This is a genomic window from Azospirillum largimobile, assembly GCF_977007025.2.
Genome location: NZ_CDRMUA020000003.1, coordinates 62,501 through 118,703, shown reverse-complemented (window position 1 = coordinate 118,703; position 56,203 = coordinate 62,501). Strand labels below are relative to the sequence as shown.

46 protein-coding genes, 1 tRNA gene, 2 rRNA genes, 6 pseudogenes and 1 CRISPR repeat array (2 of these 56 cut by a window edge) are annotated in these 56,203 nt (G+C 66.0%); of the genes and pseudogenes, 26 read left to right on the top strand and 29 right to left on the bottom strand.

Annotated features, from left to right (window positions below):
• Both ACWPKK_RS18200 and ACWPKK_RS18195 read right to left on the bottom strand, forming a co-directional pair.
• Positions 1–619, bottom strand: the 5' portion of a protein-coding gene (locus ACWPKK_RS18200; RefSeq protein ID WP_452006949.1) for a papain-like cysteine protease family protein. 8 nt of this gene lie to the left of the window's left edge; 619 of the gene's 627 nt are visible here — the first part of the coding sequence; the start codon lies at positions 617–619; its stop codon lies beyond the left edge, outside the window.
• Positions 616–1,254, bottom strand: coding sequence for a hypothetical protein (locus ACWPKK_RS18195; protein ID WP_324871228.1), 639 nt, complete (start codon positions 1,252–1,254; stop codon positions 616–618). The genes ACWPKK_RS18200 and ACWPKK_RS18195 overlap by 4 nt, the downstream gene beginning before the upstream one ends.
• A 186-nt stretch (positions 1,255–1,440) precedes the next feature.
• Here ACWPKK_RS18195 and ACWPKK_RS18190 point away from each other — a divergent pair.
• A pseudogene (locus tag ACWPKK_RS18190) lies at positions 1,441–1,571 on the top strand (IS3 family transposase); the annotation flags it as partial.
• A gap of 232 nt (positions 1,572–1,803) precedes the next feature.
• A CRISPR array of direct repeats spans positions 1,804–2,565; the repeat unit is 36 nt; unit sequence GTTGCGGCTGGACCACGGTTTCCCATCGGCTACACT.
• A gap of 74 nt (positions 2,566–2,639) precedes the next feature.
• Here the strand turns inward: ACWPKK_RS18190 and cas2 are convergent.
• The 5 genes and pseudogenes from cas2 to ACWPKK_RS18165 form a co-directional block, all read right to left on the bottom strand.
• Complete coding sequence (gene cas2 / locus ACWPKK_RS18185; RefSeq protein WP_452006946.1) at positions 2,640–2,945, bottom strand: CRISPR-associated endonuclease Cas2; 306 nt, start codon at positions 2,943–2,945, stop codon at positions 2,640–2,642.
• 33 nt (positions 2,946–2,978) lie between these two features.
• Positions 2,979–3,941: a type II CRISPR-associated endonuclease Cas1 gene (gene cas1 / locus ACWPKK_RS18180; RefSeq protein ID WP_452006944.1), complete on the bottom strand. Its 963-nt coding sequence runs from the start codon at positions 3,939–3,941 to the stop codon at positions 2,979–2,981.
• Complete coding sequence (gene cas9 / locus ACWPKK_RS18175; RefSeq protein WP_452006942.1) at positions 3,941–7,168, bottom strand: type II CRISPR RNA-guided endonuclease Cas9; 3,228 nt, start codon at positions 7,166–7,168, stop codon at positions 3,941–3,943. Before cas9 ends, cas1 begins: the two co-directional genes overlap by 1 nt.
• Before the next feature lie 580 nt (positions 7,169–7,748).
• Positions 7,749–10,919 carry a class I SAM-dependent DNA methyltransferase gene (locus tag ACWPKK_RS18170; RefSeq protein ID WP_452006940.1) on the bottom strand — a complete coding sequence of 1,057 codons (3,171 nt, stop codon included), beginning with the start codon at positions 10,917–10,919 and terminating at the stop codon, positions 7,749–7,751.
• Positions 10,920–11,344: 425 nt separating this feature from the next.
• Positions 11,345–11,548, bottom strand: a pseudogene (locus ACWPKK_RS18165) (LuxR C-terminal-related transcriptional regulator); the annotation flags it as partial.
• On the opposite strand from ACWPKK_RS18165, the pseudogene ACWPKK_RS18160 reads away from it, so the two are divergent.
• The 8 genes and pseudogenes from ACWPKK_RS18160 to ACWPKK_RS18125 form a co-directional block, all read left to right on the top strand.
• Positions 11,547–11,811 (top strand): annotated as a pseudogene (locus tag ACWPKK_RS18160) (transposase); the annotation flags it as partial. The pseudogenes ACWPKK_RS18165 and ACWPKK_RS18160 sit on opposite strands and share 2 nt — an antisense overlap.
• A 490-nt stretch (positions 11,812–12,301) precedes the next feature.
• Entirely contained in the window at positions 12,302–13,843 is a 1,542-nt protein-coding gene (locus tag ACWPKK_RS18155) for an amino acid adenylation domain-containing protein (protein ID WP_452006938.1), read from the top strand.
• 79 nt (positions 13,844–13,922) lie between these two features.
• A complete protein-coding gene (locus ACWPKK_RS18150) occupies positions 13,923–14,927 on the top strand; it encodes a TauD/TfdA family dioxygenase (protein WP_324871214.1) in 1,005 nt (334 codons plus the stop codon).
• A 58-nt stretch (positions 14,928–14,985) separates the two neighbouring features.
• Positions 14,986–16,002: a TauD/TfdA family dioxygenase gene (locus ACWPKK_RS18145; RefSeq protein ID WP_452006935.1), complete on the top strand. Its 1,017-nt coding sequence runs from the start codon at positions 14,986–14,988 to the stop codon at positions 16,000–16,002.
• The gene (locus ACWPKK_RS18140) at positions 16,002–21,833 is read left to right on the top strand and encodes an FkbM family methyltransferase (RefSeq protein WP_452006933.1); all 5,832 of its coding nucleotides are present in this window, start codon (positions 16,002–16,004) and stop codon (positions 21,831–21,833) included. The genes ACWPKK_RS18145 and ACWPKK_RS18140 overlap by 1 nt, the downstream gene beginning before the upstream one ends.
• 150 nt (positions 21,834–21,983) lie before the next feature.
• Positions 21,984–22,226, top strand: a complete 243-nt coding sequence (gene dmpI / locus ACWPKK_RS18135) for a 4-oxalocrotonate tautomerase DmpI (protein WP_149224374.1) — start codon at positions 21,984–21,986, stop codon at positions 22,224–22,226.
• 25 nt (positions 22,227–22,251) lie between these two features.
• Positions 22,252–22,983: a formyltransferase family protein gene (locus tag ACWPKK_RS18130; RefSeq protein WP_452006930.1), complete on the top strand. Its 732-nt coding sequence runs from the start codon at positions 22,252–22,254 to the stop codon at positions 22,981–22,983.
• A 15-nt stretch (positions 22,984–22,998) separates the two neighbouring features.
• Positions 22,999–23,676 (top strand): 4'-phosphopantetheinyl transferase family protein, encoded by a 678-nt coding sequence (locus tag ACWPKK_RS18125; RefSeq protein WP_452006928.1) that lies wholly within the window; start codon positions 22,999–23,001, stop codon positions 23,674–23,676.
• Between the two features lie 23 nt (positions 23,677–23,699).
• On the opposite strand, the gene ACWPKK_RS18120 is transcribed toward ACWPKK_RS18125, so the two are convergent.
• The gene (locus ACWPKK_RS18120) at positions 23,700–25,052 is read right to left on the bottom strand and encodes an aminotransferase-like domain-containing protein (protein ID WP_452006926.1); all 1,353 of its coding nucleotides are present in this window, start codon (positions 25,050–25,052) and stop codon (positions 23,700–23,702) included.
• 130 nt (positions 25,053–25,182) lie between these two features.
• On the opposite strand from ACWPKK_RS18120, the gene ACWPKK_RS18115 reads away from it, so the two are divergent.
• The 3 genes from ACWPKK_RS18115 to ACWPKK_RS18105 all read left to right on the top strand — a co-directional run bounded on the left by ACWPKK_RS18115 (position 25,183) and on the right by ACWPKK_RS18105 (position 27,672).
• Positions 25,183–25,788, top strand: coding sequence for a LysE family translocator (locus ACWPKK_RS18115; RefSeq protein ID WP_452006924.1), 606 nt, complete (start codon positions 25,183–25,185; stop codon positions 25,786–25,788).
• 81 nt (positions 25,789–25,869) lie between these two features.
• Positions 25,870–26,280 (top strand): putative quinol monooxygenase, encoded by a 411-nt coding sequence (locus ACWPKK_RS18110; RefSeq protein ID WP_452008174.1) that lies wholly within the window; start codon positions 25,870–25,872, stop codon positions 26,278–26,280.
• Positions 26,281–26,643: 363 nt separating this feature from the next.
• Positions 26,644–27,672 carry a linear amide C-N hydrolase gene (locus ACWPKK_RS18105; protein WP_452006922.1) on the top strand — a complete coding sequence of 343 codons (1,029 nt, stop codon included), beginning with the start codon at positions 26,644–26,646 and terminating at the stop codon, positions 27,670–27,672.
• A gap of 142 nt (positions 27,673–27,814) precedes the next feature.
• Here the strand turns inward: ACWPKK_RS18105 and ACWPKK_RS18100 are convergent, their stop codons facing one another.
• The 8 genes from ACWPKK_RS18100 to ACWPKK_RS18065 all read right to left on the bottom strand — a co-directional run bounded on the left by ACWPKK_RS18100 (position 27,815) and on the right by ACWPKK_RS18065 (position 38,656).
• Positions 27,815–28,501: an ABC transporter ATP-binding protein gene (locus ACWPKK_RS18100; protein WP_452006920.1), complete on the bottom strand. Its 687-nt coding sequence runs from the start codon at positions 28,499–28,501 to the stop codon at positions 27,815–27,817.
• A 4-nt stretch (positions 28,502–28,505) separates the two neighbouring features.
• On the bottom strand, positions 28,506–29,639 hold the full coding sequence (locus ACWPKK_RS18095; protein WP_452006918.1) for an ABC transporter permease: 1,134 nt from the start codon (positions 29,637–29,639) through the stop codon (positions 28,506–28,508).
• Complete coding sequence (locus tag ACWPKK_RS18090; protein ID WP_452006916.1) at positions 29,636–30,793, bottom strand: efflux RND transporter periplasmic adaptor subunit; 1,158 nt, start codon at positions 30,791–30,793, stop codon at positions 29,636–29,638. The genes ACWPKK_RS18095 and ACWPKK_RS18090 overlap by 4 nt, the downstream gene beginning before the upstream one ends.
• 162 nt (positions 30,794–30,955) lie before the next feature.
• Positions 30,956–34,060 carry a molybdopterin-dependent oxidoreductase gene (locus ACWPKK_RS18085; RefSeq protein ID WP_452006914.1) on the bottom strand — a complete coding sequence of 1,035 codons (3,105 nt, stop codon included), beginning with the start codon at positions 34,058–34,060 and terminating at the stop codon, positions 30,956–30,958.
• A 29-nt stretch (positions 34,061–34,089) separates the two neighbouring features.
• Complete coding sequence (gene nrfD, locus ACWPKK_RS18080; protein ID WP_452006912.1) at positions 34,090–35,223, bottom strand: NrfD/PsrC family molybdoenzyme membrane anchor subunit; 1,134 nt, start codon at positions 35,221–35,223, stop codon at positions 34,090–34,092.
• Positions 35,223–36,005 carry a sulfate reduction electron transfer complex DsrMKJOP subunit DsrO gene (gene dsrO, locus ACWPKK_RS18075; protein WP_452006910.1) on the bottom strand — a complete coding sequence of 261 codons (783 nt, stop codon included), beginning with the start codon at positions 36,003–36,005 and terminating at the stop codon, positions 35,223–35,225. Before dsrO ends, nrfD begins: the two co-directional genes overlap by 1 nt.
• 160 nt (positions 36,006–36,165) lie before the next feature.
• Positions 36,166–36,774 carry a response regulator transcription factor gene (locus ACWPKK_RS18070; RefSeq protein ID WP_324871200.1) on the bottom strand — a complete coding sequence of 203 codons (609 nt, stop codon included), beginning with the start codon at positions 36,772–36,774 and terminating at the stop codon, positions 36,166–36,168.
• The gene (locus ACWPKK_RS18065) at positions 36,767–38,656 is read right to left on the bottom strand and encodes a sensor histidine kinase (RefSeq protein WP_452006907.1); all 1,890 of its coding nucleotides are present in this window, start codon (positions 38,654–38,656) and stop codon (positions 36,767–36,769) included. The genes ACWPKK_RS18070 and ACWPKK_RS18065 overlap by 8 nt, the downstream gene beginning before the upstream one ends.
• 470 nt (positions 38,657–39,126) lie before the next feature.
• On the opposite strand from ACWPKK_RS18065, the gene ACWPKK_RS18060 reads away from it, so the two are divergent.
• From ACWPKK_RS18060 to ACWPKK_RS18045, 4 genes are read left to right on the top strand one after another with little or no spacing between them, the layout of a single operon-like run.
• Positions 39,127–39,402 carry an ArsR/SmtB family transcription factor gene (locus ACWPKK_RS18060; RefSeq protein ID WP_452006905.1) on the top strand — a complete coding sequence of 92 codons (276 nt, stop codon included), beginning with the start codon at positions 39,127–39,129 and terminating at the stop codon, positions 39,400–39,402.
• Entirely contained in the window at positions 39,399–40,463 is a 1,065-nt protein-coding gene (locus ACWPKK_RS18055; RefSeq protein WP_452006903.1) for a permease, read from the top strand. The genes ACWPKK_RS18060 and ACWPKK_RS18055 overlap by 4 nt, the downstream gene beginning before the upstream one ends.
• Positions 40,464–40,479: 16 nt before the next feature.
• Positions 40,480–40,716 (top strand): thioredoxin family protein, encoded by a 237-nt coding sequence (locus tag ACWPKK_RS18050; RefSeq protein WP_452006901.1) that lies wholly within the window; start codon positions 40,480–40,482, stop codon positions 40,714–40,716.
• Positions 40,701–41,222, top strand: coding sequence for a hypothetical protein (locus ACWPKK_RS18045; protein ID WP_452006899.1), 522 nt, complete (start codon positions 40,701–40,703; stop codon positions 41,220–41,222). The genes ACWPKK_RS18050 and ACWPKK_RS18045 overlap by 16 nt, the downstream gene beginning before the upstream one ends.
• Positions 41,223–41,274: 52 nt before the next feature.
• On the opposite strand, the gene ACWPKK_RS18040 is transcribed toward ACWPKK_RS18045, so the two are convergent.
• Both ACWPKK_RS18040 and ACWPKK_RS18035 read right to left on the bottom strand, forming a co-directional pair.
• The gene (locus ACWPKK_RS18040) at positions 41,275–42,399 is read right to left on the bottom strand and encodes a DUF3616 domain-containing protein (protein WP_452006896.1); all 1,125 of its coding nucleotides are present in this window, start codon (positions 42,397–42,399) and stop codon (positions 41,275–41,277) included.
• Positions 42,400–42,475: 76 nt separating this feature from the next.
• Positions 42,476–42,610: a hypothetical protein gene (locus tag ACWPKK_RS18035; RefSeq protein WP_452006893.1), complete on the bottom strand. Its 135-nt coding sequence runs from the start codon at positions 42,608–42,610 to the stop codon at positions 42,476–42,478.
• Between the two features lie 86 nt (positions 42,611–42,696).
• Between ACWPKK_RS18035 and ACWPKK_RS18030 the strand changes: the two are divergent.
• Positions 42,697–43,472 (top strand): annotated as a pseudogene (locus tag ACWPKK_RS18030) (IS630 family transposase).
• Between the two features lie 51 nt (positions 43,473–43,523).
• Here the strand turns inward: ACWPKK_RS18030 and ACWPKK_RS18025 are convergent.
• A pseudogene (locus ACWPKK_RS18025) lies at positions 43,524–43,942 on the bottom strand (DUF1330 domain-containing protein).
• 3 nt (positions 43,943–43,945) lie between these two features.
• Positions 43,946–44,755: a crotonase/enoyl-CoA hydratase family protein gene (locus ACWPKK_RS18020; protein ID WP_452006890.1), complete on the bottom strand. Its 810-nt coding sequence runs from the start codon at positions 44,753–44,755 to the stop codon at positions 43,946–43,948.
• An 86-nt stretch (positions 44,756–44,841) separates the two neighbouring features.
• Here ACWPKK_RS18020 and ACWPKK_RS18015 point away from each other — a divergent pair, with 86 nt between their 5' ends.
• Positions 44,842–45,441 carry a TetR/AcrR family transcriptional regulator gene (locus tag ACWPKK_RS18015; protein ID WP_452006887.1) on the top strand — a complete coding sequence of 200 codons (600 nt, stop codon included), beginning with the start codon at positions 44,842–44,844 and terminating at the stop codon, positions 45,439–45,441.
• A 109-nt stretch (positions 45,442–45,550) separates the two neighbouring features.
• On the opposite strand, the gene ACWPKK_RS18010 is transcribed toward ACWPKK_RS18015, so the two are convergent.
• From ACWPKK_RS18010 to ACWPKK_RS18000, 3 genes are all read right to left on the bottom strand, one after another.
• Complete coding sequence (locus ACWPKK_RS18010) at positions 45,551–45,844, bottom strand: hypothetical protein (RefSeq protein WP_452006885.1); 294 nt, start codon at positions 45,842–45,844, stop codon at positions 45,551–45,553.
• Between the two features lie 13 nt (positions 45,845–45,857).
• The gene (locus ACWPKK_RS18005; RefSeq protein ID WP_452006883.1) at positions 45,858–46,100 is read right to left on the bottom strand and encodes a DUF4167 domain-containing protein; all 243 of its coding nucleotides are present in this window, start codon (positions 46,098–46,100) and stop codon (positions 45,858–45,860) included.
• A gap of 382 nt (positions 46,101–46,482) precedes the next feature.
• On the bottom strand, positions 46,483–47,439 hold the full coding sequence (locus ACWPKK_RS18000) for an alpha/beta hydrolase family protein (protein WP_452006880.1): 957 nt from the start codon (positions 47,437–47,439) through the stop codon (positions 46,483–46,485).
• A 138-nt stretch (positions 47,440–47,577) separates the two neighbouring features.
• Between ACWPKK_RS18000 and ACWPKK_RS17995 the strand changes: the two genes are divergently transcribed.
• Complete coding sequence (locus ACWPKK_RS17995) at positions 47,578–48,189, top strand: TetR/AcrR family transcriptional regulator (protein ID WP_452006878.1); 612 nt, start codon at positions 47,578–47,580, stop codon at positions 48,187–48,189.
• 76 nt (positions 48,190–48,265) lie between these two features.
• Here the strand turns inward: ACWPKK_RS17995 and ACWPKK_RS17990 are convergent, their stop codons facing one another.
• Both ACWPKK_RS17990 and ACWPKK_RS17985 read right to left on the bottom strand, forming a co-directional pair.
• Positions 48,266–49,234, bottom strand: coding sequence for an IS5 family transposase (locus ACWPKK_RS17990; protein ID WP_452006875.1), 969 nt, complete (start codon positions 49,232–49,234; stop codon positions 48,266–48,268).
• A 265-nt stretch (positions 49,235–49,499) separates the two neighbouring features.
• On the bottom strand, positions 49,500–50,435 hold the full coding sequence (locus tag ACWPKK_RS17985) for a LysR family transcriptional regulator (protein WP_452006872.1): 936 nt from the start codon (positions 50,433–50,435) through the stop codon (positions 49,500–49,502).
• 94 nt (positions 50,436–50,529) lie between these two features.
• On the opposite strand from ACWPKK_RS17985, the gene ACWPKK_RS17980 reads away from it, so the two are divergent.
• Positions 50,530–50,994: an ester cyclase gene (locus ACWPKK_RS17980; RefSeq protein ID WP_452006870.1), complete on the top strand. Its 465-nt coding sequence runs from the start codon at positions 50,530–50,532 to the stop codon at positions 50,992–50,994.
• A 130-nt stretch (positions 50,995–51,124) separates the two neighbouring features.
• Here ACWPKK_RS17980 and ACWPKK_RS17975 read toward each other — a convergent pair whose 3' ends face one another.
• Positions 51,125–51,493, bottom strand: a complete 369-nt coding sequence (locus tag ACWPKK_RS17975; protein WP_452006867.1) for a DUF427 domain-containing protein — start codon at positions 51,491–51,493, stop codon at positions 51,125–51,127.
• A 116-nt stretch (positions 51,494–51,609) separates the two neighbouring features.
• On the opposite strand from ACWPKK_RS17975, the pseudogene ACWPKK_RS17970 reads away from it, so the two are divergent.
• The 6 genes and pseudogenes from ACWPKK_RS17970 to ACWPKK_RS17945 form a co-directional block, all read left to right on the top strand.
• Positions 51,610–52,209 (top strand): annotated as a pseudogene (locus ACWPKK_RS17970) (IS701 family transposase); the annotation flags it as partial.
• Positions 52,210–52,479: 270 nt separating this feature from the next.
• Positions 52,480–52,752, top strand: coding sequence for a hypothetical protein (locus ACWPKK_RS17965; protein WP_452006864.1), 273 nt, complete (start codon positions 52,480–52,482; stop codon positions 52,750–52,752).
• A gap of 33 nt (positions 52,753–52,785) precedes the next feature.
• Entirely contained in the window at positions 52,786–53,043 is a 258-nt protein-coding gene (locus ACWPKK_RS17960; RefSeq protein WP_452006861.1) for a hypothetical protein, read from the top strand.
• A 22-nt stretch (positions 53,044–53,065) separates the two neighbouring features.
• Positions 53,066–53,524 (top strand): hypothetical protein, encoded by a 459-nt coding sequence (locus ACWPKK_RS17955; RefSeq protein ID WP_452006858.1) that lies wholly within the window; start codon positions 53,066–53,068, stop codon positions 53,522–53,524.
• A gap of 241 nt (positions 53,525–53,765) precedes the next feature.
• Positions 53,766–54,008 carry a hypothetical protein gene (locus tag ACWPKK_RS17950; RefSeq protein WP_452006855.1) on the top strand — a complete coding sequence of 81 codons (243 nt, stop codon included), beginning with the start codon at positions 53,766–53,768 and terminating at the stop codon, positions 54,006–54,008.
• Positions 54,009–54,069: 61 nt separating this feature from the next.
• Positions 54,070–55,260: a recombinase zinc beta ribbon domain-containing protein gene (locus ACWPKK_RS17945; RefSeq protein ID WP_452008171.1), complete on the top strand. Its 1,191-nt coding sequence runs from the start codon at positions 54,070–54,072 to the stop codon at positions 55,258–55,260.
• On the opposite strand, the gene ACWPKK_RS17940 is transcribed toward ACWPKK_RS17945, so the two are convergent.
• From ACWPKK_RS17940 to ACWPKK_RS17930, 3 genes are all read right to left on the bottom strand, one after another.
• Positions 55,217–55,293 (bottom strand) — tRNA-Met (locus tag ACWPKK_RS17940). The genes ACWPKK_RS17945 and ACWPKK_RS17940 overlap by 44 nt on opposite strands.
• 79 nt (positions 55,294–55,372) lie before the next feature.
• Positions 55,373–55,488, bottom strand: a 5S ribosomal RNA gene (rrf, locus tag ACWPKK_RS17935).
• A 144-nt stretch (positions 55,489–55,632) separates the two neighbouring features.
• A 23S ribosomal RNA gene (locus tag ACWPKK_RS17930) occupies positions 55,633–56,203 on the bottom strand (it continues 2,176 nt past the right edge of the window).

Here is a 56,203-nt window from a genome sequence, read left to right as displayed (position 1 = left end):
CGTGAAGCTCCCCTTCCTGGTGCGGCATCTGGTAAGGACTGTGTGTCCAATAGGTTTCCGTCCAGTCGCCGCCGTCCCGGTACCGGAGCGGGAAGTCGTCGAAGGACACTTCGCTTCGCCCGCGCTGGGGGTCCGCGACTGTGATCGCGCGCTCGGCGCGGCGGTAGCCGTCCACGAGCACGTAATGCTGCTGCCCGGAGCGCCAGCGGATGGCGACGGCGACGGGGCGGCTCTCGTCCAGCTCGCGCATCAGGCGCCGGAACGGCGGGCGGCCGCTGCTCCAGCCGGCCAGGCAGTTGACATAGCGGAGCGTGCGCTCCAGGGCTGCCTGCTGGTTGTACTTCTCGTCTTCCAGCAGTGCCCGCGGCGGCTCCCGGTCCGGCCGCACATCGTCGATCGCCAGGATGCGCCAAGCCAGCCGTTCCTGTGTCCAGGAGCGGTCGCCGTAATGGGCGGCGACCGCGCAGGTGACGGCGGACCAGCACCAGTTGCCACGGCTTTGCCGCTCCAGCGCGACTTCGAGCTGCCGTCCATCCCCTGCGGGTGCCGTTCCCGCAACCGGGTGCAGGGGACCGATCCGCTGCGCGGTCCGGACCAGGGGCTCGATCCGCAGCCTCATCCCAGCGACGCGCACTGCGGCAGGCGCTGGCCGATCTGCTGAGCGACGATGCTGTCGATCTGGGAGGAGATCAGGTTGCGGATCGCACCCTTGGCGGCGTCGAGGATCAGGCTCTCCAACGGCGACAGCAGGTAGTTCAGCACGCCCAGGTCGTTGATCCAGATCGACGCGTCGTTGTAATTGAAGGACGCGCTCAGGTTGCTGATCGAATTGAGGCAGAGTTGATTGTTGCTGATGCTGGCATTGAGCTGGGCGGAGCCGGAGATCGAGCAGCCGGTGATCCGGATGTTGCCCGACACGCCGATGTCGATCGGCCATACCTCAACACTGCCGCCCAAATTGGCACTCAAAGGGCTGTTCAGCACGGCTTGGAAATTCACCTGACCGCTGATGTTGGTCCCGGAGGCGGTGATGTTGGTCGCCACCAAGTCTGTGATCTGCAAAGACGATACACCCGTAAGGTCATTGACAGAATAGGAGGCGCTGCCGATCCCGATGCTGGCAGACCCGGAGGCCACGTTGTTGTAAGGATCATACCCGGCCGACCGGATGGCAGGTCCTATCTCCCCATTCAGCTGCTGAGTAAGGCCTTGCAGTATTTGATTGATCAAAGTGGCAAACGGATCGGATTGCATGTTTTGGCCCCAAATTTGTACGCGTAAAAAGGGTATCTATGCCATTTTATTTAGTCAAGCGCGATTGTATAGCGCCAAAAAATGCATTTAAAGCTGTGTATATCGTGAGAAAATCCATTTATGGGATTGATGGTCGTGTGGTCTTTAAGCGCATTGATGAATGGCGCCAGGCTGCGCGGCTGATGGGTCCGGGACGCAAATTCCCGGGTTTATGGGGTACGCAAAGTGTGGCGGCAGTTGCAGCGAAAGGGCATCGACGTGGCACCCTGCACCGGGCGGCCCGGCTGATGAACGGTATGGGCCTGGAGGCGACACGGGGGCAAAGCGGTGTGTACAGCGATCGGCGACCGGTTGGCGCCAACTCCGTCAATGCGCCGTGTTGTGCATCAATTTCCCGCGCCCGAACTGACCTGGGCCGCAATGGCGCCGTGAGGCCCGGACTCATAACCAATAGGCGACGGTTGCCGCGAAGTGGCCGGCAGCCATGGAATTGGTAGCGGAACGGTCATACCGTACTCTTGTGCTGCCGATCACGCCTCTACCAGCCCAGTTGCGGCTGGACCACGGTTTCCCATCGGCTACACTCCGCGGTACCAGCGGCCCTCGGCGTCTTGGGTTGCGGCTGGACCACGGTTTCCCATCGGCTACACTCCGCGGTACCAGCGGCCCTCGGCGTCTTGGGTTGCGGCTGGACCACGGTTTCCCATCGGCTACACTGACCAGCAGCGCCTCGCGCTCGGTGCCGGTGTTGCGGCTGGACCACGGTTTCCCATCGGCTACACTTCGATCGCTATGCCCACATCTTGCGCCCCAGTTGCGGCTGGACCACGGTTTCCCATCGGCTACACTCAGCCCGTCGAAGTGGGCCAGCGTGACGGTGTTGCGGCTGGACCACGGTTTCCCATCGGCTACACTTCGATCGCTATGCCCACATCTTGCGCCCCAGTTGCGGCTGGACCACGGTTTCCCATCGGCTACACTGAGACGCCCTGGCGGCTGGACAACCAGTCGGTTGCGGCTGGACCACGGTTTCCCATCGGCTACACTGACCTGAAGCGCTTCAAGGACAAGCCGGTGGTTGCGGCTGGACCACGGTTTCCCATCGGCTACACTCGCAGATGACGGCGCCGGCAACGTCCAGCCGTTGCGGCTGGACCACGGTTTCCCATCGGCTACACTACGGAGCTGCCGCATGAGCGACCTGATCCAGTTGCGGCTGGACCACGGTTTCCCATCGGCTACACTGATTTCCTCCGGCGGGATGACTTCGACATCGTTGCGGCTGGACCACGGTTTCCCATCGGCTACACTACATGGCGGGGTAAGGCTTTGAAAAAAATGCCTTATCCCGCCACTCCACTGCCTCGATTCCGCCGCTTGGGCGGTCAGAAAAGAACGTATTGCTCCGGATTTTTCCGAGAGGGCTGACGGACTCGGCCATCAAAGCACACGATGGTTTCATACTGCTTGTCCGTGATGAAGACGATGTGCACCTTGCCCGTGGGTGGAACCGCCTTCTCGATTCGGCGGGTCAGCGCTTCCGATTGCTCCTTGCCGACGCAGTGGCGGAGATAAACGGAGAACTGCGACATCTCGAAGCCCTGGTCCAGCAGGAACTTGCGGAAGGTCGTCGCGGCCTTGCGTTCGCGTTTGGTCAGGACCGGCAGGTCGAACAGCACCATCATCCACATGATCCGGTATCCGCTCAACATCGCCGCGGCCCGTCAGGCCGGTTGCGGCACGTTCAACCGCGCGGGTGGGGGTGCAGGCCACTCCAAAGGCATCGGCGCCCAGGCTTTGCTGCCTTCCCCGGCCGGAAGGTCGAGCGCCGCTTCCCCCTTTTCATAGGCCTGCGCCAGCGACGTCGCGGCCCGCATCACCACCGTGGACAGCGGCGTGGTCCCCTCCGCCGTCGGCAGGTCGAGTGACGGGACAAGCGCCAGGAATCGTTTGGTGTCCGGCGTCACCGCTTCGTGCCCCGCATCGGCCAGCCGGGCCACGGCGAGGTCGACGAAGGGGCGGAAAGGCTCCATCAGATCGTCCACCAGGCACAGCGGATTGGCCCTGTTGCGGTGGAACAGGCCAAGCGTGGGGTGCAACCCCGCCCCCATCACCGCCCGCGCCACGGTGGAGCGCAGGATGGCGTAGCCGTAGTTCAATAACCCGTTGACACCGCCGGCCTCCGAATCGCGCCGGAAATCGTCTCCGAACAGCAGCGGCCAGTATCGGCGCGCCGCCTGCGCCTCGATGTTGTCGGGGTCGCCGGAGCGCACCTTGCGAGCCAGCGCCTCGAACGCGCCGGCCGGCGCGCCGCGCGCCTCCAGCACCGCACCCTGCTGGCGGACCTTCGCGCGCACCAGCAGTTGCCACAGGCGCTTGGTCTGCGGCACCGAAACGTTCAGCTGGGCACGCATGCGCTGGGCCTGCACATGGTGCCCGTCCACCGGCCACAGGAAGGCCGCCGGCACATGGTTCGGCCCGCACAGCACCACCATGACGCCGCGTTCCGCCAGGGCCAGCAGCAGGTTGTTGGTGTAGGTCAGCCCATGGGCGTTCGCCACCACCGCCCCGATGTCGTCGAGCGGGACGCGCCCGATCTCCCGCCCTTGCCCTTCCACCACCAGGAAGCCGCGCGACAGCGACAGGTGGCGGCCATCCTCGGCGATCTCGACGATGCGGCCGGTCATCAGGCGGGCTCCGCCTCGCCGGAAACGGGCAACGCCGCCCATTTCGGGAAACCGGGATCGCGCACCGTGCCCAACGGATCGACGGTCACCCGCCGCGCCTTGCGCGTGCGCAGCTTGTCGAAGGCGACGATCAGCCAGCGGAACGGATCGTCCGGATCGGCGTGGCGCTTGTCCAGTTCCCCGGCATCCACATGCTCGACCATGCGCAGGCGGTTGTTGGCGGGCTCCAGCCGGGCCACGCGCATGATGCGCAGGCGCCCGTCATGGTCCAGCCTGACAAGGTCGCCCTTGTGCAGGCGCATGACGAAGCGCTCGCCGTCGGCCGGCACATAGGGTGCGGCACGGCCATCCGGCAAGGCGGTGCGGCGAGCCTCGAACAGGGTGGCGGCGCGCCCGGCCCAGCGGCCATCCGGAAGCGCCACGATGTCGATGTGGTGCACGTCGCCGGCTATCAGCCCCTTGTAGGGTTCACCGTCCGGCCCGGCGAGCCAGATCGGATCGGCCTCCTTGGCCAGCAGGCGGACACGCCGGATGCCGACCCAGGGTTCGGTCGCCGCCAGATCCTCCGCGGCCTTCGCCACCGCCTGCTTGGCGTCCAGCCGGTCAGGGCCGTTCCGGTGGAAGGCGACGCGCTCCTGCATGGCTTTGCGCAGGTCGGGGGCGCGGATGCGCGCGACCTCCTTCTCCGTCAGCCCGTCGAGCGGCTTGCGGTAGACAAGGTTGAAGCCGTCCGCCCGCTCCGCCTCCGTGGTCGGGCCATAGGCCGTGTCCTCGTGCAGGCGGCCGCCGGTGCCGTGCTCCGGCTTGTGCGAGACGGTCACGCCGCGCGCGCGGGCGGCCAGTTCGTCGCGGAAGCCGTCCCAGGGATCGTCGATGTCGTCCATCAGGCGGTCGAGCCCCAGATCCTCCGCGCGCGACGCCGCCTGGGCCAGCTTCTGCACCATGCCCTGGTCGATGCAGCCGATCACCGCCGCGTCCAGCGCGTGGTGCAGGTGGTTGTCGCGGTTCTTGGCGAAGGTCGCGTCGACCGGCACCTCGCCGCCCCCGCGGTTGTGGTCACGCAGGATTGAATCGACGCCCCAGCGCCGGCGCAGCATGGCGGTCAGCCGCCCCGGCGAGACGCGCACGCGGTCGGGATGACAAACATGGCGCAGATATTCCCGCGCCAGTCGGGCCAGATATTGCGTGTCGGTGATCTGCCGGGCGAGGAAGCCGCCTTCCCCGTCCCAGCGGTTCATGGCATCCGGGTAAAAGCGCTTGCGCTTGTTTTCCGGCAGGTCCTCCACGCAGCCGAGAATCCGCGACCAGCGCGCCTCGTCGCCGTGCCAGCGCTCGTAAGGCGTCAGGTTGCGCTTGTCGCGGTTGGCGGCGGCCGGACAGACCACCTTGTTGGCGGCGCTGTCGTCCAGCGTGCGGGAGAAGGGCAGGATGTGGTCGATCTCCACCTTTTCCGACAGCAGCAACTCCAGCCCGATGGTCTCGCCGGTGTAGGGACAGCGGCGGTTGACCCCGGCCCCCTGCTCTTCCCACAGGCGGAGCTTCATTAGGTTGCGGCCATTGACCGGCGCGTTGACGCTGCGCAGCAGGGCTTTGCGCTCCTCGTTCCGGCGCTGGTTTTCCGCCTGCTCCTTTTCCGTCCGGCGACGCTTTTCCTGGGTCTGCTTCACCTCGCGCGCCAGTTCCACCACGATCTCGTGCGGCGGGCCGTAGCGGTCGATCAGCGCGTTGACCACCGTCCGGACCTGATTGAGCCCGATGTGAACCGTCGGGTTGGCGAGCCGGCCGAGCCGCTTCTCCTCCGGGTCGCCGGGGTTGCCGGTGCCGAAGGCGACGTGGCGCTCCAGAGCCTTCGCGTAATAGGGAAGCCGGTCGAGCCGCTCGCCCGGCCGGCGGTCCGAATGGTGGGAGCCGGGGAAGGCGACGGGCACGGCCTCGTCATAGCGGATGGGCCGTCCCTCGCGCGATTCGGACTCCAGCACCGGCAGCAGCGCGGCCAGGGCCTTCCGGCCGACGCGCAGGTGAAAGTCGGGCAACCGCGCGTCGGCGACACGGGCCGCGGCGTCCGGCTCCAGATCCCAACGCGCGACCAGCCAGTCGATCAGCGCCCCGTCGTCGGTCTCCGACAGCAGCCGCTCGACCACCTCGTCCTGCTCGGCCAGGGTCAGCCGCCCCCAGCGCGGGCCGAAGCGCTTCTTGTCGGCGAGCACCGCCGAGGTCTCGTCGGTCGCCAGTTCCGGCCGGCGGGTGGATTCGTGGGAGAACCCGATGTCGGAGCCGAGTTTCAGCGCCTTGCGGATATCCTTGAAGCCGATGGCCTTGCGGGCCGGCTTCGCGCGCGCCGCCCGCAGGATCAGGTCGCGTTCCTCCATGGTCAGGGGCCGCTCGCTGCGGTCCGGCATGATGATCCGCAGGTTGGCGAGTTCGGTGTAGAGACGGAACCGCTGCGCCGAGGGCAGCGCGCGCGGGGCACGCTCGTCCTCGGGGATCAGGGAACATTTGCCGACCTGCGGCGGCTTCAGCGGGCGCTGGTGGAAGATGCGCTGGCGCAGGGTCGTCCGCGCCTCCTCCGTCAACAGGTCCGGGTGATGGCGCGCCTGCGCCGCCCACAGCGCATCGAACTCCGCCTCCAGCATCGGCCGCGCCGGGTAGAAGGGGTATTCGGCCTTGGCGCCCCGGCCGACCAGCCGGGCGCGCACGCTGCGCCCGTTCGCGCGCAGCCACGCGAAGAAGGCGCCCAGCGTCGGCGTGCCGGCCTCCGCCATCTGCATGTCCAGCCGGTCGATGCCGGAGCGGATCTTGCCGGCCTCCTCCTCGTCGCCGGTGCCGCGCATCGCCTTGAAGCCGCGGCGCTGGTTGATGTGGAACAGCGCGCGGCCGATCTCCTGCGGCTCCAGCCGTTCGGTCAGCCCACGGGTGCGAAGCTCGTAAGGGTCGAGCCGCTCCAGCGCCTTGCGCGCCGCCCGGTCGCCCGGCATCAGGCCGAAGCGGATCAGCCCCGCCATCAGCCGCGCGCGGCGCACCAGCGTCCGGTCGCGCCGCCGACGCATCTGCCGCGCGATGCGCCGCGCCACCGCCAGCGAAGTCTTGTCCTGGGGATTGCGTCCATCGGTGAAGATGCGCACGCCCATGCGCCGGATGCTCTTCGGCTTTTCGTCATGATCAAGGTCCAGCACGCACCAGCCAAGGGAAGCGGTGCCGAGATCAAGGGAAAGGCGGTAAGGCTGCATGGTTGACTTCCTCCAGTTTTTTCGGCGGATGCTGGCTGACGACTTACAGTGTCTATCAAAACCCGGTTCTGATGGGCTGAAGCCGTTGATTTCTCTCAACCTCAGACCGGTTCTGATCCACACTCTTAGCGTCAGCCAGCTTCGGGTCCGCCACCGACCCTCGCCGTCACCCGAGGTCGGGCAGGCTACTCGTGACGGGAGTAGCTCTGCATCGGAATCTACCTTTTTTACTCCGGCAGAACAAGTGCGTTCTTACAGGACCCTGGTGGTATAGCAGGCAACCGACAGAAACTTGCCTCTTGTTTGTGCTACCAGTAACGTCTAAATCATTGCGTACACGGCCCTTTCCCTGAAAGAGTTGTGGTTGGATCATCCTTGCCAGCGGTAAGCGCTAGCGAAGGTTTGAGAATCTTGTTGCAAGACGATTAGGATACGCTAACTTACTGCTGGTTGGAAACGTTGCCTGTTTTAGCCGATGGGAAACCGTGGTCCAGCCGTTAACAAGTCCGCCTCGGCGGACACAAGATGCGGGGCGGGCTACGGCTCGCCCCTTCTTGTTTGTGCAAGTTCTGATCCCCAGTCATCCGGCCTTTTTCCGGTGCGGCGTTATACGCGAAGGCTCCGCAACGCGTTGCGGCTCCGTCACGGGCGTTTCCGCAGAGTCGGATTGCGCCGGCTTTCCGCCCGGAAGCGGAAGCAGAAGATGACCTTGATCTCTGTCGATCGGCTTCGCCGCCTTCTTCCGGCGTTTCACCGCATCGGCCGCCGGTCTCGCATGGTTCAGAGCCAGGAGGCGGCGCAGAACCTCCTCGTCGGAAATATCGGCCGGCCAGCCGTAAGCGGCGGCCACGGCGGCGTCGAGAGCCGCATGGGCGTTCGCCAGAAAGGCCGGGCGCTGGTTGTAGAGATTGGTCAGGGTGCGGGTCTTCAGGATCGCAGCGGCGGCCTCGTCGCGCGGCAGCAGGCGGTCGGGAAAGCCCGCCACCACCTCCGGCTCTGGTTCTACAAGGTCCGCTGGGTTCAGCCAGTTTTCCCGCAGTTCGTTCAACCGCTGTGCCGCCTCGGCGATGGCCTGCGCGCGGGGGTCGCCGGCGTAGGATGAGGCGGGGAGGTCAGGCGTCAGGCCCTCCGGGAAGGGAAAGGTTTCAAACGTGGTGGATGGTGTGTAGCGGGGATCATTGCCAGCGCCGAGCCATGTGCACAACCGCAATGCCCAGAGTTCGTGGAAGCGGCTGTGCAGGATTCCAAAGGTCGTGTCATCGTCGCGGGTGATCACGTCCAGCAGATTGGCCGGCAATATGCTGGTGGGCTGCCATACGAAAACCCTATGCTTGGCGACGACCGGCGTCACCATGCAGCGTGCAAGCCTGGAAAGGTTGGTCCGTAGTTCGGGACGGGCGCGCTCGTGCTGCCACCATACGCGTCGGGTTCTTTCGTTGCGGTCTTTGCTCCGTTCTGGACGGACTTCGCGCAGCACATGCTCGAAAGGTGCCTCATAGAAGGCCGCTTCCTGTTCATCCATTCCTGTGAAGTCGATCACCCATGTGTCCGAAGATCGGCGGACGACATCCAGGGCGTTCAGCCAGGGGCGCAGAACATCGGCGTTCGGTCGTCCATTCGGGTTGGTCGGGCTGGACAACCACGCGCGGGCCGTTGAACCGGGAACGTCAAACGATCCGTATTTCTTGATGCCTTCGAAACACACCCCGACATTCTCCGCCAGCGGCTTCGCCGTCGTCAAATCCACGCCGCCCGCGGTCAGGTCGGCGAAGATCTCCGGCACCTCGCGGCCGTCCAGCCGGGGTGTTTCGTCCAGGCCCTTGGGGCCGAAGCACACCAGCGACACGCGGACGGCGACGCCGTCCACCGTCCAGGGCTCGTCGGACCATGCTTCCAGGATGGTGCCGTCGGCGCGGATGCGGTCGAGGACGCTGCGGTTGGCGCCGCCGCGGATGGAGTTGGTGGCGACCAGCCCGACGCGCTCGACCTTACCCTCTTCCAGCAGGGCGCGCGCCTTCTCGAACCAGTAGCAGACGAGGTCGGCCGCGCCCGGCACACGCCCTTCGAACAGGCGGCGCAGGCGCGTGACATACTCCTCCCCCAATTCGCCCAGCATCGTCTTGTCGCCGAGGAAGGGCGGGTTGCCGACGATGACCATCCGGTACGGCTCCCCGTCATCCTCATCGCCGCCGTCGTTCCCGGCCGCGGCGAAGGCCAGCGGATCGGGCCAGCGGGTCTCGCCGCCGATCAGGTCGACCAGCGCGTCCTTCTGCTCGATGGTCTTCAGCGATTGCAGGATGGGGTTGCGCGGCACGTCGTAGCCATGGCGGCGCATCCACTGGATCGCGCCGATCCAGACGGAGATGCGGGCCAGCTCGACGCCCAGCGGGTTCACGTCGATGCCCAGCACCGCTTCCGGCCCAATGGTCTTCGGGCGCTTGTTGCCCTTCAGATCGAGTTCGAGCTGGCGGGGGAAGCCGAAGGTCTCCCCGTCGATCACCACCTCGTGCTCCAGATCCTTCAACTCGCGCAGGGCCAGATACAGGAAATTGCCGGAGCCGCAGGCCGGATCCAGCACGCGGAACCGGCGCAGCCGCTTAAGGAAGCGATCATAGAGTGCCCGCGCGTCGCGGCACGCCCGGTCGCGCCGCCGGGGCGCCGCACCCCTGGCCTCGGCGAGCAGTGCCGTGATCCGCTCCCGTGCCGCCGCCCATTCGCGGCGCAACGGCCGGGTGATGATCGGCTCCACCAGCTTCATGATGGTCGGTTCGGGCGTGTAGTAGACCCCCACCGCCCCTTTGGAGCGGCCGTCGCGGTCGCGCCGCACCACCTCGCGCGCCAGCGCCCGGCGGCGCTCCGGGCTCAGGCCGCGCTCGAACAGCGTGCCCATGATCGTCGGGTCGATCTCCGACCAGTCCAGCCGCGCCGCCTCGCGCACGATGGCGAGGTCGTCCCCGTCCAGCGGCAGGGCACCGGCGTCTTCGAACAGGCCGCCATTGAACCATTCGACCTTCTCGAACCCCAGGCGCCCGCCGTTCTTCATGGACCGGAACAGCTGCTCCGCCAGGGCTGCGAAGTCGGCCGGGTCGTGCGCGGCCTCGTCAAGCAACCGGGTGAACAGGCCCTTCCCGAGCAGGCCGATATCCTCGGCGAACATGCAGAAGACCAGCCGCATCAGGAAATGGGCGACGGTCCAGCGGTCGTGCCCGCGTGCCACCATCCGGGCGGCCAGCGTCGCGAAACGGGCGGCCACGTCCTCCGTCAGCATGGCCCGCGTCTGGCCGGGGCGCAGCCGCTCCGGATCGGAGAAGGCCCATTTCAGGATGTCCCGCCGGTCGGGATCGAGCAAATCCCGCAAGCCGATCTCGTGCGTCACCGTGACCGCGTTGGTCCAGTTCGTGTAGACCCGGATCCGCGCCATGTCGCTGACGATCAGCAGCGGCGGGTTGGCCAGGGCCGGCGCATAGCGCTGCAGCTGGGCATAGGCCTCGTCCAGATTGCGGCCGGGTCCCTTGTACTCCCACGCGAAGCAGCCACGCTTCCAGACGTCGGCCCGTCCCGGACGCCGGTCCGTCTTCGCGACCGCTTTCTCGAAGCAGTAATCGGTCGCCGACGGGTCGGCTTCGGCAGGAGGCATCTCTGCCAGGACATGACAGAGATCGATGAAATGCTCGTGCGAACCCTGGCTCTCGCCCAGTGAGGACCGTCCCCATTTTCGGACGAAATCCTCCACCATCATGCGAGGCCGCATGGCGTTTTCAAGCATCTTGGCACGTTCTTTGGTATGTTTATCTACATCAGATACGCGCCATAAATATTAATGTAAGATTAAGCTCCGAAAACATCCAAACATATGCATTCTTTCTGGAAAACATGCTTTTGAATGCTTTTGGCATCATTGTTCTTATCGACAAGATCATTCTTAGAATTCAAACGATGTCTCTTCCGATCCTTTGATCGTATATATTGGGTCCATGATAAGGATGCCGCCCCCAGCCTTGGGCCGATCATCCCTTCCCTGCCATGGAATTCGACGAAGGGCAGGTTTCGGGGAACCGGCAGGAGGCAATGACGCGAGCAACGGGGAAGCGCCCCGAGCCGTCAATGCTGCGGCGTTTTGCCGCATAGAATCCGCTTCCCACTTATCTTGCTTTCCAGGCCGCCGGCCCGGGCCATTCACCGTCGCCGCCGGGCGGGGATCCCGAGTTGCGCGGCCATGAGGACGAGATCGGGCAATGACCGGGCGCCCATCTTCTCCATCACGTGGCGCTTGTGCACCTTTGCCGTTATCTCCGAGAGACCGAGTTCCCCGGCGATCGGCTTGCTCATCAGACCACCGATGGCGCAAGCCAATACCTCGCGCTCGCGGTCGGTGAGGGTGGCCTACATGGCCTACCCCAAGGACCTGCGTACCAAGCTACACAGCGCAAACCCGCTGCAGCGCCTGAATGGCGAGATCAAGCGGCGCACCAACGTCGTTGGTATCTTTCCTGGAGAAGGCGCGATTGTACGGCTGGTTGGCGCCCCGCTGCTGGAACAGCACGACGAGTAGGCGGTGTGCCGGCGCTACATGACCATGGAAAGCCTGACCGAGCTGTGCCAACCCTCCAGTCACTGACCCGCTGCCCATTGCAGCCGATTAGACCGGCAGATTCAGCTCGCCGAAGAGCACACAGGCCCTCTCAGACACCACCCATGGGGCACGATCAAGCCACCCCGAGGCATTCTTGCGCCCACGCATGGGCTTTGGTGCGTCAAAACGCTCCGCTTTGACAGAACATATCAGCCTTGCATTACCAAAACTGCATGATACAGGTACGGCACATACCTGAGATTGAATACATGCAAGTGTGTTCTAACCCAAGGTAGATATATATTAGCAAAAACGCCCGGACGAGACCGCAAGGCTCCGATCCGGCAAAGGGAGAACGCAGTGAAACCCTCTGCTCTGGACCGAACTCCGTCTGGATCGCGCCGCCTGCATGACGTGCTTCGCCGGTGGGAGGCAGCGGCATCCTCGCTGCCCGAGAAGCGAAGCGAGATGAAAAAGGGCATTCGGCGGCGGTAATCAGAGAAACGCTGAGCCGAATACACCGGACAATACAAATATATGTGGGTTGTTGGAGTGCCTGAATGCTTCGCACCACCGACGCATATGGAACGGCTTATGCAGAATCGCTGCACGGCCGCTTCTTCGAACGCTGCAACGAGCGCGGCATGCAGAACCGCATTGCCCTACGCTCGACGGATCGCCAGTGGAGCTATGGAAAACTGCTGGCGCGCATCGAGGAGATCAGCGGCGCCCTGGACGAGGCCGGCGTGCGGAAGGGCGATATCGTTGCTCTTGCCGCCTGTCGGACATTCGACGCGATCGCAGCCGTCTACGCGGTGATGGCGCTCGGTGCCGTCTATCTCCCCATCGACAAACAATTCCCGCAGGACCGCGTGGCCTACATGGTCGGGATTTCCAGTGGCCGCTGGTTGGTCACCGATGAGCCCGATCGGTATGCGGGCCAAGCGCCAAGCTGCCGCATCCTGCCCTTGAACGATCTGGCAGGGCCGCGCAGGCCATGCGATCCGACAGCCGTGGCGGCCGATGACCTCGCCTATGTGATGTTCACGTCCGGCACGACAGGCCGGCCCAAGGGCGTGATGGCAACCCACGGCAGCGGGGCCCGGCTTCTCGATTGGGCCCTGGACCGTTTTTCGCAGGAAGATCTCCACTGCGCGCTGGGCGCGACCTCCTTTTCGTTCGACGTGTCCATCTTCGAGATCTTCGCGCCGCTGGCGTGCGGAGGCAGCCTGTTCCTTGTCAACTCGATCCTGAGTCTGGCGGATCTGCCGCAATCCTCCGCAATCACCCTGATCAATGCGGTGCCATCGGCCCTCACGGCGCTCCTGGCTTTTCCGCTGCCGCTGCGGGCGGTGCGCGCCTGCCTGCTCGCCGGCGAACCTGTCCACGCTCCCCTGGTGCGGCAGCTTCACCGCGCCGGAATTGCGCGGGTCTACAATCTCTATGGACCGACGGAGGACACCGTCTTTTCGACGGAACATCTGATCGACCATGACGTCGGCGACGAGATCCCAATCGGCACGCCGATTCCGGGACACGAATTCCTCATCGTCGACGCTAACCTTTCGCCTGTTCCCCCCGGTGAAGCCGGCGAGCTGTGCCTGTCAGGGGCAGGGCTGGCCAAAGGCTACATCAATCGCCCAGATCTCACCGCCGAACGCTTCCTGCCCTGCCCGGGCGAGCCGCGCCGGGGTGCCATCATGTATCGCACCGGAGACCGCGTCCGCCTGGGGCGGGATGGGTTGCTCCACTTCATCGGACGCCTGGACTCGCAGATCAAGCTTCGCGGACATCGAATCGAGCTTGAGGAGATCACGCAGGTCATCGTGTCGGTGCCGGGGGTGGCTCAGGCCAGCACGCAGCTCCGCGATCTCGTCCGGGGCAGCGATCAAGGGCGGGAAACCATCGTCGCCTATGTCGTCACGCAGCCCGACTGCTGCGATCAGGCCGGCGTGCGCGATGCGATCCAGGACGCCGTCGCGCGCCGGCTGCCGATCTACATGCGTCCCCGGCATTTCGTCTTTCTGGATGCCTTCCCGCTGTCGACCAGCGGAAAGCTCGAAAGCCGACACCTGCCCGCCCCGATACTCGATGCGGCCTGAAGCCGGCGCCGTCGGCAGCCACGCCTCATCGCGCATCCCATGAAGAAACCCTGTTCAACTGAATAAGGCGCATTCCTCCATGAGCCAGACGACCAGCCTTGCGCTTCAATCGGACAGGCCGGCCATCGAGCCGTCCTTTCCGGTCGTGATCAATCCGGCGCCCGGCGCCCCGGATGCGGTCGCGTATGTGCGCAATCACAAGGACCGGATTGAAAAGCTGGTCACGGAACACGGCGCGGTGCTGCTGCGCGGCTTCGATGTTCGCGAACCCGAGCAGTTCTTCGACATCATTTCCCAGATCTCCACCGAGATCCTGAACTACTCGGAGCGTTCCTCGCCCCGCCACGCGGTCAGCGACCGGGTCTACACGTCGACGGATCATCCGCCGGACCAGAACATCGAACTGCATGCCGAACAGTCCTACACTCTGAACTGGCCATGCTTCATCTGCTTCTTCTGCCACACGAAGCCTGGCACCGGCGGCAACACGCCGATCGCCGACAACAGGCGCATCCTGAGCCGACTTCCGAAGTCGCTGGTCGAACGGTTCGAGGCCCATGGCATCCTGTACCAGCGCACCTACACGCCCGGCCTCGGCGTGAGCTGGCAGACCGCCTTCCAGACCGAGGAACCCGCCCAAGTCGAGGCCTTCTGCAAGGAGCGCGACATCGACTTTCATTGGGACGCGGAAGGCCGGCTGAAGACGAGGCAGTACCGCTCGGCCTTCCAGCACCACCCGGTCACCGGAGAAAAGCTCTGGTTCAACCACGCCCTGTTCTTCCACGTCACCAGCCTCGAACCGCATATCACCGAAGCCCTGATCGAGGCGGTCGGCTATGAAAACGTCCCGACCAACACCTTCTTCGGCAATGGCGAGCCGTTTTCGCCGGAAGACCTCGCCGCGATGCGGCAGGCGGTCGCCGCCGAAAAGCGCAGCTTCGATTGGGTGAAGGGCGACGTCCTGATCCTCGACAACATGATCTGCCAGCATGGGCGCGATCCCTTCTCGGGCCAGCGGCGCATCTACACTTTGATGGCACGACCCTATCAGTCCATCCGGTCGCCGCTGACCCTCCGCCGCTGACGGCATCCCGCCCGATTACCGCTCAATGGAGACGATTCCCATGTCGGAGACGATTCCCATGTCCGCGAAGTTCACGGCGCCCGAATTGAACCCACGCACAGTTGCCGCCGATCGCCCCGTTCCGTCGGCTTTCGTCGACGAGACCGAAAAGTTCATCGCCGTCGTCGAGGACGGCACGCGGTCGCGGCCGCTGTCCGATTACATCCGCAGGCACAAGCCCGAACTGGACGAGATGATCGCCACGCATGGCGGCGTCCTGTTCCGCGGCTTCGCGGTGGAAACCCCCGCGCAGTTCCGCGATGTCCTCACCGGCTTCGGTCGCGAGCCGCTGCCCTACCTGGAGCGTGCCGCGGCACGGACGGAGGTGGTGAGCGGCGTCTTCACCTCGACCGAATTCTCGTCCTCGAACTGGATCGAGCTGCACCACGAGATGTCGTTCGCGCAGCGGATTCCCGAAAGAATCTTCTTCTACGCCGATACGCTTGCCGAGACCGGTGGGGAGACGCCCGTCGCCGACGAATATCTGGCGACCGCGCGCATCTCTCCGGCGATCCTGAAGGCCTTTTCGGAGCGCGACGTCCTCTACACGCGGAACTTCCGCAGCGAGATCGACATGGACTGGCGCTCCGCCTTCCAGACCGACGACCGCGCCGACGTCGAAGCGTATTGCCGCGCCAACGACATTTCCTTCGAGTGGCTCGGAGATGATCACCTGAGGACGCGGCAGCGGCAGAAGGCTTTCGCGCTGGAGCCGGGCACGGACAGGAAGCTGTTCTGCAACCACGCCCACATCTTCCACAGGGCCGCGCTGAACCCGGCGCTGCTCGCCGCACTGGTGGACGCATACGGCGAAGACCTGCCGCGCAACGTCCAGTTCGGCGACGGCTCCCCCATCCCCGACGAGATGATCCTGGAGATCCGCGGCATCTACGAAGACTGCCTGCGCACGTTCCCCTGGGGACACCGGGACGTGATGATCCTCAACAACGTCCGCTGCCTGCATGGCCGCGCGCCCTTCACGGGGCGCCGGACGACGCTGGTCTCTATGACCAACCTGATCTCCAGGAGAGTGTGATGGATACGCTTGAACAGACCGAGCCGGCCTCCGCCGCGATCAAGAACGAGCCGGGGAGCCCCAAGCGGCCGGTCCATCCGGTGATCCGTCCCGATGCGACGTCGATCATGGACCTGTTCGCGCAAACGGTGGCCGAAATGCCCGAGGCGGAGGCCTTCGTCGCCGCGGACCGTTCCTACAGCTTCGCCGAACTGGCGGATGCCGCCGCCCGCCTCGCTGCGGAACTGGGCCGGCGCTTCCAGCCGAAGGACCGGATCCTGATCTTCGCGGACCGGTCGTTCGACGCGGCCGCGGCGATGTTCGGCGTTCTTCGCGCGGGCATGACCTGCGTGCCGATCCTGAAGGATTTTCCCGATGACCGCATCCGGCACATCCGGACGGTCGCCAAGGCGGCCGGGGCGGTTTGCGAGCCGTCCGAGCTGGCCCGCGCCGAGGCCGTCCTGGACGTTCCGGTCCTGCCGGTGCTGGGCCATCCGCCGTCGTCGGACAAGCCGCATCCGGGTTCGGGCGAGGATGAGGCCTATATCCTCTTCACCTCCGGCTCGACCGGGGAGCCCAAGGGCGTGGTCGTCGCCCAGCATTCGGTCGTCAATCTCCTCAGGGCGCTGAAGGAGCGCATCTTCACGCCGGCCGAAGGGCGGTTGCGGCTGTCCGTCAACGCGCCGCTGGCGTTCGACGCGTCGATGAAGCAGTTCTTCCAGGTCGCGCTCGGGCGCACCCTGGTTCCCGTCCCGGCCGATGTCCGCGCCGATCCGGAAGCCCTGATCGACTTCGTGGCGGATCGCCGGCTGTGGGCGCTGGACGTCACGCCGACGATCCTGAAGGCCATGATCGCGGCGGGATTCGGCAGCCGGCCCGAGATGTTGCCCAAGGCCATCCTGGTCGGCGGCGAGGCCATGGACCAGGCCCTTTGGGACGAGGTCCGGCAGTGGACGTCCTGCGACGTCTGGAACGTCTATGGACCGACCGAAGCCACCGTGAACACGCTGGTGGCGCGGGTGAAGGACTTCACGCGCCCCACGCTGGGCTATCCGCTGACCGGCGTTTCGGTGGCGTGCGTCGACCCCGACGGCTTCGAGCTGCCGGCCGGCGCCGACGGGGAACTCCAGATCGGCGGCGCGGGCGTGGCAATCGGCTACATCGGGGCATCCGCGGACGAAAACGCGAAGTTCTCGACCGCCGCGAACGGCGCCAGATGCTACGACAGCGGCGATTTCGTCCGCCGTCTGCCGGATGGCAGCTTCGAGTTCCTCGGACGCCGCGACGATCAGGTGAAGGTCGCCGGGCAAAGGCTGGAGCTGGGGGAGATCGAGGCCTGCATCAAGCGCCTGCCCGGCGTCCGGAACGCCGCCGTCCTGATCGACAAGAGCGTCGAGGGAGACCCGCGGATCGTGGCGGGCGTGGTGGCGGACCGGCTTCCGTCCTTCACCGAGGCCAAGGACGAGCTGGTGGTCGAGGTCCCGACAGGGCATCGGATTTCCAGCATCAACGTCAACGAGACCACTTATCAGTTCAAGGAGATCTTCGAGGATCGCATCTACGTCGACGAGGACATCGTTTATCCGGAGGACGCCGTCGTCGTGGACGTCGGCGCGAACATCGGCCTGTTCAGCCTGTTCGTGTCCACATACATCCCGAAAGCCAAGGTCTATGCGTTCGAGCCTCTGACGCCCATCCGCCGGCGGCTGGAACTGAACATGGGTCGCTATGCCGCCAACGTGTCGATCTTTCCGTACGGACTGTCCGACACCGAGCGGGAAGAGACCTTCACCTACTATCCCGGCTATTCGATGATGTCGAGCCAGCAGGCCTATGCGGATGCATCGGGCGAGCGGAACGTCATCAAGAGCTACCTGACGAAAGCCGCCGAGAGCGGCGACCAGTCGGCGGCGCTTCTGGTCGACAACCTCGACGAGGTTCTGGAGGGGCGATTCGACGCGGAATACCACCCGTGCCGCCTGCGCCGTCTCTCGGACGTGATCGACGAGGCGGGCATCGTGCGCATCGACGTCCTGAAGATCGACGTGCAACGCGCGGAACTGGACGTCCTGCGCGGCATCGAGCCGCGCCATTTCGGGATGATCAACGCCATCTCGATGGAACTGCACGACGACCCGGGCGGGATGACCGGCGGGCGGCGGGCGGAAATCACCGCGCTGCTGGAACAGGCCGGCTTCGTCGTCAAGGCGCAGCAGGATCCGTTCCTCGTTGGAACGGACCGATGGAACCTGATCGCGTTCCGCGAGGACGCGCGCGACGGAACCCAGGTCCGCACGGTGCGCTTCCCGAAAGGAACGACCGTTCCGCGCCGTGATATCACCGAGGCGACCATCCTTTCGGCGCTGCGCACCACGCTGCCTGCTTACATGCTTCCGCGGACGATGAAGATCCTGCCGGACCTTCCCAGAACGCCGCAAGGAAAGCTGGACAAGCGGCGCCTGCTTCAACTGATCGATGCTCAAGACACGGGCGACACCATGACTTCCACACTTGTCGAAACGGAAACCGAGACCACCGCTCCGCGCGCCGAGCCGAAGGTGGACACCGCCGCGCAGGCGGAAACGCTGCTGACGCTCTGGCGGGAGGTGCTGCGCAAGCCGGACCTGACCGTCAATGACGACTTCTTCAACAACGGCGGCGATTCCATTCGCGCCATCCTGATGCAGTCCAAGGCGCGCGCGGCGGGCATTACGATCAGCCTGAAGGATCTGCACGCCAACCCCACCGTCGCGGGCCTGCTGCCGCACCAGGCTCCCGCTCCGGTGGTACCCGCTCCGCGCGCCGAACCGAAGGCGGACACCGCCGCGCAGGCGGAACAGCTCCTGGCGATCTGGCGGGAGGTGCTGCGCAAGCCGGACCTGACTGTCAATGACGACTTCTTCAACAACGGCGGGGACTCGATCCGCGCCATTCTGATGCAGTCCAAGGCGCGCGCGGCGGGCATTTCGATCAGCCTGAAGGATCTGCATGCCAAGCCGACGGTCGCCGGCCTGCTGCCGCACCAGGCTCCCGCTCCGGCTGCCCCCGCCCCGGTGTACTCCGTTCCGCGCGCCGAGCCGAAGGCGGACACCGCCGCGCAGGCGGAACAGCTCCTGGCGATCTGGCGGGAGGTGCTGCGCAAGCCGGACCTGACTGTCAATGACGACTTCTTCAACAACGGCGGGGACTCGATCCGCGCCATTCTGATGCAGTCCAAGGCGCGTGCGGCGGGCATCGCCATCAGCCTGAAGGATCTGCATGCCAAGCCGACGGTCGCCGGCTTGCTGCCGCACCAGGCTCCCGCCGCTCCGCGCGCCGAGCCGAAGGTGGACACCGCCGCGCAGGCGGAAACGCTGCTGACGCTCTGGCGGGAGGTGCTGCGCAAGCCGGACCTGACCGTCAATGACGACTTCTTCAACAACGGCGGCGATTCCATTCGCGCCATCCTGATGCAGTCCAAGGCGCGCGCGGCGGGCATTTCGATCAGCCTGAAGGATCTGCACGCCAACCCCACCGTCGCCGGCCTGTTGCCGCACGGGACCGATGCCCCGGCAAAGGTTGCGGGCGATGCGGGCGGGACCGCCCCGATCCCGGCGAGCCGGCAAGACGTCCGCCGCTGGCCCGCAACCAGCATGCAACGCCTGAAGCTGCTCGCCTCGATGACGCGGGACGACGCCCAGGTCTTCCACAACGCGACCATCACGCCGGTTCTGCTTCCCTTCGACGCGGATAAGTTTCGGCGGGCCCTGCACGCCATCCGCGCGGCTCACCCCGTGCTCACCGCCCGGGTGGAGTTCGAGGACGACGGCGTTTCCTTCGTGTTCGAGCCGCGCTCGGTCAACGGCGACCATGGCTATGAGAACCTGACCGCACTTTCGCACGCCGAGCAGGAAGCGCTGATCACCGACCGCGTGTTCAGCGAGCGCGCGAGCCGGTTCGACCTCCTGAAGGGCGGTCTCGTGCGCTTCGGGGTCATCGAGCGGTCGCCGCAGGTCTTCGAGATCCTGGTGGCCGAGCACCATGCCGCGCTCGACGGGTACAGCCTGAACGCGATCATCCGCGAACTCGTGGAGCGCTATTGCGGCATCGCCGTCGAAACCACCGACGATCTGACGGTCTTCGCGGCGGTGACCGACAACGAGAGCGAGGCCGACGGCAGCCACGAGACGCGTGCCTTCTGGGAGACGCGCTTTGCCGAGGTCGCCGCGCCGAAGCCCTTCGCGCGCCCGCGTCGGCGTTCGCAGCCGGCCCGGATGAAGCAGGTCAATGTCCTGGGTTCCGACGAGTTCTTCCCAGTCCTCCACGCCTGCTCGCGGCGGGCCGGGCTTTCGACCAAGGGCATCCTGTTCGCCCTGCACGTCGAAGCCCTGCGCGAGGCGTTCGGGGACAAGCCGTCCCAGATCGGCGTGGTGTATTCGCTTCGCCCGGAGGTCGAGGGCTCCCTGGACGCGATCGGCAATTTCCTGAACGTGCTGCCGGTTCCCACGGCGCGGGGGAACGACCTGCTGACGGAAGCGCGGAGCTTCGACCAGTTCGACCGGGCCGTGTTCCCGCACAAGGCCGTTTCGCACGACCGCCTGTCGGGGTGGCTCGGTGCCCGCGCCGAGATCAACACCGTCTTCAACTTCATCCAGTTCGCCGAGCCGGACCGGAAGAAGGGTGACAAGCACGAGACGGAACGTCGCTTCTTCGCCGTCGATGCGATGATGCCCCTGTCGGTCGATTGGGACCTCTCGGCCGACCGTCTCAACCTCGGCTTCCAATATGACGCGGAACGCATGGACGAGAGCCTCGCGCAGAAGCTCAAGGCCAGCTTCGAGCGGGCCGTCGCGCGGTTCATGCAGGCCGAGACGGGGCAGCAGGGCCGGTTCTCCGACGATGGGACCCGCGAAACGGTTCTCGGCATTATCGCCAAGGGCCTGCCCTACGCGCCCACGGACGGCGAACTTCTGGCGGACCTCGGTTTGCATTCGCTCCAGATGGTGCGGGTCGCGCGCCAGATCATGGACGCGTTCGCGACGACCTTCACCCTGGCGGACTTCCTCAAGCTGGAGACCGTCGGGGACGTGGTCGCGTTCTGCCGGGGCTTCGACAAGGCCGTCCAGGCGGTCTTCGTCGAACTGACGCCTCCGCAACCCCGCGGCGTGAAGGCGCGGCTGATCGGCTTCCCGCAGGTCGGCGTCGCCCCGTCGGTTCTGGACCCGTGGTGCGATCGGGTGCCGGATGGCGTCAGCATCCACGCGTACCGGTATCCGGATTTCAACGCCTCCGATTTTTCGGGCGTCTCCTTCGACCGCTTCGTCGGCGCGATGGTCAAGTCCCTTGCGCCGCTGGCGGGGGCGCCGATGGTCTTCGTGGGCAGCTGCTTCGGCTCCATCCTGGCCTACGAGGTGGCTCGGCGGATGACGGTACAGCCGGTCGGGCTGGTTGTGATCGGCTCCGGCGCGCCGACCATCGGCGCTCCGCCCCCCAACTATCACCTGTTGTCCGACGGCGAGCTGAAGAACGAGTTGATCCGCATGAAGAGCATGCCGGAACAGTTCCTGAGCGACGACGACCTGCTCGCCCAGGTGTTCGTCAAGCTGCGCGGCATGTCGAAGCTGGCGGCCAGCTACCGGCCGGACCCCAAGCCCCTGCGCCGGTGCGAACTGACCTCGATCTGGCCGCGCTACGACGTCTCCTGCGGGCGGCAGGACATGATCGCCTGGAGCAACCTGACTGACGGACGCTTCACCTTCGCGGAGATCGAAGGGGAGCACGCCGTGATCATGGAGAACCCGCTCGCCGTATATGAGCTTTCCGGCCTGCACGGCTTGCTGCGGGACCTGGTGTCCGCTAAGGCGGTGGCATAGCCGGACCGACCGCATCCCGGCCGCCGTGAGACGAACTGTCACATGGCGTCCGGGTGTGTCGGCGGATGATTTTTACAACCTTTGCTAACTATCGGCATCGGCCGGGATTCTCATTCCGTCGCCGCAACCACACATGTCGGAGGACAAGTCATGCCTGTGATCGTTTTTGAATCCGGAGCGCTGACGAAGGAGGTCAAGGCCGAGCTGATCCAGCAGCTGACGGATATTTCCGTGAAGATCACCGGGATTCCGAAGGAGCTTTTCCTGGTGTCGATCCACGAACTGCCGGACGAGGACATCGCGGTTGGGGGCGTCACCGTCAAGGAACTGAAGCAGCGTCTGGCCGAGCAGCGCGCGCGGAACGAGGGCGCCGGGACGGTCTCGGAAGGCTGATCCGGCGGCCCCAACCGGAAGAGGCTTGTCGAAGCTGAAGGGCCGGAGCACGCATCGCCCATCGGAATGGATGCCCTCCGGCCCCGCGCTCCCCGACAGCCCGATGATGCTGCGATTTCAAGACCCCAAGACGATCGGCGTCCGAATGAAGATCCTAGTGCTCAGCCAATTCTCCGATATCATCGAGAACGAGGTACCGAAGCGCGACCTGGAGATCGTCTACCATCGCGACGTTCGGACCTTCGACATTTATAAGTTCTATGCCGAATACCCGTTCGATCTGCTCATTTGCTTCGGGTATCTCCGCGTCCTGCCGGTCGCCGACCCGCATTTCGGCAAGGTTCGCTTCGTCAATCTGCACACCAGCCTGCTCCCCTACGGGCGCGGCTTGAATCCGAACTTCTCCAGCTGGCTGAACGGCGAGCCCCATGGGGTGACCATTCACGAGATGGACGGCAGTTACGACACCGGCCGGATCATCTGTCAGAAGAGCCTGAGCTTCGACATCAAGCGCGAGACCCTAAGGTCCACCTACTACAAGAAGATTCTGTCGGCCATCGAGCTTCTGGCTGAAAAATGGGATGACATCATCGCCGGCAACTATGTGACGACGGCCCAACCGGACGGCCCCGGCTCGCTGATGACGCTGCAGAAGCTGCGCTCCTACGCCCACGTCCTGGACGCCTACAACGACCAGCCGTTGATCGACTTCCTGACGGCGGTCGAGGACGGGCGGATCGTGCCGGAAAAGGCCTAGGCCGGAATCCTCGGCATGATCCGGCTTTGTGAGATGCGCCTCGACATCGACGCGCCCGGAGGACCACTGGCCTTCGTGACGGGAGCCTACAGCGTGCCGGACGGGGCGGTCTTCGCCCATGGCGACATCGCATTGCCGGAGGCGCTGCGCAGGGCCGTGCCGAAACGCCAGATCGAGTTCCTGGCCGGACGGACCTGCGCCGCACGGGCTCTGGGGCTGCTCGGCCTCGCACCCGCTCCGCTGCCGGTCGGCAAGCGGGGAGCGCCGCTTTGGCCCGGGGACGTGGTGGGCAGCATCTCTCATTCGCGGGGCATGGTCGTGTGCATGGCCGGACTGCGCCCCGGTTACCTGGGCTTGGGCATCGACATCGAGCATGTGGTCTCCAGCGACGACGCAACGGCGTTGGCCCCGGACATCGGGACGGAGCGCGAATTCGCTCTGCTGGCGCCGTTCCACGAACGCCGCATGGCGTTCACCGTTCTCTTCTCCGCCAAGGAGGCCGTCTACAAGGCGATCCACAGCCGCGTGCGGCGCGTCGTCGAATTCAACGAGGTCACCTGCACCGAGGCATCCGCAACGGCGCTGAGCTTCAGGCTGCGGCCGGAACTGGCCGAGGAGGCCGGCTTGTTCGGAGAGGTCGGCGTCCTGGTGAAGACGTCGGAAGACCATTGCGTGACGCAGTGCCGGCTGTGACGATGCGGCCCGGCAACCCGCCCTCACACGGCGACGGAGCGCTCCTCCCCCTCGTCCGCTCTGCTGTCGAGCAGATTGCGAAGGGTGGTCAGCGCGCGGGACAGGTCGGCGCGCGACGGTCCGCCGAGGCACAGGCGCAGGCCGGAGTCGCCGACGTCCGGGTCCGGCATCACCGCGGTGGGCGGCGTCAGAATGACGCCCGCCGTCGCCGCGCGGCGGGCCGTCCGCTCGGCGGCGAGGAGAGGCATGGGCAGCCAGGCGTGGAAGCCGGCGTGGTCGCACGGCACGCGCAGTTCGGGCAGAGTCTCGCGGGCCAACGCCATGCGCCACGCCGCCTCCATGCGGATGGACGTGCCGATGGAGACCGCGGTGCCATCGACGACCCAGCGCTCCAGAATGGCGCAGGAAATCGGCGATGCCATGGAGCAGGTGGCCTGGAGCCCGGCGCGGGCCGCGTTGAGGTATGCCGGCGGCACGGCCAGCAGGCCGAGACGCAGTCCGGGGCTCAGCGTCTTGGAAAGGCCGTTCACATAGAATGTCCGCTCCGGCATGAGGTCGGCGAGTGTCGGGAGGTCGCGCGGTGCGAACAGCGAATAGATATCGTCTTCGACGACGAGCACGTCGTGCGCCCGGCAGACCCGCAAGATGTCGGCGCGCCGGGCGGCTGCCATGCTGGCGCCCGTCGGGTTGTGCAAGGACGGCGTCACGTAGACGGCGCGCCGGCCGGCGGCGCCGGCCGTGGCAGCCAGGGCCGCGTCGAGCGCATCGGCTCGCAGGCCCTCGTCATCGAGAGCGACCGGCGTCATGGCGATCCCGGCATGCCGGGCGAGCGAGATCGCGCCTGGATAGGTCACCGCCTCGGTGAACAGCCGGCCACCCGTCCCGAGTGCAACGGCGAAGGCGACGGCCAGGGCATGCTGTGCACCGTTGGTGATGAGCAGCCGGTCGGGCGGAACCTCCATCCGATGATCGGAAAGCCAGCGCGCCATGGTGCGGCGATGCGCGAGGCTGCCCATGGGCGGGTGATAGCTGCCGAAGGTCGCCGCATCCATCTCGCGGGCGAGCGCCTGAAAGGTGGCGGCGAGCAACCGGTCGGCGAGCATTTGCGGCGGCGTGTTGACGGACATGTCGACGACGTTCGCCGCCGCGCCGGTGCCGCCGGCAACAAACATGCCCCGCCCGCGCTCGCTCTTCACCAGTCCGCGGCGCTCCAGCAAGGCATAGGCGCGGGTCACGGTCACCAGCCCGATTCGCAAGCGGTAGGCAAGATCGCGATGCGACGGCAGGCGCGCTCCGGCCGGCACGACGCCTTGGGCGATGTCGTCGGCCAAGGCCGCCGCCATCCGTTCATGGACCGGGCCGGGGACATCGGCCATTCGCGCCGACCAAGGCGAGGCAAGACGCATCGTAACACCCTAATAGTGTCATATGACACAATAACGTTATGCCCAAGAGTGTCATGGTTTTAGGGTCGCCGCAATGCAGTCGTTCCTTGAGGACGCTTCGATGACGTTCGAACTCATTCTCACCTTTGCTGCATACGCTTTCGTCACTTCGATAACTCCGGGACCGAACAACACCATGCTCCTGGCCTCGGGCGTCAATTACGGGCTGCTGCGGACGGTTCCTCATATTCTCGGCGTCAGCCTGGGTTTCGGGGCCATGGTGTTCGCGGTCGGCTCCGGCCTTGGCAGCCTGTTCGTGGCTTTTCCAGCGCTGCACACCGTGCTGCGCTGGGTCGGGGCGGCATACCTGCTCTGGCTCGCCTGGAGGATCGCCGTTTCGGGTGCGACGAAAGACGAGGCCACGAACGCCAATCCGCTGACCTTCCTTGAGGCCGCAGCGTTCCAGTGGGTCAATCCGAAGTGCTGGGTGATGGCAACGGGCGCCATAGCGACCTACATGCCGCCGACCGGCGACGTGAGCGATCTTATGGTGATCACCGTCCTGTTCTGCCTGATCAACGGTCCCTGCGTGGGATCGTGGGCCGGGTTCGGGGTGGTGCTGCGGCGCTGGCTGAGCGACCCGCAGGCCAACCGGGTCTTCAACGTCGCGATGGCCGTTCTGCTCGTCCTTTCACTTCATCCGCTTCTGACCGAAGGGATGGGGTAAGCGCCCGGCCTTCCGCCCCCTCCCCCGCCGCAATTGCCGATCACCGTAAACCAAGGAAGAAAGGAAACCATCGTGACCTCCATGAATCGTCGTGCCGTCTTCATGGGCGCGGGCATTGCCACTCTGGGCCTCGTCGCCGTGTCGTCTGCCGCACACGCCCAGGCGACGGAAAAGCCACCGGCCGCCGCCGCGCCCGCGGGATCGCACCCCGTGACCGTGGTGCTGCGGCTGAGCGCCAAAGATCCCGCGGCCTTCAAGGCGCATCTCATGAAGACGGTTCCCGTGACGCGGGTCGCCTCCGGCTGCCGCTACAGCCACTCCTTTCAGGATCCGCAAAATCCGACCGAGTTCATCCTGATCCAGGGCTGGGACTCAGCGGCGCAGCAGCAGGCTTACGTTGCATGGCGCAAGCAGACCGGTGACCTGAAGCTGCTCATGGATTTCCTGGCGAAGCCACCGATCGTCGAGACCTTCGAGCTTTTCGACGCCTGAATCGTGGTCTTGTCATACCCAAATCCCAGGTAAGCGTTGAACCGCTCCGGGTTTGTTGGAGGCCCCGTTTCCAGAGAGGATGGGGTCTCCATGACCGGCCGTGTCATGCCTGTCTCCCGCAAGATCGCCTGATCACCGCAACCCGCTGGTGAATTCCGCTCTCACGCCGATTTGTGCACCAAAGTCCTGTGCCGTACGATCCGAACGTCCGGTCGTCGCCGTCGGGTGGCGGTGCGGGCCGCGCATGCGTCTCCTCCAAGAGGAAGGGGAACCGCCGCTGCGGCAGCACCGCAACGATCAAGCTGGCGCGAAAGCTGACGGAACCCCATATCGGTTCCGGATGCACAGGATGAGGACTTTGTTATGGCAAACAAAGTGGCCCGTGTTACGGCGGTTGGGCTTGTCACTGCATTCTTTGCAACAACAGCAGCCGATGGCGCATCGGCCTGCTCCCGCATCCTGTCGAATACGAATGGTCAGGCCAATGTCGTCGCTCGGACCATGGATCTTTACCGCTCGGATGCTGCGAAGATGGTCGTCTATCCGCGCGGATTGGAGAGGGTTTCGAAGACCGGTGACGGCAAGTCCTTCAACTGGGCGTCGAAACTGGGAAGCGTGGCCGTCACTTCGTTTGGAAGCGCGACGAGCGACGGAATGAACGAAAAGGGGCTCGTGGCCAACCTGCTCTATCTTGGCGACACCAGATACGAGCAGCGTGACGGTCGGCCCGGACTGTCGAATCTGCTATGGGCCCAATACGTGCTCGACAACTTCGCTTCGGTCAAGGAAGCGGTCGAAGGATTGAAGGACGTTCAGATCGTTCCTGTTGCGCACGACGGCAAGCAGTGGCCGCTTCATCTCGCAATATCGGATGCCGAAGGGGATTCAGCCATCGTCGAGTTCGTCGACGGCAGGATGGCCGTTCATAAGGGCAAAGAGTTTACCGTGATGACCAACGAGCCGCCGTTGGAGACTCAGCTCAACAACGTCCGGAATTACAAGCTTTTCGGCGGCACGAAACCGATGCCGGGCGATATCGATCCGGAAAGCCGGTTCGTCCGGGCTGCTTCGTACTTGAAAACTTTGCCGCCGGCCAGGAGCGTGCCGGAAGCCATCGCCGGCGCTCAATCCATTGCCCGCACCGTAGCAGTCCCGCCGGGCGCCAAAGATACCTCCGGCGGCGTTGCCGAGGATGCGTGGCCGACACTGTGGTTCACGCTGGCCGACTCGACCAACAAGACTTATTTCTTTCACTCCGCCAGCTCTCCCAATCTTTACTGGGTCGATCTCGCGAAGATCGATTTCGGGTCGAAGGCAAGCGAACGAGCTATCGACGCGTATGACTGGGCCCTTGCCGGGGACATCACGCAGCGCCTCACCAACACCGATTGAAGCGATTCCGCCAGGTATCGCACCAAGTCTGAGCTGACGAAGCCGAGGGTCGGCGGGCGGACGCCATGAATTCCGCACAGCGCGACCGCCGTATTCAGCGGATCGCCGAGTTGGACCGAATGGGCTGGCAGGCGGCGACCGGCTACGGAAGGTCTACCTCCCCGTCGCGCAGCGACACCGCATGGTCGAAGCGGCTGAAGATCGTCTCGTCGTGCGTGACCACCAGGACCGCGGCCTGCTGTTCAAGGGCGAGCCGGCGGAGCAGGTCCATCACCATGCCGGCCCGTCCGGAATCGAGTGCCGTCGTCGGTTCGTCGGCCAGGATGATGCGCGGGCGGTTGGCGAGCGCGCGGGCGATGGCCACCCGCTGCGCCTCCCCGCCGGACAGCCGGGACGGCAGCGACGCGCGGCGGTGCCCGACCTCCAGATAGTCGAGCAGGGCCCGTGCCCGCCGCCGCGCCTCCTGGCCGGAAACACCCGCCAGATCGAGGGCGACGGCGACATTCTCCTCGGCGGTGAGGAACGGCAGAAGATTGTGGAACTGGAAGATGAAGCCGATCTTCTCCAGGCGAAGCCGGCGCAGGTCGGATTTCAGCCAGCGGCCGTCATAGACCGTCTCACCGTCCAGATCCATGCGGCCGCGCGTCGGCTCGACGATGCAGCCGATCAGGTTCAGGAGCGTCGTCTTGCCGGAACCGCTCGGACCGAGCAGCCCGACCACCTGCCCCGGATAGACCCGCAGGTCCGTGTCCTGCAGCGCGTGCACGGCGGCCTCGCCGCTGCCGTAGGTCTTGGCAATCCCCCGAAGCTCGACGAGCGGTGCCGCCATCGCCTCAGCCTCCGAGCGCGGTCGCGGGATCGACCTTGAGCGCTAGGCGGACGCCAAGCCCGCTCGCCACCACGCAAATGACCAGCACCGCCGCGCCCAGCATCAAGGCATCGTCCGGCAGCAGCAGCAGGCGGCGCGGGAAATGGTCCTTGGCGAGCAGGATCAGCAGCGTGCCGGCGCCCCAGCCGATCGCTCCCATGGCAAGCGCCTGCTGCACGATCAGGGCGACGATGGTGCGGTCGGGTGCGCCGATCAGCTTCAGCGTGGCGATGGCCTTCACCTTGTCCATGGTCAGCGTGTAGAGGATCAGCGCGATCACCACCGCCGACACCGCCATCAGCAGCGCCGTGAACAGGCCGATCTGCCGGCGCGCTTTCTCGACCACCGACTTCAGCAGCAGCCCCTCCTGTTCGCCTTGCGTGAGCGCCGCGACGTGCTTCCAACGCGCCGCCTCCGCCGCCACGCGGGCCTCGGACACGCCGGGCAGCATACGCGCCGCCACCGCGTTCACCGTGTCGAGCCCGGCCGGCAGGCCGCCGCGCGCCAGTTCGCGGCGGGCGGCCGGCGGATCGAGTTCGAACTGCAGGCGCTGGCTGTCCCGCAATGTCAGGTGGACGACCGGATCGCCACCGGACGCGACGATGCCGTCGGTCAGCCCGACCACCTCGTAGACGTCCCGCCCCAGCCGCACGCGCTCCCCGATCTCCAGTCCGGCGCGACGGTCGGCGAGCATCTCGTAATGACTGCGGGTGATCGGCCGGCCGGCGGCGAGGCGCCCCGGCTCGCCGGGTCGGCCCGGCTCGTAGCCCACGACATACAGGCGCAACGTCCGCCCGCGGTGCGCCGTTTCCACCGACTGGAAGGTCAGAGAGCCGGCTGCGGCCACCCCGGCCAGCCGCGCCACCGCGTCACGGTGATCGCCGGGGATGCGCGAGGCCTCCGCAAAGGGCCCGCGCGTGCCGGATTCGACGATCCACAGGTCGGCCCCAGGCTGGCGTACCAGCGTCAGCGCCTCGTCCACCAGCCCGCGGTAGATGCCGATCATCGACAGCACCACACCCAGCAGCAGGCTCAGTCCCAGGCAGGTCAGCAGGAAACGGCCAAGATTGTGGCGGACATCGCGCACCGCGAGGTTCATGGCGCCGTCTCCAGCGGCTCGGCGCGCCGGCCCTCGCGCAGGCCGGACACCGGGGCGACGACCGCTCGCGCGCCGTCGGGCAGGCCGCCGGTCACTTCCAGCCGGCCGTCCAGCGTGTGGCGGCCGAAGCTCAGCGCGCGGTGGGCGAGCCGGCCGTCCTCGACGGTCCACACCATGCCGCTGCGCCCGTCGAAACGGTCGACCGCCGCCTGCGGCACCAGCACGGCACGTGGCAGGGAACCGACGGCAATGGTCGCCTCCAGCTGTTCAGCGAGGTGGACGCGGGACGGGCAGACCTCGCATTTCAGGTAGACCTTCCGCTCCTCGGTGACGCGGTCGCTCTCCAGGTCGATGCGCACCACGCGCGCCGCGAAGGTCCGGCCGGGCAGCGAGCGCAGCCGCACCGCCGCCCCCTGCCCTTCCGTCAGGCCGCCAGCCGAGGCCTCGTCGATGTGGACCAGCGCCCACACGCTGTCCGGAGCGATCAGGGTGAACAACGGTTCGCCGGGATTGACGGCGGCGCCCAGCTCCTTGTGGCGGGCGATCACCAGCGCCTCGAACGGCGCGGTCAGGGTGTAGCTGTCGAGCCGCGCGGATTCGTAACGCAGCCGTGCTTCGGCGTCGGCAACCGCGGCATCGGCCAGCGTGAGGTCGGATCGCGCCAGCGCCAGCTCCGCTTCGGCGACCCGCAGGTCGGCGGCACTGTCCTGCGCCACCTCGACCGACACGCTGCCTTTGGACAGCAGTTCCTGCCGCCGTCCGGCGGCCTGCCGGCGCTTGTCGAGCAGCGAGTTCGCCTTGAGGATGGCGGCGTCCGCCTTGGCGCGCGCCGCGCGGGCCTGTTGCAGCGCAGCCTCGGCTTCGGCGACGCGGGCGTCCTGCTGGCGGGTGTCGAGCCGGGCGAGGACGGCGCCCTTCGGCACGCGGTCCTCGTGGTCGGCGAACAGCCCGGTCACCGTGCCGGCGACCTCCAGCCCGACCGCCGAGCGCACGCGCGCCTCCACCGTACCGATGCCGTAGACCTCGATAGCGACGTCATGCTCGACCGCGGCGACGGTGACGGCGACCGGGCGGAGCCAGACCGCCCACCCTCCGGCGGCGAGGGCGCCGGCGACCAGCATCAGCACGAGTCCCAAGCGCCACCGACGCATCATCGGATTCCCCTTGGCCATTCCCCCACCGCCGGCATCGTACCCCCCGGCCCCGGCCATGTCGGTGAGACAGTCACCGACGCAGCCGGGACGAAACGCCGCACGTCGTGGACGGAAACGGTACGGCGGTGAGCCGCAAGTCCCGAAGCAGGGGCATCGCGGCCACTACGCCACGGAGACGCGCTCGAGCTTGGCGGGGATGCCCTGGCGGACCGCGGTGCCGGCGATCGGATCGACCCACACCGAGGCGCCTTGGCGCGTCGGATCGACGAGGCCGAGGTCGTTCAGGTTGATGCCCGCGGCGATCTCCGGCACATCCGGCTGCCGGCGGTCGCCGATCACATGGGCGCGGGCGCCGAATTCCTTGTGCCCGAAGCCATGCTCCACCGCGAGGACACCCGCCATGACGCCGTGGCGGACGATGGCGGTCGCCGGTTCGGTCCCGCCCGGCGTGGCGATGCGGATGCGGTCGCCGGTCTCGATGCCCAGCCGCCGGGCGTCCTCGACGTTCACGCCGACCGGGTTTTCCGGGTGCAGGTGGCGCAACCGCGTCGCCCCGATCATGTAGGCGCTGACCAGCACCGACTTGGAACTGACCAGTTGGAAGGGCCAGTCCTCCGGCGGGTGGACACGGCTCACCGGCGTGCCATCGGCGAAGACCGGCGGCATCCAGGTGGCCGTTCCGGCCCACCGCCTGCCGGTGACGCTGCTTTTCGAGGCACCGAGCGCCTCGTTGTAGACCAGCAGCCCGCCCTTGAAGCGGTGGGCTGCCTTGTCGCCCTCAAAGCCTTCGGCCTGGTTCTGGCAGCGGCCGCCGCGGGCGAGGATGAAGGCGACCTTGCGCCACTCCTCCTCCTTCAGCGTGGCCTTCAGCGCAGGCAGAACGCGCTCCACGCCGGACCAGGCGATGTCCTCGTCGGAGGCGTCGGGCACCGGCTGCTTGCCGAGCCAGGCGATGTTGGCGCCGCCCCGCAGGTACCAGTCCTCCGGCCGGTTCAGGGGGTGCCTGTTGCCCTCCATGTCCTCGATGGCGTCCGGACCGAAGCCTGGCAGGCCCAGGCGCGTGGCCGTGGCGATCAGGAAGGTTTCCATCTGGACGTGCTGCCCGTCCGCCAGCGCGGCGGTGCGGGAGCCCACCACCGGCCAGCGCGCGGTCGTCGTCTTGGTCGGCACGCCCGCCCAGGGCGAAGCCCAGCCCCAGGTCTCGTACAGCACCGTGTCGGGCACGATGTAGTCGGCGAAGGCCGAGGATTCGTTGATGAAGGGGTCGATGGCCACGATTAGCGGCAGCGCCTTCGGATCCCTCAGCTTGGCTTCGACCGCGGCGCGGATTCCGGGGATGCCGTAGACCGGGTTGCTGTTCCACAGGAACAGCGCCTTCAGCGGGTATGGATAGCCGTCCACGACGCCGCTGGTCAGATACTCGGTCGTCAACTGCGGCGCGTTGGGGTACCAGGGCGCCTTTGCCGGATAGGGCTTGCCCGCCTCCTTCTTCGCCTTGAACTCGCTCGACTTTTCATAGGGCACCGGACGGCTGATCGCGGTGCCGGACGGCTTCACGGCGCCGGGGAAGCTGGCGAGCTTGTAGCGCGGGCCGTCCTGCTCGTCCGGGAACCGGCCACCGCCGAAGATGGTGCCGCCCTTCCAGTTCAGGTTGCCGATCAGCGTGTTCAGCGTGACCACGCCGAAGGCGTTGTAGAAACCGTTGCCCGCCATCATGCCGCCATGGGCGTTCGCGGCGGCCTTCTTGCCGTGGCTGGTGAACTCGTGCGCCAGACCGGCGATGACGTCGGCTGGGATGCCGCAGATCTCGGCATAGCCGCGCAGGTCCATCCTCAAGGCTTCGTCGCGCAGCAGGGTCAGGCTGGTCTTCACGGCGAGGTCGCCGCCCGGCGCCGCCACCCTGCCGTCGTGGAACAGCACCGCCGGTCCCGCCAGGACATCGTGGGCCGCAGGCGTGCCTGCCGGGTCGAGCACCACGAAGGCGTCCTTGTCGCCGTACCGCTCCTTCTCGTCCAGCGTCACCCACCCCATGTCGGAGGCGCGCAGCATGCGGCCCTCGCGCGGGTGGCCCTTCTGCACGATGACGAGGTGAGTGGCGTTGCACCAGCCCGCCTCGCCCGCGGCCTCGGCAGCCTTGCCGTTGGGCTGGGACAGGTAGTTGGCGTCGATGCGCCCGTTCTCGAACATCCAGCGCATCAGGCCCATGACCAGCGCGCCGTCGGTGCCCGGCCGGATCGGGATCCAGTTGGAGCGTTCGGCCGCCGCGCGGTTGTCGGCGTTGGTCAGCACCGGATCGACGACGACGTAGTTCAGCACGCCGTCGGTGCGCCCCTTGGCGAGCAGCATGGCCTGCCGCTTGAACGGGTTGCCCGCGTTCGACGGCGCGGTGCCGATGAACAGCACGAACTCGGCGTTCTGCAGGTCGGGCTTGGCGTGCGGCATCTTCTTGGCGTCGCCGAAGACGGCACCGGAGCCGGAACGATAGGCGCCGCCGCAGTAGGAGCCGTGGCCGGCGAAGTTGATGGTGCCCAGCGCCTGGTTGAAGAAGCGCCGCACGAACGGCTCGCGCCCGTCGTTCACCGACGACAGCAGGGCCACTTGGTTGACCTTCGGTCCCAGTTCCGGCGCCGCCGGGTCGATGGGCGTCTTCAGGTCGCGCAGAGCCCGCAGGCCATCGACATGCCCCTCGCCGAAGAGGTCGCCGCCTTCCGCGATCTCCTCGACCAGCCTTTCGAAGGTGATCGGCTCCCACTTGCCCGAGCCGCGCGGCCCGACGCGCTTCATCGGCGTGGTGACGCGGAACGGCGAGGTCAGCATCTCGAGCGCCGCGTTGCCGCGCCCGCAGGCGGTCGAGCGGCCCCGGAGCCCCTTCTCGTCCAGCCGCGACAGCGACTTGAAGCTCTCCTTGATCGGCGTGCCATAGGGCAGGAAGGGGTCGGTGGACAGCGGGCTGTAGGGGTTGCCGGCGACGCGCAGCACCTTGTTCTTCTCCACGTCCACGCGGACGCGCACGCCGCACAGCGTGGTGCAGCCGAGGCAGGCGACGTTGGCGACGATCTGGCCGGGCGTCAGGGCGATGTCCCCGCTCTTCGGATCGACGCGGAACTCGGGCTTGGGCGCATTGCCGGAGATGGGGTGGTCGGGCCGTTCCCCGGCCCAGGCGCCCTTCACAAGCTTGCGGCCGGTTTCGGAGAATCCGCCGACGAAGGCGGCGAGCGCACCGCCCGGGGCGGTGGTCTTCAGGAGGAGGCGACGGGTGATGGACATGATGGTGACTCCGTTGATCCCCTGCGCCATTACTCGGCAGCGGCCATTGTGCGGTCGGCGGCGTGAGCGGCACGGACCGGGCGGGGCGCCGATTGGGGCGGGGTCGGCAGGACGGCGGTGATGACGAGCAGCAGGAAGAGCCACAGCCCGGCGGTGCCGATGATCCCGAGCAGGCCGTCCGGACCGGCCGGAAGCGCGTACTCGTAAAAGCCGGCACCGGTCTTCGGCACGGTCTGGCCACCGATGAAGACGGTCCAGCGGAACATCCAGGCGCTGTGGACGGCGATCAGGCCGGTCAGCAGCCCCGTCCCCACCGGCTTGACGACGGCGACGACGAAGGGCACCACGGTTGCCAGCACCGCCCAGACGGCGGTCACCCGCCATGCCTCGGAATTCGCCACGCTTTCCAAAGCTTCCGCATGCGTCCGGTCGATCCCGAACAGGCCGAGCGCCAGCCACAGCCCGCCGACCGCCATCACGGCGCCGAGGAACCCGGCGAGCAGCCGGTTCGCCCGGGCCTCCACCGCACGGTCGTTGCCGGCGGTGAAGCGATTCAGGATCAGCACCAGACCGGCGGCACCGACCAGCGCGGTCGTCAGGAACTGCACCGGCAGGAAGGGGGTGTGCCACAGCGGGCGCGCCTTGACCACCGCGACCTCGGCACCCGTGTAGAGGGCCACGAGGACGGCTCCGGCGAGAACGACGAGACCCGTATAGCGGATCAGCCGGTCATTGCGCCCGCCGCCCAGCGCGGCCAGCCGGTAAAGCGCGGCGAGACGGCTGTCCACCCGGCCATGCTCCTGCAATTCCTCGCGGAAGCAGGTCCAGCCATAGACCAGCAGCCCGGTCACGTAGAAGGGGATGATCAGCGATCCCCACCACATCCAGGAGGTCGGACGGAGCACGGCGTAGAAATGCCAGAAGCGGCCGGGCTGGTGCAGGTCCGACAGCAGCGCGACCGGTGCCGCCAGCCCGCAGGTCAGCGCCACCAGCAGGGCGACACGGCCGAGCTTGCGCCATTCGTCATTCGCGAAAGCGTAGCCGGGCAGGCTCAGCAGAACGCCGCCGACCGACAGGCCGATCAGGAAGAAATACTGCACGGCCCAGGGAAGCCACGCGACCTCGCGGGTCACGTTGATGATTTCGACGATGTTCGTGTCCATCACGCATGCTCCTTCTCGACGTGGGCCTCGGCATGCGGCTGGGCGCTCGGTCGCCACAGTGTCGGCGTGCCGTCCACCTTGCCTTGGAACTTCGGATCGAGACCGATGTAGAAGACCCGCGGCTGGGTGCCCTGCTCCGGCTTCAGCACCTTCGGGTCCTGCTCGCGGACCAGCCTCGACACGGTGCTGTCGGGATCGTTCAGGTCACCGAAGATGCGTGCGCCGCCGACGCAGGTCTCCACGCAGGCCGGCAGCAGCCCGGCGTCCACGCGGTGGACGCAGAAGGTGCATTTGTCGGCGGTCTGGGTCTCGTGGTTGATGAAGCGCGCGTCGTAGGGGCAGGCCTGGACGCAATAGGCGCAGCCCACGCACACCGTGTTGTCGACCACAACGATGCCGTCCTTGCGCTGGAAGGTGGCGCCGGTCGGGCAGACGGGGATGCAGGGCGCGTCCTCGCAGTGGTTGCACAGGCGCGGCAGCATGTAGGAGCCGGTCTTGCCCTGCTCCGTCACCTCGTAGGTCGAGACGATGGTGCGGACGCTGTTCTCCGGGACGTCGTTCTCCATGATGCAGGCGACGGTGCAGGCCTGGCAGCCGACGCACTTGCGCACGTCCACCACCATCGCCCAGCGGTGCGCCGCATCGCCGCCCTTGCGCGGCCCGGCAACCTCGCCCGAGACAGCTACATCCGAGACAGCGTTACCGGGGGCGGCCGCGAGCGTGGCCGCCCCCACCGTGGCGGCGCCGATGCCGCGACAGAAGTTGCGCCGTGACTGGTCCATGATCGACCCCTTCGCACCTGATCCTCGGCGCCTGCCATTCAGCAGGCGTTCTCGTGCAAAGGTACCGGCGGCACTGCGCAGCTCCCATTGGGAGCTTCCCCAGACTTTTTAGGGATATCCCCAGTGACATCATGCCGCGGCTTGCGGCGCCGATGCGGCCTCAATCCGTCTCGATCAGCAAGCGCGTCAGATCGGCGACGGATCCGACCTCCAGCTTCTCCATCACGTTGTGGCGGTGGACCTCGACCGTCTTCGGACTGAGGTTGATCTCGGCGGCGATCACCTTGTTCGGCTTGCCAGCCACCACCAGTTCGGCGACCTGCCGTTCCCGCGGTGTGAGACGTGCCAGGCGCGCCTGGACGTGGGCCTTGCGGGCCTGCAGCGCCGCGGCGCGCGTCGACTTCTCCAGCGCCTCATGCACCCGGTCGAGCAGCACCTGATCGTTGAAGGGCTTCTCGATGACGTCGACGGCGCCCGCGCGGAAGGCCCGTGCCGCCATGGGCACGTCGGCATGGCCGGAAATGACGATCACCGACAGCAGCGAGCCGCAGCGAGCGAGGGTGTCCTGCAGTTCCAGCCCGCTCATGCCGGGCATGCGCACGTCGGTCACCAGACAGCCCGGCCGGTCCGGACGGATGACGCCAAGGAACGCCTCGCCGGAGGCGAAGGTCTCCACAGGCACACCCAGCGCGCCGACCAGCCACGCCAGCGAGTGCCGCATCGCAGGATCGTCGTCCACGATGTAGACGGTGCGGTTCGCGTCAGCCATGGTGCTGGTGCTCCTCTCCGGACGGCGGGGCTCCGTTCGCGACCGGCAGAACGAAGCGCATGACGACACCGCCCCCGGGATTGTCGGTCGCCCGGAGATTGCCGCCATGGGTTTCCACAATGCTGCGGCAGATCGACAATCCCAAGCCCATTCCCCCTGCCTTGGTGGTGAAGAACGGGTCGAACAGCCGGCTGCGCGCCTCTTCCGACATGCCATGGCCGTGGTCGGCCACCGCAACCTCCACCCGCCCCTCCCCATCGCGCCCGCTGCGGACGGTCACCGTGCGGTCGGAGGGGCCGGTCGCCGGTTCCGTCGTTTCCGCCGCTTCCGTCGTGGCGTCGAGGGCGTTCTTCACCAAATTCAGCACCACCTGCTCGATCTGCACACGGTCGGCCGGCACGGGTGGAAGATCGTCGCCGAGGGACAGGATGATCGGAACGTTGCCGTTGCGCGCCTGACCCTCGCAGAGCGCTACCGCCGCGCGAATGGCATCGTTCACGTCGATGGGTTCCAGTTGGGAGGGCCGTTTGCGCACGAAGTTGCGGATGCGCGCGATGATTTGGCCGGCGCGGTCCGCCTGCTCCGCGATGGCCCGCGTGACCTCCAGCAGCTGGTCCGGGTTCCCCGTCCCCGCTTCGAGGCGGCGGGTGCATCCGCGGGCGTAGTTGGCGATGGCCCCAAGCGGCTGGTTGAGTTCGTGCGCCAGATTGCTGGCCATTTCGCCGAGGATGGACAGGCGGGCGACATGGTCCATCTCCTTCTGCCGCTCGCGCGCATCCTCCTGCGCACGGCGGCGCTCGGCCATCTCGTGCACGAGGTCGCGGTTGGCGGCGCGAAGTTCGGCGGTGCGGACCTTGATCAGGTGCTCGACCCGCAGCGAATGGATCGCCCACCACAGCAGGGCCAGCATGCCCACCGCCAGCCATTCCCAATGTTCGCGGGCGAGTTCCACCAGCGAGACCTCGCGCAGGTGGCGATAGGGCCCGATGCGCAGGGACCGGAACAGCGCGTGGACGGATTGGTAATCGAGCGGCACCGTCCAGCCCTCGTATCCCGCGGCCTTGGCCGCCGGGTGATCGGCCGGCATCTCGAACAGCGCGACGACGACCGCCTTCGCCAAATCCTCCGGCGTCGAGGCCAGCCGGGCCAGCGGCCAATCCGGGTAGAGATCGGTCGATACGGCGCAATCGAAGCCCGGCACCGTCTTCGGCGCCAGGACGCGGAAGCGTGCCGGGTCCAGGCGGCCTTCCGCCGCCAGTTCCTCCAGCAGGCAGGCCCGCAGCACGCCGGCGTCGGCCGTGCCGTCCCGGACCGCGAAGGCGACCCGGTCGACGGGAAAGCCGGAGAAGCGGAGTTCCTTCAGATCGCGATAGGGGTCGACTCCGGCCTTGAGCATCTCGCCCCAGGCGATCTGAAAGCCGCCGAAGGCGTCCGGGTCGCCGGCCAGGACGGTCCGTCCCTTGATGTCCGCCAGATCGCGGATGTCCGTGCGCTCCGCCCGGACGACGATCGTCGAGCCGATCGACGCGCCGGACGCCCCGGCACGGGATGAATGAAGCGTGGCGACGCGGGTGACACCATAGCGCGCCTCGAGTTCCACATAGTTGCCGGTGTTGGTCAGCACGAAGTCGAGGGATCGAGCGCGGACGGCGGCGTCCATGCCGGGCAGGTCCAGCGGCACCATTTCGGCACCGCGGTCGGGAAACCGCTCGGCCAGATAGCGGACGGTCGGTTCCCAGGCGGCGTTCGCATGGTCACCGCCCCGATAGGCCAGCACGCCGACGCGGACGGGCGGCTCGGCTGCGGCTGCATCAACCATTGCCAACCCGGCCCACAGGGCGACGAGCGCCCCGGCCAACGTCGAGCGGCTCGGTCGGGGCATGGTGCGCATCATTTCCTCGGGCCGGCATTGGGACGACAGACCGGGACGTCCGGCCGCGCGGTGTCCGGCGCGACGCCGCGCGATGGATCACCCCGCTGGGCGCCGCATACACTCTTCCGCCGTCGCTTTCAACCGGCCCGGGATCACATATGGCGCGTCCCCGTGCCGGTTCGGCCCATCACTCGACCACCGCGGAGATCAACCGCGAGCGGTACGCGCTCAAGGCCACGCGCGGCGATTCCCGGAGGCTCGATACGATTTCCCCGGACACGACCCCGCGCCAACGCGCCGAGGCAGCGTCGGATGCGGCCATGATGTGACCCGACGGGACCACTGCCGGCCGCCGATCCGCGCCCTGCGACAGGATGCCCTACCGTCGTCACATTGACGCGCCGGGTCCGGCAGGCGCGATAATGCGCTTATTAGCATAAGCGGGTGAAAGCATGGGCGTGGATGCGGTGACCTCCCTGATGTCCGTCCTCTCCGACCCGACCCGCCTCGGCGCCTTGCGCCTGTTGTGGGATGGGCAGGAACACTGCGTGTGCGAACTGATGGACCGCCTTGCCGCCACGCAGTCCCGGATGTCCCGCCACATGGCCGCCCTCAAGAGCGCCGGGCTCGTCGTCGACCGTCGCGACGCCCAATGGGTCCGGTACCGCCGCAACCCGGCGCTCAGCCCGCGGATCGTCGCCATCATCGACGCCGTGATCGCCGCGATGGCCGCAGGACGAAAGGAAGCGGCATGAGCACCGAAACCTCCCTGTTCCCGCAAGCGGGATCGCCACCGCCGAACCCCTGGCTTTGGAGCGCCGCCACGGCGGCTGCCGTTGCGCTCTGGTTCGTGCTCTACAGCCAGCTCGTGCCCGTCTCGAACTGGGTCGTGTCGCAAATGCCGCTGGAGCGCGGCAGCCGCCTGGAAGACGCCATCCGGTTCTTCGTCTACGACACGCCCAAGGTTCTGATGCTCCTGACGCTGGTGGTGTTCGCCATGGGCGTGGTGCGCAGCTTCTTCTCGCCGGAGCGCACGCGGGCCTTGCTGGCCGGACGGCGCGAGGGGGTTGGCAACGTCGCCGCGGCGGGCCTCGGCATCGTCACCCCCTTCTGTTCATGCTCCGCCGTTCCACTGTTCATCGGATTCGTTTCGGCCGGCGTGCCGCTGGGGGTCACCTTCTCGTTCCTGATCGCCGCGCCGATGGTCAACGAGGTGGCGCTCGGCCTTCTGTTCGCGCTGCTCGGCTGGAAGGTGGCCCTCACCTATCTCGGCTTCGGGCTCGCCGTCGCCATCCTGGCCGGCTGGGTCATCGGCCGCCTGCATCTGGAAGGTTGGCTGGAGGAGTGGGTGCGGGACATCCGCTCCGGCACCGTCGATCTGCCGGTCGCCAAGCTCTCCATCGTCGATCGCATCCAGGCGGGCATCGACGCGGTCAAGGACATCGTCGGCAAGGTGTGGCTCTGGATCGTCGCGGGAATCGCGGCCGGGGCCTTCATCCACGGCTATGTGCCCGCCGATCTGCTGTCCGGCATCATGGGGCGGGATGCGTGGTGGTCGGTTCCGGCCGCAGTCCTAATGGGCATTCCCATGTACTCGAACGCCGCCGGGATCATCCCGGTCGTCGAGGCGCTGATCGGCAAGGGCGCGGCGCTCGGCACAGTGCTCGCCTTCATGATGTCGGTGATCGCGCTGTCCCTGCCGGAGATGATCATCCTGCGCAAGGTCCTGTCGCTGCGCCTGATCGCCGTGTTCGTCGGCGTCGTCGGGCTCGGCATCCTCGCCGTCGGCTTCCTGTTCAATGCCCTGTTCGCCTGAGAGAAGGAACAAAACCATGAAGGACGTGAAGGTTCTCGGACCCGGCTGCAAACGCTGCCAGACAACCGAAGACATGGTGCGGGCGGAAGCCGAACGGCTGGGCGTGCCCGTCCATGTGGAGAAGGTGACCGACTATGCGGCCATCGCCGGGTACGGCATCGTCGCGACACCGGGCATCGTCATCGACGGGAAGGTGGTCCATGCGGGCGGCCTGCCGAAAGCGGAGGATGTCGCGAAATGGCTCAGCACATAACCGGCTTCGCCCTGGGAGCGAAGCTTCTGGTCTCGGTGGTTGCGTTGCTCCTTCCGGCGTCGGCGGGCGAAGCAACGGACCTGCACCGATTCTGGGAACAGACCTGCGGGGACTGCCATGCCCACGCCGGTCCTTTCGCCCAGCGGTTTCTGACGGTGAAGAACGGCAGGCTCCAGGGCGGCCATTACAAGGACGACCTGCTCGTCTTCCTGGGAAATCACCATCTGCCGCCGAATCTCGTTCAGCCGATGTACGAGATGCTGCTCGCCCAGGCCAGCACATCGCCCCGCTTCAAGGAACAGTGCGGTCGCTGCCACGAGTCCGCCGCCGACCTGGCGCGGGAATCGCTGGTGAGCCAAGACGGTGTGCTGCGGGGGCGGGAAAGCGGTCGTCCCATCGCCGATTTCCTGCCCCGTCACGCCAAACTCGGCCTGACGCCGGAAGACGTGGTCTTTTTCACCGACCTGCTGACGCGGGTGGAACGGGAGGTTCATGGGGCCGACTGAACGGCGTCCGGGACCGGAACGCCGCCAAGCCGGTGCAGGAATCAGTTCGGGCCTATGCTCCGCGGGGAGACGCATCAGCCGCCACGGCGAAGATATCGGCGTCAACCCCAGTGCCATCGGGATGCAACCGGTCACGTCCCGGATTGTCATAGACGACGATCAGCCTCCGCTCCGAATTGCCGGCGCCACCCGTCAGCCATGCGAGTCCTTCGGCATGGTCGAAGCCGGTACCGAAGGGCACGTCCAGCACGCGGGTCAGGCGGTCGCGCGGAATCACCGTGGGGGCATCCGCGTCCAAGCAGCCGGACCAGCGCCAGACATGGACCGGCCCGTCCAGATCCATGGTCGGCCCGGCGAGGATGAGGAGGTCGTCGCCGTCGAAGGTCAATTCGCGAATGCCCAGCCCGTCCAGATCGATGAAGCGCTTGCGATACTCCGGGGGCTTGCCGTCCGGCATTCGGAGTTTCAGCCGGTCGGAGCCGCTGCCGGCAATGCGCAGGTCCAGGATGCAGGCCCAGCCGCGCAGCACCGGTCCACGCAGGCCGAGGAACACGCGGTCTCCGCGCACCGCGATGCCTTCGATGTCCAGCCCGTTCTCCTTGGCCGGTATGTGAACGAAGCGCCCGATATGTTCGTCGCCCTTCAGCGCCTTCGCCAAGGCGTTGCGCTTGCGGCCCATCTTCACACAGGCAGCCTGGCGGCCTTCATGCCGGCGCACCGGATCGAACACGCCGTCGCCGATGGCGGCGAGCGGGATGCGGCCAAGCAGGCAGCGATTCGCCTCGCGCTTCACCTCGGTCAGCCGCTTCAGGCACTCGTCGCCGCTGTGCTCCTGCGGTTTGGGCTTGCGGCGGGCGAGGCTGTGCGAACCGACCACCCAAAGCCAGCCGTCATCGACCGCCAGCCCTTCGATATCCGCTTCACCTTCGGAACCGGCGGGCAAATCGAAGAAGTCGGTCAGGGCGAAGGATCGGTGGTCGGCGTAGTGCCCATCGGGACCGGCGATCAGCCGTTCGATCCGCGCGCCCTCGTCGGAGGCGACGAACAGGCAGCGCTCGATGGCCACCGCGACCGAGATGTTGCTGCGGACAGGCTTGTCCAGCGCGGGATCGACCGCGTCATGCGGATGGAAGGTGAGGCGCAGGCGGGCGTCCGGCGTGGCGGCTGTATGGATCATGGTGGTACAACGCGCAACGCGCCGAAATGGATCGCCGGGGCGCGACGGGCCACTCGGATTATCCATCCCTGTCGGATCAGCGGGCGCAGCATCCAACTCCTTCGGTGTCGCGCGTCAGGTCGAGCAGCGTTCCGACCACCGGCATATGGATGAAGCAGCCGCGCACCGGGGATTCCGTCGCCTCCTCCACCGGTTGGCAATAGAGCGACAATTGCGGCGCCCGCGCCAGATGGAGGTCGGCGAGCTGATGCGGCTCGCCACGATGGCACGCTTCGGCTGGGCCAATCGTGGGCCGGTATGGGTTCGACGGAGTTGCGTCTCCGGGCGGGGCGCTGTGGCGATGTGGATGTAGCACGGCGTCCTTTCGCCTTGGCCCCGGTTTTGGAGGGGCGGTCTCGGAAGGAAGCGGCGGGGTCATGCGGGATGGATCGGCAGACGTTGCGGGATTGGGTTCACCGCTACAACGCTCAAGGCGTGGCGGGGCTGCGGGATCGCAAGACACCGGGTGCCAAGCCCAAGCTGTCTGCGGAGCAGGAAGCGGAGGTGGCGTCCTGGGTCCGCTCCGGCCCGACTCTCGCCGAGGATGGCGTGCTGCGGTGGCGGGCTGCCGCGCCGCCCGGGGTTCCGTCGCCTGTCGGTGCGTCCCCAGCATCCTCAGCAGGATGCCGAAGCGCTTGAGGAGCACAAAGAACTTCGCTGCCCTGGTTGCCGGCATCCTCCCCGACACTGCCAAGGGTAAGCCGCTGGAACTCTGGTGGCAGGACGAAGCTCGGGTCGGCCAGCAAGGGACCCTGACCTGGGTGTGTGCCGCCAAGGGGCAGCCGGCGACGCAGACCCACGACTACACCCGGCATGGCACGACGACGCTGTTCGCGGCGCTCAACGTGCTGGACGGCACCGTGCTCGGCCAATGCGCAGCACGCTTCCGCGGCATCGTGGACCTGCAGGCCGCCATCCACCGCTTCATTGCCGAGCACAACAAGACGGCCAAGCGTTTCGTCTGGCCCGCCGATCCAGACCGCATCATCGCCAGCATCAGCAAGGCTAAACGAGCGTCAGGCGCGGACCACTAGCGTCTGGATCCGGTGCGGGTCATGCCTGCCTCCTTCGCCGCTTCGGTCCGGTTACCCCTCGAAGCTGGTTCCGAGCGGCAATGCGGAGAAACGGATGAGCCGGCTGTCGGCGACGCCTGCCTGACGGTGCGCCATCGACTCGCAATAGCGCGGGTCGCGGAGCATCTCCACGAACGCCGCCGGGCTGGGATATTCGGCGATAAAGGTGATGTCCCACGCGGTATCCGGCGGACCCACCATGGAGAGTTCGCCCCCCGCGCCACAGGATGGGCCCGCCAAGCTCGGGAAAAAGCCGGCGCGCTCAGCCGGCTGTACGCCTCGTAGGCCTGAAGGTCCGTGGCGTCGGGGCCGTCCTGGTAGGCGGCCCGCCCGAGCAGGCGGATGAGATTGAGCATGTGAACCGGCCCAGGCCGATCAGCGGCCCGGAGCGCTTCGGAGACTTGCTTCGTGAAGCTGGTATAGCCTTCCATCTTTCAGTTCCTGACCTTGGATGACCACGTACCGCCATAGGCCGGAACCCGCCGGGCGATCCAGGCGTCGAGCCCCTCGCGCAGGTCGGCGGTCGGCGCCATCCGGGCGAACTGCTCGGCCTCCACCAGCAATCCTTCGCCGATGGGCAGATTGACGCCCCGCGTGACGGCGGTGAGGATGGTGGCGACGGCGAGCGGCGAGTGGACGAGGATGCGCTCCAACAGCGCCCGTGCCGCCGGCAGCAGCTCCTCGTGAGGAACGACCGCGTTGACGAGTCCCAGTTCCAGCGCCCGGTCGGGTGGGAAGCTCTCGCCGGTGAGAAGCAGCTGCATGGCACGCTTTCGCCCGGCCAGCCGCGGCAAGCGCTGTGTGCCGCCGAAGGTGGGCGGCATGCCGAGACGGATCTCGGGCTTGGCGAAGACAGCGCGCTCGCTGGCGATGGCGAGCGGTGCAGCTTCCGTCACTTCGCAGCCGCCGCCATAGGCGAGACCGTTGACCGCCACCAGGATGGGTTTGCGAAAGGCTTCGATGCGGGCGGTGAGCCGCTGGCCGCGTGCTACGAAGTCCCGAAGTGCCGCTTCGGGACCCTGTGCCACGGAACGTGAGAATTCGGGGATGTCGCCGCCGGCGGAAAAGGAGCGCCCGGTTCCGGTGAGGATCACCCCACGCACATGGAAATCGTCCTCTATCCCGTCGAGAGCGGCGAGCAAGGCGTCGATGGTCTCGTAATTAAGGGCGTTTAGCTTTTCCGGACGGTTGAGCGTCAACGTCGCAATCGCTCCGCTGATTTCCTTAATGACACACTCGGTCATGATCGACTCCTCCTTGCTGGTGAGAAGGACAGGATCGCCGCCGAAGCTGCTTGAGTATACTCACTGTACGGTATACTTTCGATGCCATGCCACGTTATGCGGACACGCGCGGTCGGATTATCCAGGCCGCCTCAAAGCTCTTCTATGCGGAAGGTATCGGCCGCGTCAGCGTCGATGCAGTCGCCGAAAAAGCGGGGATCACCAAGCGCACGCTCTATTACCATTTCGAGAGCAAGGATGAACTCGTCGCCGCCTATCTCGACGCGCGCGACCAGCCCAACCTGACGCAGATGGCGCGCTGGTTCGCCGACGCCGAGGGCGGGACCGGGGAAAAGGTCGCGGCTATCTTCGTCAACCTTGCACGCAGCGCGCGCCATCCAAAGTGGAAGGGCTGCGGGTTCCTGCGGACCACAGCGGAACTCGCCGCCATGCCGGGTCATCCTGCGGTGAAGATCGGCGCACGCCACAAAAGCGCCTTCGCCTCATGGCTTGCGGAGGAACTGGAGCTTGGGGACTTCGAAGATCCTCACGTCCTTGCACGCCAGATCCTACTTCTGCTCGACGGTGCCTTCTCAGCATCGCTGGTGCACCGCGATGCCAGCTGGTTCGAGGACGCCGGATTCGCCGCCCGCGCTTTGGTGGAAGGCCATCCACGGAAACAAGCGGACCAGCAGGGCCAAGCCTGATTGGCGCCGGGGCTCTCCTTTACGCGACCGATTTCGAACCCGGGATGACCGACGATGCGTCGTTGTGATCTGCCCGTTGCCTGCTTCCGAGTTCGTCCAGAATATGCTGTTATTCGCCCGGTGGCAGCGCGCGTGCATCCTCGGCCATGTGCCGTAAGGCAGCGAGACCGGCCTCGGTAAACCGAGCCCGCAGCCAATGGCCACCGTCATCCCGCAACTCCAGCAGCCCACGGTCCAGCATCCCCTGAATGACCGTACCCGGCTTCGGCTGACCCTTGTTCGGCCCGGTGGCCCACCGCTTCACCAGGATGCCGCTCTCCAGCCGTGGCGCCTGCCCAAAGCGCACCATGAATCCGTTGCGGATCAGAGCCCGCTCCCGCGGCGTCAAGGTGGTGTCGCTCACCAACTCATCTCCCTCAGTCCTCTCCCCGAGATACGCGGAACCAATGCTCAGCATATTGCCGACACAGTTCAGCCTCCACGCCATCTCCGGTGCGTTCGGCATCGGCCGCGCGGGCGAGCCACTGAGACTGCTTCTGAAGCGCTGATCCGTTCACACGGGCGGGTGATGGTCGAACCCCTGTCGAAGCGGCAGTGGTTGGGCGGGCCTTGCTGAAATTCGGTCGCGGCACAGGTACGCGGGGCCTGGAGGGTGGCATTGGGCCTACCGACTTCCTTGAAAGAGTGGAGGGTCATCCTTCGACCCGGAAAGTCTACGCCGTGCATCGCCACGATGCCCGAGAATTCTCCGATGCTGCGGCGTCGCCGGCGCCTGCCGGCGTGCTGCCTGACATCGGGGACCCGGCCGACCGGTGGGGCGGGTAGCCAGTAGCCTGATCAGCACTGTCAGCGCCGGCGAGACGGCCAACCGCCCAATTCGTCACTTTGCGCTTCGGCCGGGGAATACAATGGCGACGAGCGGTATTGACCTTGTGCGGCATATAGCGGGCGATCAGAGGGGACGGGGGCATGGACCTACGACACCGAACGCATCCATGCAACACGGCGGCGCGCCGCGCCCCGCATTTCTGGAAAAAGTCGTTATCGGGTCTCGACGTGACCGAGCCTTCCTGCCTCACCATTGAGCGAGGCCTGCGCCTTTTCCCAGGCGTCGCTGCCCGGATGAAGTACCGACCACAGCCAGGCCCAGGTCATACGCTGCACGAAGGCAACCCGCTCCGGGTTCTCGTCGCTCGTTTCGGCCGCGTCATAGCCGGCAACGCCCCCATAGCCGTGCTCGGCGTCAGTTACCGCCAAGAGGCTTTTGGGAGCGGGACTCAGGCGATAGGCATCGCTGCGCCAGTCCTTGTGGGTTGAGAAGTTGGGGTTGAAGTCCTTGTCCCCCGCCACGACAAGAGCGGGTGCCTTCATCGCGTCAAAGGTATTCTTCGTCAGTGCCGGGTAGCGCTGCCCGATCGGCCCGTCCATCCGGGAGCCGAGGCCGGGGGCACCAATGAGGACGCCCGCCTTGATGCGGTCGTCCCGCAAGTCCAGCGTTTCTTCCCCATCGATGTCATGGAGTTGCATGCCGAGCAGCATGCCTGCGGTGAAAGCGCCCAACGAGTAGCCGGCGACGGCGACCTTCTCCCGATCGAGACGTCCGGCCAAGCCGGGTACTGCCTTCTGGATCAGGTCGAGCCGATCGAGGATGAGAGCCATATCCTGCGCCCGCGAGCGGTAGAACAGAGGTGCTTCGGGCGTCTCCGGACTCAACGTCGTGGAGTTGAGGTGCGTCGGCTGGACAACGACAAATCCATGCGAGGCCCAGAATTCCGCAAGCGGAAGCACGCCCCGATTGGATGACAGATAGTTGGATGCTCCGTGGCCATGCGACAGGAGAATAATAGGCAACTTGTCTCCCGTGATTGGGGCGGACACCCGCAGTTCGATATCGACATAACGCTGAGGTGCCGGGATCGTAATCGGCGTCACGGTCATGAATGGGGTTTGCGCGGCGACCGGAATGAGGGCGGCATCCTTGATAAGTTTATCAGCCATGATTGTTCCTTTGGATCTGGAGGCCGCGTCGCGATCGCGTTGGGGCCTGTTCAACATCGTGTTGTTCGGCTAAAGATAAGCGGAACGTGCTTCCACTTTATACGGACGATTGTTCCGTTTAGCAATGGTGTTCCGGATATGAGCGTCAAGAAAAGCGAACTGGAGGTCTCAGCGACGGCTGAACGTCCTATGCGCGCGGACGCACGGCGCAATCTGGCGCTCGTCGTGGAGACAGCGCGCGACGTGTTCGCGAGCGCCGGAGTGGATGCTCCAATGCGCGAGATCGCCGAGAAGGCGGGCGTGGGTGTCGGGACGATCTACCGGCATTTTCCGCAACGCTCCGACCTGATTGCCGCGGTATTCCGCCACGAGGTCGATGCCTGCGCTGACGCAGCGTCGGACCTTCTCCATCAGCATCAACCCGGAGAAGCGCTTGACCGCTGGATGCAGCGTTATGTCGATTTCCTTATCGCCAAACGCGGCCTGGCTTCAGCACTCTACTCCGGCGGACCGTCGTTCGAATCCTTGCCGGCCTATTTCGACAGTCGCTTCGAACCCGCGTTGCAATCGCTTCTGAATGCGGCCGCCGCTTCGGGCGAGGTGAGCGCCGATGCCCGGCCCCACGATCTGCTTCGAGCTGCCGCCAGCCTCTGCGCGCCATCTAATAAGGGCGATCCCACCATGGCGCGTTGGCTGGTGGCGCTCCTTATCGACGGTCTGCGCTACCGTGCGTCGACACGCACCACCTGACGCTCAAGTGACACCGAACGCGGTGTTGATGCATCGAGGTCAGCGTAGGCGCACTGATGCTGGCGATGTCCCTTGATCAGACGACGCGGACGGAGTTCGGGCGTGCTTGATCGCTCATCCGGTTCAGGATGGTGACACCGATGGCGGCTTCGGCCTGCTGGCCGGGCAGCGTGCGGGCCCGAAGCTGATCGCCGAGGATACGCTTGTAGCGCGCCATCGCGGCTTCCGCCTTTGCCCGCTTGCCGTAGTCGGTGTGCCTCTGCCAACCCAGGCGACCCTGCTCGGCGATGGTCTGGATGTGGCGGTCCCGCTGGGTAGGGGCGGTCTCGGCGGCGTCGCTCACAACCGCCGTGGCCCGTGGTGGGATCACCACCCTGGCGCCGGCATCCCGGGCGGCGATGGTCTGGCAAATCGGTTCGCCAACGTAGGCGCCATCGGCCATTACGGTGGCGATCACCCCGCTGGTCTGGTCGAGCAACGGCCCGACCTGGGAGGCATCGCCGTCGCTGGTGGTCGTCAGTGTGGCGGCGACGATCGTGTTGCTGGCGGCGTCCACCACCAGATGGAGTTTCCGCCAGGTGCGCGGCCCCCGTACGCCATGCTTGTCGTGGTGCCACTCGCCGGCCCCATAGACCTTCAGCCCAGTGCTGTCGATCACCAGGGTAACCGGGCCGCTCGGCAGGGCGGTGGCCAACATCGGTGTCAGACGCGCCGCGCGCCGGCTGATCGTGGTGTGATCGGGAACCGGCAGCTCGACACCCAAGAGGATCAGCAGAGAGCTGAGCAGCCCCTCGGTCTGGCGCAGCGGCTGGTGGAACACCAAGCGGACCATGAGGGCTGTTTCAATCGCCGTTTGTGAGTAGCGCGCCTGCCCACCCGGCGTCCGGCGCGGTGCTGCTCGCCAGGCGGCGAGCGCCTCGTCACTGACCCACAGCGTCAGGCTGCCGCGCCGCCGTAGCCCGGCCTCGTACGTCGCCCAGTTGGCTACCCGAAACTTCATCTTCGGGATGTGATGGCGCCAAGCGTCATTGTGTTTGTTCGGCATGCCGGCAACTGATCATCCAGGGGAGAGGGAGCGGAGACGGACTTCTACGGGACGGCTCGCCACCGGCAAACCCGCTCATCCCTGCCTCCGTGCACCAACACCGTCGCGCCCCTTCTTCCGCCGAACTCCCCGCTTCGCAACTCATTCAAAACGAGATCACTTGAAGTTAAGCAGCCTGCGATCCGTCGCATGTTGCAACATTTTACATCCTAGTATTAATATTCGTCTGAGTGCCAATGAATCTGTATTACCAAGTGAGTTCTCATTATTTCTGCTGTGCCGCCCAACGGAGACCGGCGCGGGGTGGGGTCGCCGCCAGCAGATCGCGGAACCACCGCTGTGCCGGATGGACATCATTGCGGCGGTGCCAGGACATAACGAAGGGAATTGACGGCAGTTCCAGCGGGGCTGGCATGATGCACAGCCGCTCCGCATGGCCCGACGCGGCAATCACGCCTTCCATCAATGTGGCGACCATATCCGATTGGGCCACAAGGACCGGAGCGGCGTACAGGTGCGGCAACGTCAACGCCAGCCGGCGCTTCAAGCCCCGCTTGGCCAATGCCGCATCGACCACCCCATAGTTGTCATTCTCCGGCGACACCAGAAGGTGCGAGTGCTCGAGAAAATTTTTGAGCCGGAGTGGCGGGCGCAGGGTCGGGTGCCCCTTGCGAACCACGCAGACGAAATGCTCCTCGAACAATGGTCGGCTGAGAATCCTGACGGCGGGCGTCGATGGCACGCCCACCGTCAGATCGACCTCACCTGCGTCCAGCATGCCGATGGCGTCGTCCCGCGCGACGAAACTGCGGATGCGCAATGTGATGCCGGGAGCCTGTTCGCGCAACACCTCAAGCAACGTCGGCAGCAGGGCGAAGGTTGGGTGTTCCGAAAGGCCAAGGCTAAAGCTGGCTGACGTGGTCGACGGTTCGAAGGTCTGTGTGAACTCCAGCGCCCGTTGGATTTCGGCAAGGGCATGGGTGATCGGATCCGCCAAGTCGAGCGCGAGGGGCGTCGGCTGCAGCCCGTTCGGTCCGCGAACGAACAGTTCATCTTTCAGCAACCCGCGCAAGCGCGCCAGGGCGGCGCTCATCGCTGGTTGGGTGCGGCCGATGCGGGTCCCGGCCCGTGTTACGCTACGTTCGGCCATTAGGGCGTCGAACGCGACGAGCAGATTCAGGTCGATGCCATGCAAATCCATAACATGGATGATGTCACATATCTAAGATCGATTTCAAACATGACTTGCCGTCGGGTAACGTCCCCTCATCGCACCACAGAGAGGAGAAGTTGCAATGACACCGACGACCGACATGCTGGCCGAAACCGGCCTCACTCCGACGGAACGGCGCGCAATCGAGACGCTCTACCGCGCCTTCAGCGAAGGCAACCCGGACCTTCTTGACGAGGCCGTGACAGTGGATTGGCAGGATATCCCACTCAATCCTGGCCAGCAGCCGGGGCGCGATGGGATGAAGCCGCTGATCCGCTCATTCCGCGCCGCGTTCCCGGATACGTCCATCGAGATCCGGGAGATCATCGGCGCACCCGGCCGGGCCGCCGTGCGCGCCGTGATCGCCGGAACGCACAGCGGCGACTGGTTCGGCATCGCTCCGACCGGCAAGTCCTTTCGGATAGCGATCCACGAATTCCACCGGATCTCCAACGGCAAGCTGACCCATACCTGGCACCTCGAAGACTGGTTCGGCTGGATGAACCAGATCGGAGCCCGTCCTGTACTGACGCAAGAGAATACTTGATGAAAGCCGCCCGACTGTCCGCTCCTGGCGCTTTGCGGTCGCGAGCGATGCTCAACTTTGGGTCAGGAACAGACGGAGCTGGCATTGCGATGAGAGCCACACCGCATGCGGAGCCTCCCGCTGGCTGCTGCTATGTGGCTGCGTGCTCTTCAATGCAATCGACGCGTTCCGGATAAAACGCCAAATGTTCGCGGATGGCGGCCACGGCGGGATAGGGAGTCTCGTAGGTCCAGACAGCGTTGATCGCGATGCGATCACCCACGCGCAGGTTGTGGTAAGTGGCATCGCCCTTGTAAGGGCAATGCGTCGTGTGCGCCGTACGCTCGAAGGCCGTCATGTCGGCATCCGCCCGGGGAATATATTGGAACACGGGCAACTTCGCCTCCGTCAGCGTCAGGGCGCGTGCCGTGTCGGCGACGACCCGGCCGGCGAAGACGACACAGGTCCGATTCGCGTTGGGGATGATCGTGATGGGATGCTCGGGGCTGGGAATTTTCACAGCGATACTCCTTGCTCACCGGTAGTCGCGCCGGTCATGGCGCGGCCGTCATGCCTTAGCATTACAGTTGCGATGGGACGTCCTCCCGCCTGTTGAACAGGTTTTGAGAGGTCGCCATGTCCGGTGTCGCGATCGAGGACCTGCTGGGGCTGTGGTCAGAGGAACTGCGTGGAGCCAAGGCCCGGCTTCGGCCGCTGTTCTTGCAGTCTGGCACGGCAGCATCAGCAGGCGCGTTCCTGGACGGGCTGCTTGGGCGGGAGCGACGCAAGACCGGGTGGATGCGCGCCGAAGCCGCAGGTGATACGGGCCCCTGGCGTCAGCAGGCGGTGCTCGGCCGGACCACTTGGGATGCCGACACGTTGCGCGACGTCATCCGCGACTATGCGCTCGATGCTCTGGCCGAGCCCGACGCCACGCTGGTGATCGACGAGACCGGTTTTCTCAAACAGGGCAAGGCCTCCTGCGGCGTCGGGCGCCAGTACACCGGCTCGGCCGGCAAGATCACCAACTGCCAGATCGGCGTCTTCGCCGCCTACGCTTCATCCAAGGGCCGTGCCTTCATCGACCGCCGGCTCTACCTGCCCAAGGACTGGACGGGCAACCCAGACCGCCCCGCCAAGGCCCACGTGCCCGAGGACGTGCGCTTCGCCACGGATCCGGCCATAGCCGCCGCGATGGTGCGCCGGGCGATTGACGCGGGGGTGCCTTTCGCTTGGCACCGGCACGTTTCGCTGGTCATGCTTGCCTTCGCCTTGCTGGCCGTGGTTCGCTATAAGGCGGACACTCTCGCCACTCCCCCAAAAACCGTTCGGGAAAAGCCTCGCTCATGGTTCGCTGGTCGATGCAGGAGATCCGTCGTGTTGCCGATCGCCTGACCCGACGGTCGATCGAGCCCGCAACCGTCATCGCATGGTCGGCGTGGAGGCGATGCCATCAAGCGCTCGCCTGCCAAGCCCACCGTAAAAAAGGCAACTGTAATGCTAGGAGTGATCGCCGAGGCGCTCGATGCCGCGCATCTCCTGATCGGCACCGCCCGGCCAGACGCGCCGCGGCCATGGCACCCGCTGCTGACCCAATGCGACCGGTGTACGCGAATGAGCCGCCACTTGGCGGATGCCGCGGAACTGCTCGAATGGGCCATGACCGTGGCCCGCAGCGTCGATCTGACGATGACGATTGATGTTCAGCAGTCGATCCGCCGTAACGAGGAGGGCCGAGCCGTCACGGTATCGACGGCCACGCTCAGCCTGCGCGCATGAAAAAGGGTGAGCAAACCGATGGACCACCCAACCATGCAACATCCCGATCCTGCAGGCTGCCAGGACACGACGGTCGGACGCCTCGCCCACCGATGGCTGGTCGACAACGGCCCGCCGGACACCGGTAAGAGTGAACAGGAAACCGCCGATCGTGCCGATCGCCTTAAACTACCGGCCATCACATTGGCTGATGTCGACGCCAAGCTCCTTCCTGCGACGGCGGCGACAATTTCTCGCCCCCGCCGCGAATTTGACCCTGCTTCCACCTCGCTGGCCGCGCCGGGGGCGTAGAGTCAAATAGGGAGGCGCCAGAATGGTCCGCTGTTACACCGCCGCGGATCGGGAAACGGCTTTCCGCGTCGTCCAGACCGTGGTCCCGCAGGGTTTCGTCGTTGCGATCAGCCCGCATGTCGAGGGTGGCCGCTTGTGGGTTCGGATCGATGACACGCCCTTTCGCTGCATTCTGCCATGGAGGATCATCCGCTTGGGTAAGGTCGTCGTCACTTACAGCACCACCGCCCCCGATCCTCTGACCTATCCGCCCCGTGTCGCTGCTGTATTCCAGGACATTCGCACAGCACTCGCGGCCGCCGGGTTCGGGGAGGTGGACATCAGCCTGTCGCAGCTGGCCGCTGAGCGGCAGGCCAGGCGGATCCTTGACCTGACCCATAGTGGTCACGGACGCATGCAATTGGCCGGACTGCTTGCCGCCGCTGGACTGAACGACGAAGCAGTCGCCGGCCAGTTGGACTGGCTCGACCGGACCTCATGAACGGCTCCGTCCCGCACCGGACAGTCCGGCTGGGCCAGCATCATGATGCTGTTGCCGCACGATCCTGGCTGGTGAGGGGGAACGAACACGCCAACGACCGGCCTTTCAGCGGCGTCAACATCTTTATTACCTTTGGACGTTCCTCCGAGGCGAACGCGGAGACCATAAGGAGGGCGGGTGCGGCACGCTGTCCTGCAGCCGGATCGAATTGGTTTCCGATCCGCCATCGCAGGAGCGTTCCATGCCCGTGTCTCTCCGCAGGACCGCCCCACCCGCTCCCGCCTCCGCCGAGCCGTCGGAAACGGACCACCGCCTTCAGCGCGTGGAGGAAACCCTGCTGGACCTGGTGCGTCTTATCGCCCGAACCGAAGCCCGTCGCTTCCTGCACTCCTCCCGCGGCGTCACCGATTTCCGCGTATTGGTGCTGATCGCCCTGATCAGCCTGACGATCATGATCGGCGTCCTCGCTGCGACACCCTCCTGACCTCCCTCGCCCCTGAAAGGACACGCCCTCATGAGACGCAAGCCGGACTCCGGCCAGTCCAATGGCACCGTCGGTGACCGGGTGGTCAAGGTCTATGCGGACGACGGAACGTTGGTCGACCGGCATTGGGAGATCGTCGAGGAACAGGCGGCGGTGGTCCGCGACCTCAACACCCGCAGTGTTCCTGGCCCCCGGGGGGGGCATCTGGCGAGACACCACCATCCGCGGGCATCACCAGCGCGCCAGCGGCATCCTGCGCAACGCGCTCTACGCTGGCGTGTTGGTGTTCAATCGCCCGAGCTTCAGCCGCAACCCGGCCGACGACGCCAAGCGCGTTGCCAGCCTCAATGACGAGTCCGATTGGGTGCGCGTGCCCTGGCCGGAACTGGCCATCCTCCCGCAGGCTCTGTGGGACCAGGTCCAGCAGCGACTACAGGACATCCGAAACGGCGCAGCATCCAGCGCGATCCGCGATGTGCGCCCGTGGGAGCACCGCCGCCAGCATCTACTCACCGGCCTCGCGGTCTGCGCCGGCTGCGGCACGTCGCTCAGCAACGCCGGCCGTGATTATCTCGCCTGCACCACCGCCAAGCTCTCGCCCAACTCCTGCGCCAATCAGGGCAGCGTCCGACGGAGTGTGCTGGAGGACACGGTGCTGAACGCCCTGCGCGATCGGCTGATGCAGGAGGACATGGTGGCGGCCTTCATCGCCGCCTTTCGCGAGGCGGTTCGCACGGATGGGCAGGAACAGACCGCTGAACAGCGGCGGATGGAAGCCGAATTGAGGAAGGTGCGCCAGGACCTCGATGGGCTCGACGCCACGGCGCGGCAGGGTCGGCTGACTGACCGCCTGCACCGGGTGATGGTCGAACTGGAGGCGAAGGCCGAATCAATGGAAGAGGCGCTGGCCTCCCCTCCCCCGCCGCCGGTGGTCCTGCCCGACGATCTGGCATCCCTCTACCGGGAGCGGATCGCCGATCTGGCGGCAACGCTGGAGAACCCGGACCACCGGATCGAAGCGCGCGACCGACTGCGCCCGCTGATCGAGCGTGTGGCGGTGCGCTTCGGCACTGCCGATGCCCGAGGTGTCGAGATTGACCTGGAGGGCGATCTGGTGGCGCTGCTCAGCCTTGGGCTGGGCGCAAACGCACAGAAAGCCGGCGCTGCGGGAGCGGCCGGCCTTCGCGAACAGGTGCGTTCGGTAATGGTGGTTGCGGGGGCAGGATTTGAACCTGCGGCCTTCAGGTTATGAGCCTGACGAGCTACCGGGCTGCTCCACCCCGCGGATGTCTCGGTATGGGGCGATGGATTTCGTGAGGATGCCAGCGTGTTTGCTTTGGTTTGGCGTCTCTTGAGCCTGAGTGACCTGGCGGCGACCTACTCTCCCACGTCTTAAGACGCAGTACCATTGGCGCGGAGGCTTTTCACGGCCGAGTTCGGGATGGGATCGGGTGTTTGACACCTCGCCATGACCACCAGGTCACCAAGGCTCAAGACCGACGCTTCCGAAGCGTATCGCTGTTCAGTGCAAGTGAGGGTGAGGATGCATCGAACGGCTGTGCGCTGGTCAAGGCTGCTGTTTCGAGCAGGCTTGCTGCTGCGCATGGCGCGGTAATGTGGTGTCGAGATCAAGCCGATCGAGCGATTAGTAAGGCTTAGCTTCAGGCGTTGCCGCCCGTCCACATGCCTCCTATCGACGTGATGGTCTGTCACGGCTCTCAAGGGAGCTCTGGTTTAGAGGTGGGTTTCCCGCTTAGATGCTTTCAGCGGTTATCCCGTCCATACTTAGCTACCCGGCTATGCCACTGGCGTGACAACCGGTGCACCAGAGGTATGTCCATCCCGGTCCTCTCGTACTAGGGACAGATCCTCGCAAAACTCCGACACCCACGGCAGATAGGGACCGAACTGTCTCACGACGTTCTAAACCCAGCTCACGTACCACTTTAATCGGCGAACAGCCGAACCCTTGGGACCTGCTCCAGCCCCAGGATGTGATGAGCCGACATCGAGGTGCCAAACGACTCCGTCGATATGGACTCTTGGGAGTCATCAGCCTGTTATCCCCGGCGTACCTTTTATCCGTTGAGCGATGGCCCGTCCACGTGGAGCCACCGGATCACTATGGCCGACTTTCGTCTCTGCTCGACTTGTCAGTCTTGCAGTCAGGCGGGCTTATGCCATTGCACTCGACG

Excerpts from the sequence above, each read along its gene's own strand:
- ACWPKK_RS18195 (WP_324871228.1), bottom strand. The coding sequence starts at position 1,254 with ATGCAATCCGATCCGTTTGCCACTTTGATCAATCAAATACTGCAAGGC.
- cas2 (WP_452006946.1), bottom strand. The coding sequence starts at position 2,945 with ATGTGGATGATGGTGCTGTTCGACCTGCCGGTCCTGACCAAACGCGAA.
- cas1 (WP_452006944.1), bottom strand. The coding sequence starts at position 3,941 with ATGACCGGCCGCATCGTCGAGATCGCCGAGGATGGCCGCCACCTGTCG.
- cas9 (WP_452006942.1), bottom strand. The coding sequence starts at position 7,168 with ATGCAGCCTTACCGCCTTTCCCTTGATCTCGGCACCGCTTCCCTTGGC.
- ACWPKK_RS18170 (WP_452006940.1), bottom strand. The coding sequence starts at position 10,919 with ATGCGGCCTCGCATGATGGTGGAGGATTTCGTCCGAAAATGGGGACGG.
- ACWPKK_RS18155 (WP_452006938.1), top strand. The coding sequence starts at position 12,302 with ATGCTTCGCACCACCGACGCATATGGAACGGCTTATGCAGAATCGCTG.
- ACWPKK_RS18150 (WP_324871214.1), top strand. The coding sequence starts at position 13,923 with ATGAGCCAGACGACCAGCCTTGCGCTTCAATCGGACAGGCCGGCCATC.
- ACWPKK_RS18145 (WP_452006935.1), top strand. The coding sequence starts at position 14,986 with ATGTCCGCGAAGTTCACGGCGCCCGAATTGAACCCACGCACAGTTGCC.
- ACWPKK_RS18140 (WP_452006933.1), top strand. The coding sequence starts at position 16,002 with ATGGATACGCTTGAACAGACCGAGCCGGCCTCCGCCGCGATCAAGAAC.
- dmpI (WP_149224374.1), top strand. The coding sequence starts at position 21,984 with ATGCCTGTGATCGTTTTTGAATCCGGAGCGCTGACGAAGGAGGTCAAG.
- ACWPKK_RS18125 (WP_452006928.1), top strand. The coding sequence starts at position 22,999 with ATGATCCGGCTTTGTGAGATGCGCCTCGACATCGACGCGCCCGGAGGA.
- ACWPKK_RS18120 (WP_452006926.1), bottom strand. The coding sequence starts at position 25,052 with ATGGCCGATGTCCCCGGCCCGGTCCATGAACGGATGGCGGCGGCCTTG.
- ACWPKK_RS18115 (WP_452006924.1), top strand. The coding sequence starts at position 25,183 with ATGACGTTCGAACTCATTCTCACCTTTGCTGCATACGCTTTCGTCACT.
- ACWPKK_RS18110 (WP_452008174.1), top strand. The coding sequence starts at position 25,870 with ATGAATCGTCGTGCCGTCTTCATGGGCGCGGGCATTGCCACTCTGGGC.
- ACWPKK_RS18105 (WP_452006922.1), top strand. The coding sequence starts at position 26,644 with ATGGCAAACAAAGTGGCCCGTGTTACGGCGGTTGGGCTTGTCACTGCA.
- ACWPKK_RS18100 (WP_452006920.1), bottom strand. The coding sequence starts at position 28,501 with ATGGCGGCACCGCTCGTCGAGCTTCGGGGGATTGCCAAGACCTACGGC.
- ACWPKK_RS18095 (WP_452006918.1), bottom strand. The coding sequence starts at position 29,639 with ATGAACCTCGCGGTGCGCGATGTCCGCCACAATCTTGGCCGTTTCCTG.
- ACWPKK_RS18090 (WP_452006916.1), bottom strand. The coding sequence starts at position 30,793 with ATGATGCGTCGGTGGCGCTTGGGACTCGTGCTGATGCTGGTCGCCGGC.
- ACWPKK_RS18085 (WP_452006914.1), bottom strand. The coding sequence starts at position 34,060 with ATGTCCATCACCCGTCGCCTCCTCCTGAAGACCACCGCCCCGGGCGGT.
- nrfD (WP_452006912.1), bottom strand. The coding sequence starts at position 35,223 with ATGGACACGAACATCGTCGAAATCATCAACGTGACCCGCGAGGTCGCG.
- dsrO (WP_452006910.1), bottom strand. The coding sequence starts at position 36,005 with ATGGACCAGTCACGGCGCAACTTCTGTCGCGGCATCGGCGCCGCCACG.
- ACWPKK_RS18070 (WP_324871200.1), bottom strand. The coding sequence starts at position 36,774 with ATGGCTGACGCGAACCGCACCGTCTACATCGTGGACGACGATCCTGCG.
- ACWPKK_RS18065 (WP_452006907.1), bottom strand. The coding sequence starts at position 38,656 with ATGCCCCGACCGAGCCGCTCGACGTTGGCCGGGGCGCTCGTCGCCCTG.
- ACWPKK_RS18060 (WP_452006905.1), top strand. The coding sequence starts at position 39,127 with ATGTCCGTCCTCTCCGACCCGACCCGCCTCGGCGCCTTGCGCCTGTTG.
- ACWPKK_RS18055 (WP_452006903.1), top strand. The coding sequence starts at position 39,399 with ATGAGCACCGAAACCTCCCTGTTCCCGCAAGCGGGATCGCCACCGCCG.
- ACWPKK_RS18050 (WP_452006901.1), top strand. The coding sequence starts at position 40,480 with ATGAAGGACGTGAAGGTTCTCGGACCCGGCTGCAAACGCTGCCAGACA.
- ACWPKK_RS18045 (WP_452006899.1), top strand. The coding sequence starts at position 40,701 with ATGGCTCAGCACATAACCGGCTTCGCCCTGGGAGCGAAGCTTCTGGTC.
- ACWPKK_RS18040 (WP_452006896.1), bottom strand. The coding sequence starts at position 42,399 with ATGATCCATACAGCCGCCACGCCGGACGCCCGCCTGCGCCTCACCTTC.
- ACWPKK_RS18020 (WP_452006890.1), bottom strand. The coding sequence starts at position 44,755 with ATGACCGAGTGTGTCATTAAGGAAATCAGCGGAGCGATTGCGACGTTG.
- ACWPKK_RS18015 (WP_452006887.1), top strand. The coding sequence starts at position 44,842 with ATGCCACGTTATGCGGACACGCGCGGTCGGATTATCCAGGCCGCCTCA.
- ACWPKK_RS18005 (WP_452006883.1), bottom strand. The coding sequence starts at position 46,100 with ATGCCACCCTCCAGGCCCCGCGTACCTGTGCCGCGACCGAATTTCAGC.
- ACWPKK_RS18000 (WP_452006880.1), bottom strand. The coding sequence starts at position 47,439 with ATGGCTGATAAACTTATCAAGGATGCCGCCCTCATTCCGGTCGCCGCG.
- ACWPKK_RS17995 (WP_452006878.1), top strand. The coding sequence starts at position 47,578 with ATGAGCGTCAAGAAAAGCGAACTGGAGGTCTCAGCGACGGCTGAACGT.
- ACWPKK_RS17990 (WP_452006875.1), bottom strand. The coding sequence starts at position 49,234 with ATGCCGAACAAACACAATGACGCTTGGCGCCATCACATCCCGAAGATG.
- ACWPKK_RS17985 (WP_452006872.1), bottom strand. The coding sequence starts at position 50,435 with ATGGATTTGCATGGCATCGACCTGAATCTGCTCGTCGCGTTCGACGCC.
- ACWPKK_RS17980 (WP_452006870.1), top strand. The coding sequence starts at position 50,530 with ATGACACCGACGACCGACATGCTGGCCGAAACCGGCCTCACTCCGACG.
- ACWPKK_RS17960 (WP_452006861.1), top strand. The coding sequence starts at position 52,786 with ATGCAACATCCCGATCCTGCAGGCTGCCAGGACACGACGGTCGGACGC.
- ACWPKK_RS17955 (WP_452006858.1), top strand. The coding sequence starts at position 53,066 with ATGGTCCGCTGTTACACCGCCGCGGATCGGGAAACGGCTTTCCGCGTC.
- ACWPKK_RS17950 (WP_452006855.1), top strand. The coding sequence starts at position 53,766 with ATGCCCGTGTCTCTCCGCAGGACCGCCCCACCCGCTCCCGCCTCCGCC.
- ACWPKK_RS17945 (WP_452008171.1), top strand. The coding sequence starts at position 54,070 with ATGGCACCGTCGGTGACCGGGTGGTCAAGGTCTATGCGGACGACGGAA.